Source organism: Enterococcus sp. AMC1086 (assembly GCF_058216575.1).
The window spans coordinates 1,268,769-1,326,439 of sequence record NZ_CM177100.1 but is presented as its reverse complement, the minus strand read 5'-3'; the positions used below and the strand labels follow the sequence as shown (position 1 = coordinate 1,326,439).

43 protein-coding genes and 1 pseudogene (1 of these 44 only partly in view) are annotated in these 57,671 nt (G+C 34.2%); 4 read left to right on the top strand and 40 right to left on the bottom strand.

What is annotated here, in order from left to right:
* From AC4BC4_RS06165 to AC4BC4_RS06100, 14 genes are all read right to left on the bottom strand, one after another.
* A protein-coding gene (locus tag AC4BC4_RS06165) for a PRD domain-containing protein (RefSeq protein WP_490477124.1) crosses the window boundary here: on the bottom strand, positions 1 to 705 show its 5' portion. The gene continues 147 nt to the left of window position 1, outside the view; 705 of the gene's 852 nt are visible here — the first part of the coding sequence; its start codon is at positions 703 to 705; the stop codon falls past the left edge of the window.
* A gap of 20 nt (positions 706 to 725) precedes the next feature.
* Positions 726 to 2,192, bottom strand: coding sequence for a glycoside hydrolase family 1 protein (locus AC4BC4_RS06160; protein ID WP_490477123.1), 1,467 nt, complete (start codon positions 2,190 to 2,192; stop codon positions 726 to 728).
* A gap of 271 nt (positions 2,193 to 2,463) precedes the next feature.
* Positions 2,464 to 4,302: a beta-glucoside-specific PTS transporter subunit IIABC gene (locus tag AC4BC4_RS06155; protein WP_490477122.1), complete on the bottom strand. Its 1,839-nt coding sequence runs from the start codon at positions 4,300 to 4,302 to the stop codon at positions 2,464 to 2,466.
* 391 nt (positions 4,303 to 4,693) lie between these two features.
* Entirely contained in the window at positions 4,694 to 6,478 is a 1,785-nt protein-coding gene (locus AC4BC4_RS06150; RefSeq protein WP_438756362.1) for an ABC transporter ATP-binding protein, read from the bottom strand.
* A 16-nt stretch (positions 6,479 to 6,494) separates the two neighbouring features.
* Complete coding sequence (locus tag AC4BC4_RS06145; protein WP_490477121.1) at positions 6,495 to 8,219, bottom strand: ABC transporter ATP-binding protein; 1,725 nt, start codon at positions 8,217 to 8,219, stop codon at positions 6,495 to 6,497.
* Between the two features lie 119 nt (positions 8,220 to 8,338).
* A complete protein-coding gene (locus tag AC4BC4_RS06140) occupies positions 8,339 to 9,658 on the bottom strand; it encodes an alpha-L-fucosidase (RefSeq protein WP_490477120.1) in 1,320 nt (439 codons plus the stop codon).
* A gap of 8 nt (positions 9,659 to 9,666) precedes the next feature.
* Positions 9,667 to 11,043 (bottom strand): glycoside hydrolase family 1 protein, encoded by a 1,377-nt coding sequence (locus tag AC4BC4_RS06135; protein WP_490477119.1) that lies wholly within the window; start codon positions 11,041 to 11,043, stop codon positions 9,667 to 9,669.
* 33 nt (positions 11,044 to 11,076) lie between these two features.
* Positions 11,077 to 12,093, bottom strand: a complete 1,017-nt coding sequence (locus AC4BC4_RS06130) for a beta-N-acetylhexosaminidase (protein ID WP_490477118.1) — start codon at positions 12,091 to 12,093, stop codon at positions 11,077 to 11,079.
* A gap of 118 nt (positions 12,094 to 12,211) precedes the next feature.
* A complete protein-coding gene (locus tag AC4BC4_RS06125) occupies positions 12,212 to 13,864 on the bottom strand; it encodes an extracellular solute-binding protein (RefSeq protein ID WP_490477117.1) in 1,653 nt (550 codons plus the stop codon).
* Between the two features lie 27 nt (positions 13,865 to 13,891).
* The gene (locus AC4BC4_RS06120) at positions 13,892 to 14,809 is read right to left on the bottom strand and encodes a carbohydrate ABC transporter permease (RefSeq protein WP_490477116.1); all 918 of its coding nucleotides are present in this window, start codon (positions 14,807 to 14,809) and stop codon (positions 13,892 to 13,894) included.
* A 38-nt stretch (positions 14,810 to 14,847) separates the two neighbouring features.
* Positions 14,848 to 15,738: an ABC transporter permease gene (locus AC4BC4_RS06115; RefSeq protein ID WP_438758804.1), complete on the bottom strand. Its 891-nt coding sequence runs from the start codon at positions 15,736 to 15,738 to the stop codon at positions 14,848 to 14,850.
* 489 nt (positions 15,739 to 16,227) lie between these two features.
* Complete coding sequence (locus tag AC4BC4_RS06110; protein WP_490477115.1) at positions 16,228 to 16,710, bottom strand: hypothetical protein; 483 nt, start codon at positions 16,708 to 16,710, stop codon at positions 16,228 to 16,230.
* Positions 16,707 to 18,881: a helix-turn-helix domain-containing protein gene (locus tag AC4BC4_RS06105; RefSeq protein ID WP_490477114.1), complete on the bottom strand. Its 2,175-nt coding sequence runs from the start codon at positions 18,879 to 18,881 to the stop codon at positions 16,707 to 16,709. Before AC4BC4_RS06105 ends, AC4BC4_RS06110 begins: the two co-directional genes overlap by 4 nt.
* A gap of 70 nt (positions 18,882 to 18,951) precedes the next feature.
* The gene (locus AC4BC4_RS06100) at positions 18,952 to 19,569 is read right to left on the bottom strand and encodes a YesL family protein (protein WP_490477113.1); all 618 of its coding nucleotides are present in this window, start codon (positions 19,567 to 19,569) and stop codon (positions 18,952 to 18,954) included.
* Between the two features lie 491 nt (positions 19,570 to 20,060).
* Here AC4BC4_RS06100 and AC4BC4_RS06095 point away from each other — a divergent pair, with 491 nt between their 5' ends.
* Positions 20,061 to 20,162, top strand: a complete 102-nt coding sequence (locus AC4BC4_RS06095; RefSeq protein ID WP_490477112.1) for a transposase — start codon at positions 20,061 to 20,063, stop codon at positions 20,160 to 20,162.
* Between the two features lie 375 nt (positions 20,163 to 20,537).
* On the opposite strand, the gene AC4BC4_RS06090 is transcribed toward AC4BC4_RS06095, so the two are convergent.
* The 4 genes from AC4BC4_RS06090 to AC4BC4_RS06075 are packed head-to-tail and all read right to left on the bottom strand — an operon-like array spanning position 20,538 to position 28,455.
* The gene (locus AC4BC4_RS06090) at positions 20,538 to 21,800 is read right to left on the bottom strand and encodes a DUF2399 domain-containing protein (RefSeq protein WP_490477111.1); all 1,263 of its coding nucleotides are present in this window, start codon (positions 21,798 to 21,800) and stop codon (positions 20,538 to 20,540) included.
* Positions 21,793 to 25,869 (bottom strand): TIGR02680 family protein, encoded by a 4,077-nt coding sequence (locus AC4BC4_RS06085; RefSeq protein ID WP_490477110.1) that lies wholly within the window; start codon positions 25,867 to 25,869, stop codon positions 21,793 to 21,795. The genes AC4BC4_RS06090 and AC4BC4_RS06085 overlap by 8 nt, the downstream gene beginning before the upstream one ends.
* Entirely contained in the window at positions 25,859 to 26,983 is a 1,125-nt protein-coding gene (locus AC4BC4_RS06080; RefSeq protein WP_490477109.1) for a TIGR02678 family protein, read from the bottom strand. The genes AC4BC4_RS06085 and AC4BC4_RS06080 overlap by 11 nt, the downstream gene beginning before the upstream one ends.
* Positions 26,980 to 28,455 carry a TIGR02677 family protein gene (locus AC4BC4_RS06075; RefSeq protein WP_490477108.1) on the bottom strand — a complete coding sequence of 492 codons (1,476 nt, stop codon included), beginning with the start codon at positions 28,453 to 28,455 and terminating at the stop codon, positions 26,980 to 26,982. The genes AC4BC4_RS06080 and AC4BC4_RS06075 overlap by 4 nt, the downstream gene beginning before the upstream one ends.
* 488 nt (positions 28,456 to 28,943) lie before the next feature.
* Here AC4BC4_RS06075 and AC4BC4_RS06070 point away from each other — a divergent pair, with 488 nt between their 5' ends.
* Together AC4BC4_RS06070 and AC4BC4_RS06065 are read left to right on the top strand one after the other, a co-directional pair.
* Positions 28,944 to 29,120 (top strand): hypothetical protein, encoded by a 177-nt coding sequence (locus AC4BC4_RS06070; RefSeq protein ID WP_490477107.1) that lies wholly within the window; start codon positions 28,944 to 28,946, stop codon positions 29,118 to 29,120.
* 229 nt (positions 29,121 to 29,349) lie between these two features.
* Positions 29,350 to 29,804 (top strand): annotated as a pseudogene (locus AC4BC4_RS06065) (Fic family protein).
* Between the two features lie 103 nt (positions 29,805 to 29,907).
* On the opposite strand, the gene AC4BC4_RS06060 reads toward AC4BC4_RS06065, so the two are convergent.
* The 8 genes from AC4BC4_RS06060 to AC4BC4_RS06025 all read right to left on the bottom strand — a co-directional run bounded on the left by AC4BC4_RS06060 (position 29,908) and on the right by AC4BC4_RS06025 (position 38,711).
* Positions 29,908 to 31,104: an ATP-binding protein gene (locus AC4BC4_RS06060; RefSeq protein WP_490477106.1), complete on the bottom strand. Its 1,197-nt coding sequence runs from the start codon at positions 31,102 to 31,104 to the stop codon at positions 29,908 to 29,910.
* A 718-nt stretch (positions 31,105 to 31,822) separates the two neighbouring features.
* The gene (locus AC4BC4_RS06055; RefSeq protein WP_490477105.1) at positions 31,823 to 32,755 is read right to left on the bottom strand and encodes an alpha/beta fold hydrolase; all 933 of its coding nucleotides are present in this window, start codon (positions 32,753 to 32,755) and stop codon (positions 31,823 to 31,825) included.
* Between the two features lie 18 nt (positions 32,756 to 32,773).
* Positions 32,774 to 33,730: an alpha/beta fold hydrolase gene (locus AC4BC4_RS06050; protein WP_490477104.1), complete on the bottom strand. Its 957-nt coding sequence runs from the start codon at positions 33,728 to 33,730 to the stop codon at positions 32,774 to 32,776.
* Complete coding sequence (locus AC4BC4_RS06045) at positions 33,708 to 34,376, bottom strand: TetR/AcrR family transcriptional regulator (RefSeq protein WP_438756374.1); 669 nt, start codon at positions 34,374 to 34,376, stop codon at positions 33,708 to 33,710. The genes AC4BC4_RS06050 and AC4BC4_RS06045 overlap by 23 nt, the downstream gene beginning before the upstream one ends.
* A 974-nt stretch (positions 34,377 to 35,350) precedes the next feature.
* A complete protein-coding gene (locus AC4BC4_RS06040; protein ID WP_490477103.1) occupies positions 35,351 to 36,496 on the bottom strand; it encodes an MFS transporter in 1,146 nt (381 codons plus the stop codon).
* A complete protein-coding gene (locus AC4BC4_RS06035; protein WP_438756376.1) occupies positions 36,493 to 37,755 on the bottom strand; it encodes an ATP-grasp domain-containing protein in 1,263 nt (420 codons plus the stop codon). The genes AC4BC4_RS06040 and AC4BC4_RS06035 overlap by 4 nt, the downstream gene beginning before the upstream one ends.
* Before the next feature lie 6 nt (positions 37,756 to 37,761).
* Positions 37,762 to 38,169 (bottom strand): DUF2000 family protein, encoded by a 408-nt coding sequence (locus AC4BC4_RS06030; protein ID WP_490477102.1) that lies wholly within the window; start codon positions 38,167 to 38,169, stop codon positions 37,762 to 37,764.
* Positions 38,166 to 38,711, bottom strand: a complete 546-nt coding sequence (locus AC4BC4_RS06025; protein WP_490477101.1) for a hypothetical protein — start codon at positions 38,709 to 38,711, stop codon at positions 38,166 to 38,168. Before AC4BC4_RS06025 ends, AC4BC4_RS06030 begins: the two co-directional genes overlap by 4 nt.
* Positions 38,712 to 39,588: 877 nt before the next feature.
* Here AC4BC4_RS06025 and AC4BC4_RS06020 point away from each other — a divergent pair.
* On the top strand, positions 39,589 to 39,855 hold the full coding sequence (locus AC4BC4_RS06020; RefSeq protein ID WP_490477100.1) for a hypothetical protein: 267 nt from the start codon (positions 39,589 to 39,591) through the stop codon (positions 39,853 to 39,855).
* An 86-nt stretch (positions 39,856 to 39,941) separates the two neighbouring features.
* Here the strand turns inward: AC4BC4_RS06020 and AC4BC4_RS06015 are convergent, their stop codons facing one another.
* The 14 genes from AC4BC4_RS06015 to sufB all read right to left on the bottom strand — a co-directional run bounded on the left by AC4BC4_RS06015 (position 39,942) and on the right by sufB (position 57,518).
* On the bottom strand, positions 39,942 to 41,939 hold the full coding sequence (locus AC4BC4_RS06015; protein WP_490477099.1) for a DUF262 domain-containing protein: 1,998 nt from the start codon (positions 41,937 to 41,939) through the stop codon (positions 39,942 to 39,944).
* An 18-nt stretch (positions 41,940 to 41,957) separates the two neighbouring features.
* On the bottom strand, positions 41,958 to 45,260 hold the full coding sequence (locus AC4BC4_RS06010) for a DEAD/DEAH box helicase (protein ID WP_490477353.1): 3,303 nt from the start codon (positions 45,258 to 45,260) through the stop codon (positions 41,958 to 41,960).
* Positions 45,261 to 45,265: 5 nt separating this feature from the next.
* Positions 45,266 to 47,230: an Eco57I restriction-modification methylase domain-containing protein gene (locus AC4BC4_RS06005; RefSeq protein ID WP_490477098.1), complete on the bottom strand. Its 1,965-nt coding sequence runs from the start codon at positions 47,228 to 47,230 to the stop codon at positions 45,266 to 45,268.
* Positions 47,231 to 47,451: 221 nt separating this feature from the next.
* Entirely contained in the window at positions 47,452 to 49,062 is a 1,611-nt protein-coding gene (locus AC4BC4_RS06000; RefSeq protein ID WP_490477097.1) for a hypothetical protein, read from the bottom strand.
* Between the two features lie 289 nt (positions 49,063 to 49,351).
* Positions 49,352 to 49,615, bottom strand: a complete 264-nt coding sequence (locus AC4BC4_RS05995) for a hypothetical protein (protein WP_490477096.1) — start codon at positions 49,613 to 49,615, stop codon at positions 49,352 to 49,354.
* Positions 49,616 to 49,630: 15 nt separating this feature from the next.
* A complete protein-coding gene (locus AC4BC4_RS05990; RefSeq protein ID WP_490477095.1) occupies positions 49,631 to 49,942 on the bottom strand; it encodes a hypothetical protein in 312 nt (103 codons plus the stop codon).
* Positions 49,943 to 49,963: 21 nt separating this feature from the next.
* Positions 49,964 to 51,328 carry an alpha/beta hydrolase family protein gene (locus AC4BC4_RS05985; protein ID WP_490477094.1) on the bottom strand — a complete coding sequence of 455 codons (1,365 nt, stop codon included), beginning with the start codon at positions 51,326 to 51,328 and terminating at the stop codon, positions 49,964 to 49,966.
* On the bottom strand, positions 51,328 to 51,846 hold the full coding sequence (locus tag AC4BC4_RS05980) for a hypothetical protein (RefSeq protein WP_490477093.1): 519 nt from the start codon (positions 51,844 to 51,846) through the stop codon (positions 51,328 to 51,330). The genes AC4BC4_RS05985 and AC4BC4_RS05980 overlap by 1 nt, the downstream gene beginning before the upstream one ends.
* Positions 51,847 to 52,774: 928 nt before the next feature.
* Positions 52,775 to 53,170, bottom strand: a complete 396-nt coding sequence (locus tag AC4BC4_RS05975; RefSeq protein WP_490477092.1) for a hypothetical protein — start codon at positions 53,168 to 53,170, stop codon at positions 52,775 to 52,777.
* Between the two features lie 21 nt (positions 53,171 to 53,191).
* On the bottom strand, positions 53,192 to 53,626 hold the full coding sequence (locus AC4BC4_RS05970) for a hypothetical protein (protein WP_490477091.1): 435 nt from the start codon (positions 53,624 to 53,626) through the stop codon (positions 53,192 to 53,194).
* Positions 53,627 to 54,057: 431 nt separating this feature from the next.
* Positions 54,058 to 55,122 (bottom strand): hypothetical protein, encoded by a 1,065-nt coding sequence (locus AC4BC4_RS05965; protein ID WP_490477090.1) that lies wholly within the window; start codon positions 55,120 to 55,122, stop codon positions 54,058 to 54,060.
* Positions 55,116 to 55,481, bottom strand: a complete 366-nt coding sequence (locus tag AC4BC4_RS05960) for a hypothetical protein (protein ID WP_490477089.1) — start codon at positions 55,479 to 55,481, stop codon at positions 55,116 to 55,118. The genes AC4BC4_RS05965 and AC4BC4_RS05960 overlap by 7 nt, the downstream gene beginning before the upstream one ends.
* On the bottom strand, positions 55,478 to 55,756 hold the full coding sequence (locus AC4BC4_RS05955) for a hypothetical protein (RefSeq protein ID WP_490477088.1): 279 nt from the start codon (positions 55,754 to 55,756) through the stop codon (positions 55,478 to 55,480). The genes AC4BC4_RS05960 and AC4BC4_RS05955 overlap by 4 nt, the downstream gene beginning before the upstream one ends.
* Positions 55,757 to 56,123: 367 nt before the next feature.
* A complete protein-coding gene (sufB, locus tag AC4BC4_RS05950; RefSeq protein ID WP_429949439.1) occupies positions 56,124 to 57,518 on the bottom strand; it encodes a Fe-S cluster assembly protein SufB in 1,395 nt (464 codons plus the stop codon).
* Between the last annotated feature and the right edge of the window lie 153 nt (positions 57,519 to 57,671).

Here is a 57,671-nt window from a genome sequence, read left to right as displayed (position 1 = left end):
GGACCACATTTGGCGATACAATTCATCTTCTTTTTCCTGAAGCAGTCCTTCACTGAAAAAACGATCGACAAAGAAACGAACATGGGTGATGAAACGAGTATAATGTATTGAATTCGTATCGATTTCTTGACGTAAGGAATAACGAACCATATTAACGATCGTACCCACCAGTTTGGCTTTTTTTAAGCCATCTTGATCCTCATGTTTATTCGATTGTGCATTGATTAAATGAAAGGCAATATTCGACGCTTCTTCATTTGGCAGTTCAATCTTGTACTTTTGCTTGATTTGTTTTAAAGCCATTTCACCAATATAAAATTCTTTTGGGTAATAATTTTTGATTTCCCAATATAATCGATTGGAAATAGCCAGGCCTTTTTCACTACGTTCTACAGCAAAGTGTAAGTGATCTGAAAGAGTTAAATAGATGCTGGTATTCAATTGGTAAGGTAATTCTTCTTCAGCGATTGCAACAATTTCTTTCGTGATTTCAAAAAATTGTATTGGTATTTCATCAACTAATTCAGCAAATTGAGAAGATTTTTGTTCTTCAATCGGTAAGAAAATTTTGTCTACTAAAGAATCAGAGATCACATCATCGATTTTTTTATTGTAGCCAATCCCTTTGCCTAAAGCAATCATCTCTTGTCCATCCTTTTCAACAAGTACGACGCTTGAGTTCAATACTTTTTTTACTAAGATCATTAAGAGCCACTCCCTGTCTACTACTGCGCTAAACTTGCACCATTTGTTGCAATCACTTCTTGATACCAATTGAAGGAATCTTTTTTAGAGCGATCATATGTGCCATTTCCTTCATCATCAGCATCCACATATATAAAACCATAGCGTTTGGACATTTGTGATGTTCCTGCGCTGACTAGATCAATTGGCGCCCAACTTGTATAGCCAATCAAATCGACCCCTTCATCGATAGCTTCTTTCATTTGTTTGAAATGTGCTTTAAAATAGTCAACACGATAAGGATCATGGATCGCACCGTTTTCCACAATATCTACCGATCCCATGCCATTTTCTACAATCATCAATGGAATATTATAACGGTCATATAATTCAATCAAAGCAATTTTTAAACCTTTTGGATCGATTTGCCAACCCCAATCTGTTGAAGGTAAATAAGGATTTTTAACACCTAAAACGGTATTGCCAGGTGTTCTTTCAGCTTCTGGATCGCCAGATTCTGCCATCGACATATAGTAGCTAAACGAAAGGAAATCGACCGTATTTTCTTTTAAAATCTGACGTTCTTTTGACGTTATTGTAATAGTGATCCCTCTATTTTTCAAAGCAGCCTCTATCATTTTAGGATACTCACCTTTGACTTGAACATCAGTATAAAAATTATTTTCAAGATTTTTCTTTAACGTTAATTCGACATCGATCGGTGCACAAGTTAATGGATAAGTCATTAATTTAGTTAGCATACAGCCTACTTTGTTGTTGGTATTTTTCTCATGGGCTATTTTTGTAACAAGAGCACTAGCGACAAATTGATGGTGCAACGCTTGGTAAATTTCTTGTTCTTCTTTTCCAGGTGTACACTTGTCTGGCACGATACCGGCTGTTGTAAAAGGATGACGGTGAATGCTATCGATCTCGTTAAATGTTAGCCAATACTCTACATACTCGCCAAATGCTTCAAAGCAAACTGTTGCAAAACGAACAAAATCATCGATCACACGACGATTGACCCAGCCATTGTATTTTATGCTAAGTGCGAGTGGCATTTCGTAATGTGATAACGTAACAATCGGCTTGATACCTAAGCGTTTCATTTCTTTAAAAACCGCGAGATAAAATGCAATGCCTTTTTCATTTGGGTGCTCTTCTTCACCTGTCGGGAAAAGTCTTGTCCAAGAAATCGATAAACGTAAAGTCTTGAAACCCAGTTCGCTAAATAAAGCCAGATCTTCTTTATAACGATGATAAAAATCTATCCCACGTCGTTTGGGATACCATTTATCTGTTTTATCAGCGATCGCATCTTCAATTATTGCAGTAGAAATCCCCATATGCGCAGCGTAATCTTTGTTATCGACATGAGGTTTGTAACTGGCAATATCTGCTACTGATAAGCCTTTACCATCAACGTTCCAACCACCTTCAACTTGATTTGCGGCAATTGCGCCACCCCATAAAAAATCCTTTGGAAATGTTTTATTGTTTTGCATAATATCCTCCTAATTTAAAAGCATAACGAGCTCGTTTAGCTTCGACTGGAAAATAGGAAACTAGGTCTGAGATGCTTTTTGTCTCATTCATAGTTTATCTTTTTCCTGAGAAGCTAGCTCGTGAAGCTAGATAACGTAAAAGCATAACGAGCTCGTTTAGCCTCGTCTGGAAAATAGGAAACTAGGTCTGAAACGCTTTTTGTCTCATTCATAGTTTAGCCTTTTCCTGAGCAGCTCGATCCTATAACTAAATCGCTTAAAGCTGTTCTATCTATATAATTGGTACAATTGACAATACATTGGTCTGATTCGTCACTGTTTCTGAATGATGAGAAGATTTCACCTGATAAGATTCTTTATTTGTTACAACACAAACAATCGTGGGGTCAAATCCAGCCGCTTTGATCTTGTCCAAATCAAACGCTATCAATTTTTGTCCTTTAGCCACTTGATCACCAACTTTTACAAAAGCTTGAAATCCCTCACCACCTAGTTGTACAGTATTGAGCCCAATATGAAACAAGATTTCTGCGCCATTACTTGTTTTTAATCCTAAGGCATGCTTCGTTTCAAACACCATAGTGATCTCACCTGATTCTGGCGCAATGAGGATATTATCTTCAGGTATTATCGCAAGTCCATCACCGATCAAACCACTTGAAAAAACATCATCATTTACCTCTGTCAACGCAATAACTTTTCCTACAACTGGACTGACCAATTGCTCTGCATCTGTTTCAGATACTCCTTCAACACCATCTGCCTTCTCCAAGGCTACTTCATCTTTGTAGACAACCAACACTGATAAAAAACCGACTACAAATGCTAGTCCCACGGTAACAAACGCCCAAATTAAATTCATTGGATTTGCTTTGTCTACAAACATTGTGATACTAGCCAAACCTGGTCCAACTAAAGCAAACGCTTTGATTGCCATAATTCCTGCAAATCCACCGCCAACTAAGCTTGCAAACATCACACTATATAATACTCGTTTATTTAAAATCGTCACCCCATATAACGCAGGCTCGGTGATACCGAATAACGCCGAAATCCCGGCAGATACTGCAGTAGAACGTAGTTTTTGATCCTTTGTTTTAATACTGACAGCAAAACAAGCGCCTGATTCAGCAATATTATGTGCTAAAGATGCTGGTAGATATAATAATTCTGCTCCGATTTCACTCATAGAAGAGACAGCATAAGGAATCATTGCCTTGTGCATCCCAGTCACAACCATAAATGGTAGAATCGCTGCCAAAACGGCCGTCGCAACCCAACCAAAATGTGTATATAACCAAATAATGATCGCTGAAAAAATCGTACCGACATTGTAGCCTAATGGACCTAAAATAAGTAATGCAATCGGTACAGTAATCAGTAAACTCATCATTGGTACAAAGAAAATTCGAATTGGTTTTGGTGAGTATTTAGTGAATAGCTTTTCCATTTGTGCGTAAAACAACACCGTTAAAATTGCTGGAAACACTTGTGACGCGTACGCAATATTGGTTATGCTAAAGCCAAGAAAATTTGCCCCGTCTGCCAACAGAGTAGTTAATTCCGGCAAAATCAACGCTCCCACCGCTGACACTGCAACCAGCTGATTTACTTTTAATTTATTCGCTGTTGTCATCGCGACCAATATTGGAAGGAAATATAATGGTGCCCCTCCAATTAAATTAAGAATTTGATACGTTTGGCTTTGATCGTTCATCAGACCGGTTACTGAAGCCAATAGCAACAATGATTTCAATACGCCTCCGCCAGCTATAGCTGGAATGAGTGGTTGAAAAATTGAAATGACAAAATCTAGCAACACGGATCCCCATTTTTGTTTTTCTTTTGGCCCGTCATTTTCAGATAGTTCGCCTAATAGAGACTTCATTTCATCGTAAACTTCAACAACATCGTTTCCAATAATGACTTGGCATTGAACTGTTTGACGTACACCGATCACACCATCTACTTTTTCAAGTTTTTCAGTTTCTACTAATGTATTGTCTTTTAAGGTAAAACGTAAGCGAGTTGAGCAGTGTTCAAGATGTGAAATATTTTCTTTTCCGCCAATCAATTTTAGAATCGACAAAGCAGTTTCTTTGTAGTTCATCACAATTTCCCCTTTATAAGTAGTTACGCAAAATTGGCCAAACTCTACGCAAAAAACAGACAGAAACTAAATAAAACATTCATCAGAGTGAGACTCCTTCTGTTGAAAAATGCTTTATTTAGGTCCTGCCTGCATTACCAGTCACATGCCTGTTATTAATTGATTTCATATTATCATAGTTTTTTTGTAAACGCAACCATTTATTTTAACTTTGATTTTCCCAATTTTTCTGTCCAAACTCAATTGACGTTCATGCTCATAAGTTGTATATAAAAAACAAACAATAAATCGGAATAAAAGCCAATTTACTGTTCGTTTTTTTGTTACTAAATCACTTTATTTTCCTTTTTTAACTTAAGCCGATAGTATAAATTGAATGATTTTTTATTAATCAGGCATTTTGGATTAAATCAACCTGCGCTTGATAAAGATAATAGTATTTTCCCTTAAGTTTCATTAATTCTTCATGGGTTCCTTTTTCAACGATTTTTCCATCACTAACATAAAAAATTTGGTCGCTGTTTTTAATGGTTGACAAGCGATGGGCGATGACAAAAGATGTCCGACCTTTTAGTAATTCTTGTAGACCTTCTTGCAACAGTTCTTCCGTTTTCGTATCAATGCTGGAGGTTGCTTCATCTAATATCAAGATTTGAGGATTAGCTAATAATGTTCTAGCAAAGCTAATCAATTGCCTTTGGCCAACTGATAAGGTGCTTCCTCTCTCTTCTACTTCTGTCTGATACCCCTCGTTTAGCTCTTGAATGAAATTGTGAGCACGAACGATTTTCGCTGCTTCTTGTACCTCTTCATCCGTAGCATCTAAGCGGCCATAACGAATATTTTCCATAATTGTCCCTGAAAAGATAAAGGTATCTTGAAGCATAACGCCCATTTGAGAGCGCAGCGAAGCTAACGTCACAGTCCGAATATCAATACCATCTATTGTTATTTGACCTTCACTTACATCATAAAACCGACTTAATAAATTAATGATCGTTGTTTTTCCTGCACCCGTTTCTCCGATAAGAGCGATACTTTGCCCTTTTTCAATCTTAAAACTGACATCATTCAAAATTTTTCTTTCCTTTTCCTCATACCTAAATGATACATGCTCAAACACAACATTTCCCTGAATAGGCGGCATAACTTGAGCATTCGGTAGATCTTGAATCTCAGGCACGATATCCATTGTTTCAAAAATACGCTCCATATAAGCGGTCCCAGTCACCAGCGAATTATAAAAATTGCCAATATTAATGACCGGATTCCAAAAATTATTCACCAGCGCTAGAAAAGCAATCAATGTTCCTGTACTGACTTGTACACCTATTTTGCGAATACTTACATAATAGATTAACGCAATTGTCAACATAGAAATATTTTGGACAAGGGGCCATAATTTAAACATAATTTTTACAGCCTTGATCCATGATTGTTTTGTTTCTTTGCTGATTTTTGTAAAAGTCTGCAGATTTTTTTCTTCCCTGGCAAAAGACTGTGTCACTTTTATTCCGGAAATACTTTCGTGTATATAGGCATTCATATTCGATTGTTTATTACTTAGCTCTTGGTATGCGAGACGCTGTTTTTTTGTTATCAAAAAAGAAAAGAAAATAAGGACAGGAAACAATAGTAAACTATACAATGTCAAACGAATATCCATAATAAACATAAAACCCAAGGTAATGAATAAACTAAAAACATCCGACACTACGTTCAATACACCATTAGATAATAAATCACTTAATGTATTGATATAATTTACTACTCGAATCAAGATTTTTCCGTGAGGCCGATTGTCAAAATATGAAAATGGTAACCTTTGCAAATGAGTGAAAATAGCATATCTCATGTCTTTTAGTACATCCTGACCAACTTCAGTCATCGACTGGATTTTATAACGCATACACCAACCAGCAACAAACAACGATAGGAAAAAAATGCCACTTAATTCCAATAATAACAGGGTATTTTTTTGAGGAATAACAGTGTCGATCATGATTTTAGTAAACCATGGACCAAGTAAGCCTAATAAATTTGTCAGTATGATTACGAATAAAATCTTCAACATTTTTCCGTTATATGGTACAAGAAATTCGTTCATCCGTTTGTAGTGCATCCAAGTAAACGCCTGTGTAAGCTCTTCATCTTCTTCAAATGTATTACGGGCCAAAAAAGTCGTCTCCTTTCTAGCTAACTCCGAGTTGTTTCACATAATTTTCTTGATATTTACCGGCTTTTAGAATCAATTCTTCATGTGTTCCCCGTTCAACGATCCGTCCTTTTTCAAGAACCAGTATTAAATCCGCATTTCTAACAGATGAAATACGATGGGCAATGATAAACATTGTTTTTTTCCCCGCAAAGTCTTTTAACTGCTGTTGAATTTTAGCTTCCGTTTCCAAATCTACTGCAGACGTTGTGTCATCTAAAATCAAGATAGGTGCTTCTTTTGCCAACGCACGAGCCAACGATATTCGCTGTTTTTGTCCTCCAGAGAGTCCTACTCCTCGCTCTCCAACCACTGTATCATACCCTTTTGGCATTCTTTGGATAAATTGATGCGCACCTGCAATATCCGCTACAAATTGAATATCCTGTGGATTTGCTGAGTTGCTTCCAAACCCGATATTTTCTTCTATTGTATTAGAAAAAAGAAAGACATCCTGCATTACCATTGATACACTTTCTCTAATACGATAAAGCGAATAATCCTTCACATTTTTTCCATCAATCAGCATATTCCCTGATGTTGGATCATAAAAACGGGCAATCAAATTCACCAACGTACTTTTTCCAGAACCTGTTTCACCTAAAATTCCTATCGTTTGCCCAGCTTTTACCTTGAAGGATATATCGGTAAGGATCTCTTTATCAGGACTATCAGAAAAATGGAAAGACACATTTTCGAATTCAACGTCTCCAATGATTTCTTCGATTCTATCATTCGTTACGGCAATCTTTGAAGTACTATTCAATAACTCTCTGATTTTGATACTAGATGCATTAAATCGTTGAATATCATTCACCAACCAGCCGCTCATACGCATCGGTTGATTCAACATCCATAAAAATCCATTGAAAACGACCAAATCGCCAATCGTCATTTTCCCTTGAATCACGAATAAACCACCTAACAATAGACTGATGCCCGTCAAACTGTTCGCCAGACCTTCCAGCCAACTCAAATATTTTTTTGATACTTGGGCAGCGGCCATATTTTTTTGCTTGTAATCTTCATTGTGTGAATTGAATTTGTCAATTTCATAGGCTTCCTTTGAAAAGGCTTTGACGACTCGATTCCCACTTATGTTTTCTTCTACCATAGAATTCATTTGGGAGAAACTTTCACGTATCTCAAAAAATACTCCGTGTGCCTCCTTAGACATTTTCTGGGTCAGAATAAAAATTGCTGGAGTAATTGCGAGCAAAGCCAATGTTATTTGCCAGCTGATCGAGGTCATCACAATAACTGCTGCACAAAACCAAAGGATACATTCCATAGAATTATATGTCACCCAAGACAAAAAATGACGAATCGCATCAGTATCTCCTGTCATCCTTGCCATGATATCTCCTACTCTTGTATGGTTAAAAAAGTCAAAATCTAACTCCTGAAGTTTTTTGTATAAGTCCTCTCTTAAATCAAATAAAACGTTTTGCCCCATTTGCTCAAATAAAAGTTGGTACGTATAACCTGTCACTGTGCGAAACAAGGTTACAGCAATCATTACTGCCAGAAAAGGAACGAGTAGCTGTGTTTGATTTTTCCCTATAACAGTGTCGATGATTTTTCCCGAAACGATCGGCAAGACAACAATCGTTGCTGCATTTACTAAAACTAAAAAACAAGAAAGAACTATTTTTGTTTTATATCGCTTTCCATACTGCCAAATCCAAGTATAGTTGTTCACGTTGTTCACCTCTGAGAAGTCTTTGTTTTCCTCAAGCTATCAAGCTAAGATAATACGCTAAATACGAATAAACGGTGGAAGCAAAATTTTTTACTCTTGAATTTCTTGATTTTTACCATTTACAAACATATCTCATTCTCATATATTTTTATGCCAATGACTTGTCCACTACTAAGTAGAGAAAGTCGATTATCTGTTATTTCCAATGGCACTCCTGTTTTTAGATCTTCAATTTTAGCAATAGAGCAGACAGCTTTTAATGCAGATATATTTAGTATCACGGGCTTTTCTTGACTTGCCAAACTAAATCCATAAATAACTTGTTCTTTTTTTGTAAAGTACCAATTGTCCATTGATAATTCTGGAATAGCTCGACTTTCGTAGATTCCCTCACCATAAGTGGTTAAAAAATCCCCCAATTGAACCATGATAGCTTCTGCTTCTTTTGGCAACGTACCATCTGGTTTTGGTCCGATTCCTAAAATGACATTACCACCCATACTGACTATTTTCAGGATACTTTCTAAAATAGTGGAAAAGGATTTATATACATCATTTGGTACGTATCCCCAATTATTGGCCAATGGTATATTACTTTCCCAAACTTTTTTAGGTGCAATTTCTGGTATCTTTCGCTCTGGCGTGACATAGTTTTCAAATTCACCGCCGATCGTTCGATCTACCACCAACATAGTTGGTTGATGCTGACGTAATTTTCCAATAATTTTTGGCATATCCAATTGCTCGTTTCTTGCATTGACCCACCCCGCATCCAACCATAAAATATCAACTGGACCATAATTAGAACAGATTTCCAGTAATTGATTTTCTACAAAGTTCTCAAATTTTTGCCACATTTGTGGGCTTTCCAATGGATCATAGCTAGCGTAACGTCCACGAGCATGCTCACTTGGTACCCAGTAGTAAGGGCAATGCCAATCTGCTTTAGAATAGTAGGCACCTGTTGCAATCCCTGCTTTTTGAAAGCTTTTCATGATAGCCTGAAATACATCAGCTTTTTCATTTAAATGAAACGGACAACGGTCAGATGTCATTTTATACGTACTTTCTTTCGTATCATACATAGAAAATCCATCATGATGCTTGGTTGTAAAAAGCATGTAGCGAAATCCGGCTTTTTTACATTTTTCTGCCCATTCATCTGGACAAAAGAGTGTAGGGTTAAATTGCTCATTCAGCGCCCAATACTCTTTTCTTAGCGTAGCTAAATCTTCTCTCCATGGTTTTTTTCTGGCCCACTCATCCTCTTCTGACAACTGCCAACTTTCAACAATTCCAGCTTGACTATATAAACCCCAATGAAAAATCACGCCGATTTTTTGATCTTCAAACCACGACAGTTTCTCTTTAATCGTTTCTGATATCCCTTCATATGGCTCTTGTTCCGTCTGTTTATTTTCTTCAATATCTTGTCTCATCGTCATCCTCAACACCCATTATTTTCTATTAATTGCCTGTACCAAGCCCCGCTTTTTTTCAACGTCCGTTTGCAGTCATTCTCAATATCTACTCGGTAAAAACCATAGCGATTGCGATAGCCATTGAGCCAACTCCAACAATCAACGAACGTCCACATATGATAACCAAAGCATTGACTTCCTGCTTCGATTCCTTTTTGTAACTGCTCTAAGTGTTCTTTGACAAAGTCAATACGATAGTCATCTTTTATTTGTCCTTTTGCATCCGTAAAACGTTCTTCTTCCGCTACACCCATGCCATTTTCAGAAACATACCAAGGAATATTATGGTATTTTTCTTTCATAAGCATTGCCACATCATATAATGCTTCTGGATAAATTTCCCAGCCGCGATAGTCATTCATTCTGCGTTCTGGCCAAATATAGCCATTGTAAAAATCACTACGATCTTTTGCTGGAAAACGGGGATCAACCGCTGCTTTAACGCGAAGGGGCTGGTAATAATTCATTCCAACAAAATCAACTGTATTCTCTGCGATAGACTGTTTATCAGAACTTTCAACCGTTGGCAGTAACTCATTTCTTTCAAATAAATCAATCAGTTTATCAGGAATAACCCCTAAAACTGCTGGATCTAAAAAACTATAAACATTAACATGATCTGCCCGTTCCTTTGCTTCTAGATCCTCTGGTGAGTCACTTTTTGGATATGCTGGGGATATGTTTAAAATAATCCCAATTTTGCCATCTGGAATTCCCACTTTTCGAAATTCTTTTACTGCATAAACATGAGCCATCAACGTATGGTATCCTACCTGAACAGCCAATTTGAAATCATGTTTACATGGATAATGGAAATTCGACAGATAGCCGCACTCGATATGAACAATTGGTTCATTGAGCGTTGTCCATTTTTTGACCAAATCACCAAATTGCTCAAAGGCTGTTTTGGCATAGAAGGCAAAATGATCCACCGATTCTCTGACCTCCCACCCACCTTTTTCCATCAACCACCAAGGCATATCAAAATGAAACAAATTAATAATTGGTTCTACGCCGTTTTCAATCATTGCCGTAAAATACTCCCGGTAAAAAGTGACAGCCTCTTGATTAAGCGTTTTTCCATCTGGCAGTAGACGTGTCCATGCAATAGATGTGCGATAGGAATTCATTCCTATGTCTTTCATCAACAAAACATCTTCTTTATAACGGTGATAAACATCACTCGTCATGCTTGGGCCTTGTTCTGCATTAAATCGCTCTGGCTCTAATTCAAACCATTTGTCCCAAGTAGAGGCACTTTTCCCTCCCTCAAAAGCAGCCCCTTCTGTCTGAGGTGCGCTAGCTGCTGCGCCCCATAAAAAATTTTCAGGAAATGTCTTCACTACTCATCCTTCTTTCTGGTTTATTTTCTCAACCTATCGTTTTAATTTCTCTTGCAGTACCTGCATAACTGGGTGTAATTTTGCCAATAGTTCATCACAGCTTAATTCTTGTGGCCGATCCGCCCAGACGGATAGATACGTACCGATCATTTGTTCTTTTAAAGCAGGGTTTACGATTTGGTCAGAAGCAAACAAGTTGGTTTCCCATTTGGCGACTTTCTCAGCTGTCGGATAGGTGTACCCAGCTGCCTCACCTAAAACAAAATAAAAATAGTTATCATTGAAATTCAAAACGTTATAGCCTTTTTCCAGCCATGTTTCAATCGACGCCATTTGTTTGTCCCAACGGGTCCAATAAGAAACCTCAACTTCAGTCGTTAAATCAACCAATGACGTTCGATCCAATCGATAAAAGCCATCGTTCCAAATCCGCGAGATCTTTCCCTTTTGCTTCATAAATGCCACCAAACGATTCACATAATCCACATAAACTTCTAAACCACTTGCCTCTTCACCAAAGCGTTGTTTGGCGTTTTCCAATAATTGAGGATAATCTTCCACTCGACTAAAATCAATGAATTCATCCGCTCCAATATGAAAATAACGACTTTCTGAAAACAGTGCCGCATATTCATCATAGAGATCGAAGAGAAAGTTTACAGCTTGTTCATTCGTAATGTCCAATGCCCAAATATCTGGTTTCAACTCTTGTTCTTCTGTCCGTTTCTTTAAGGCAAACTCTGGATAATGTTTCAGCACTTGATTCAAATGTCCTGGTGTATCTAAATCAGGGATTACACTGATCTGCTTTTTTTTCGCAAGCTCGATTATTTCTCGTACCTCATCTTGCGTCAGATATTCTTGCGAAACAATTTCTGGATATTTTCGGCTTTCAATTCTAAAGCCCAGATCTTCGGAAAAATGCAATTGCAGCGTGTTGAATCCATACATGTCCATCAATTGAATAAGCTTAGCTATTTTTTCTTTCGGCCAGAACTTACGGCCAATATCCAATAAGATACCTCGTTCATTTTGTTTGTATTCGATCATTCTTTCCTCTTCTTTCTAAAAAAATCCACGAGTTTAAGGCTGGAACTCGATCGTTCACCTGAAAGTCTCGTGGATTTTTTTTAAGATTAATTCTGTTATCGATATTAATACGCGTTACTTATTGTTTACTCCAACGATCATACGCTTTTTGATGCACGTCAACATATTTTTTCACCCCAATTGAATCTAGTGTATCCAAATAGGTTTTCCAACTGGCATCTGTTAATTTTTCCTGACCCGTAATAAATTTTGCTTCCATTTGTTGCACATAAGAAAGTAAATCTGCTTGTAATGAAGAACCTAGTTCATCTTGCTCTTCTTTAGAGACATACAGTGTCGGCCAACCAATTTTTTCGTATGGCGCAATTTTCTCAGCTGTTTCTTTATTGACAAACTGCTGGAATGCGTCTGCTTCAACAGAATCATTTTTATCGCTTAAAATAATGACTGGTTCAGAAGATACTTTCGGTGTGACTGTTCCATAATCTGGTGTTATTTTAGAACGTTCTTCTTCAGCATTATCGGCTGTGATTCCTTCGTTACGTACACGAACCTCTTCACCTTTATCGTTTTTTGCCCAATGCCAATAGCCACCTTTTTCTTCATCTGGACCTGCATTAAAGTATCGACTTCCTTCATTACTGTAGAAATAATCTACCCAACGAATCGCTGCTTCAGGATTAGCAGTCTTTTTGGTAATAGCAAATGCACCTGTCGCAACACCATCCGTTGCTGAAACTACTGTTTCTGGTGATTCTGGTGAGCTTAATGGATAGAACATTGGATCATTGATTGCTTCTTCTTGTGTACGATTTGTTGTAAAAAAACTAAACCAGTCTGTAAAGGCACCTAAACGATCGTTGTTTCCTTTCGATTTCTTCTGATCATCTGATTGAGAGAATACTTCTTGATCCAATAATTTTTCAGAATACAATTTATTCATATACGCTAAGTAGGCACGATAATTCTCTGTGGCAGCGCCATAGCTGACCTTACCGTCCATCACTTGCTGTTCTTGTTGCAGCACGCCAAATGACCAGATCATCCAAGGGCGTAATGAATCAATTTTTGCTGAAGATAATGGAATCTCATCTTTCTTTCCATTACCGTTTGGATCTTCATCACGGAAACGAATGAGTAAATCATAAAATTCATCTGTTGTTTTAGGTAATTCTTTTACACCTAATTTGTCTAACCATTTTCCGTTATACCAAATTGGTCCGCTTGGAAAGACGGTTTGTTTCGCAAATTTTTCATCTTCCAGATTATATTTTCCAGATAACATAGGCAACGAGTAAATATGACCATCTGGCGTGGTAAGAGAATTTCTTAATTCTGGAAATTCATCTAAAATTTTCTTGATATTTGGTGCATATCCTTCATCGATATAGTTATCTAGTGGTAATAAGGTATTGTCGCCATACTGAATTTCCTGAACCTTGGACAAGCGAGAAGCAAATAGCACTTCCTGAATATCCCCAGAAGCAAATGCCAAGTTCAATTTTGTGGCTAAATCAGAATCTGGCGGCGTTGTATATTTCCAGAAAACGTTGGTCTTGTCTGAGTAATCATTCATCATCGCCATTTTTTCATAAGAAGTCGACCCGACATTCGGAGCAAACATACTTAGCTCTACTTTTTCTTCTACAATTGGAAATCCTTCCTTAGCAACTTTCACTTGAGCTCCTTTGGCCTCTTCACCTTTGTTGCCACAGGCTGCAATCGTCACTACAGATAAAATCAATCCACACACTAAAGCTACTTTTTTCATTAGACACATTCCCTCTTTTCTTATTTTTTAACCCTTCAATGAGCCAACCATAACGCCCTTAACAAAATAGCGCTGTAAAAATGGATAGACAATAATAACCGGTAATGTTGAAACAATCATCACACCATATTTAATGATCGCTACTAATTGCTGTTTACGATAGAGAGCTTCCAGCGTACTCTGTTGTGCTTCTCCACTCGCCGCCTGATTGGACGACAAATCTTGTAGAATCAGCAGCTCTCTTAAGATCATTTGCAATGGATACTTACTTCGATCTGACAAATAAATCAATGCATCATAAAAACCATTCCAACGAGCTACCCCAACAAATAAAGCCATTACGGCAATAATTGGTGCAGACAGTGGTAATACGATCTGGAAAAAGATTCGGAAATCATTACATCCATCAACAATCGCCGCTTCCTCTAATTCACGCGGGATATTCGATTGAAAAAATGAACGTGTCACAACGATATTATAAACCGAAGCCGCTGACGGAATAATCAACGCCCACATTGTATTGATCATTCCCAATGATTTTACCAATAAATAGGTAGGAATCATTCCTCCTGAAACAAACATTGTAATCATAATAAATTTAACAAAGAAATTTTTGCCAAATAACTCCGGCCGACTCAACGCATAGGCACATGGCAACGTCACAATCAGATTAACTGCTACGCTAAGTATCGTATAGATAATTGTATTTTTATACCCCATCCAAATATCCTGATTATTAAAAATCTTTTGGTAGCCTTCCAGAGTAAATCCTTTCGGCAACAACCACATCTCTCCAGCATTTACCGCTGCAGGATCACTGATAGATGCGCTTATGATGTAGATGAGTGGATACAAAACAATCAATGTCGCAATAATAACAAATGTATAGTTAAAAATAACAAAAATTCGATCTCCCATCCCCATTTTAATCGTTTTTGTATTCATTTATGCCCTCTCCTTTCTCACTTCATGAAAATGATCACTTACCACAATGAATGCTCAGTCAATCGTTTTGTGATACTATTGACCGTAACTAAAATCGTAGCATTGATCACTGAATTAAACACCCCGACGGCTGTCGCAAAACTGTATTGTCCGTTTAATAAACCTGCTCGATAAACGAACGTCGAAATCACGTCACTTGATGTCATATTCAAAGGATTCTGCATCAAAATAATTTTCTCAAATCCAACACTCAATAGATTTCCCATACTCATGATCAATAAAATGATAATTGTTGGTAGGATCGTTGGCAGATTGATATGCCACGCACGTTGAATGCGTGAAGCACCATCAATCGTTGCTGCCTCATGCAACTGTGTGTCCACTCCAGCTAATGCCGCCATATAAATAACTGAACTCCACCCTGTCGTTTGCCAAACATTACTTAATACATACATCGTTTTAAACCACTTGGGATCTTCCATAAAATGAACTCCTTTGATCCCAAAAAACTCCAGAAAATGAGTCAATATTCCTGTTGAAGGTGATAAAAAAGCAAACATCATCCCGACAATCACCACGACAGAAATAAAATTTGGTGCGTACGTTACTGTTTGGGCAAACTTTTTACCAAAACCATCTTTCATCTCATTCAACGATAAAGCTAGGAGAATCGGTAAAGGGAAACCCACAATTAAACTATAAATACTAATTCCCAACGTATTTTTAATTAAATCCCAAAAGAAATACGATTGAAAAAATTGTTCAAAATACTTCCAGCCAACCCAAGGACTTCCTAAAATCCCCAGCGACGGTTGAAAATCTTTCCAGGCAATAATAATACCGTACATAGGTCCGTAACAAAAAATAAGAAAAAATAAAAATGCTGGTAGTAAAAAAACATATAACTGCCAACTATTTTTTATATGCATCCACGATATTTTTTTCTTACTATTCTTCCCACCAGAACATTTAACAGCCTCCATAGAACCTCCCCCTTATAAAATAATTTTCAACAAACATGACTGGAATAGAGCGAAATAACTTTTCACAAACCACTAAAATTAGTAGTCAAAGCTTTTACTAGGTATTTCAACTTAAAATTGATTTACAACGTTTTTATAGCGCTTACAATTTGTTTTATTTTGAATTTCCCTCTAAAAAATAAAACAGTCTTAATTTGAAATGCTAGCTTTTTTACCAATCAATATTTATCTGTGACCACAGTGTAAAACATTTTTTGATTCTCGAAAATATGTAACTTTTTTCCTTTCTACTATCGAAAGAAGCTGTAATGATAGCGTTTTCTATTCGTTTGAAAATGAGTATGTACTTTTCTCTATCTCTCTTCAAAAAAAATTCTAGTCACAATCCAAGAAATATTCTCGTTCGTCTGGATTGCACTAGAACAATTTTTTATTTTAATGAATAAAATCTGTTTTGATCATTACCGTTTGTTCAATCAACCATTGGCCATCTTGATAAACAAATGTTTGATTTGCAGTGGCCACATGATCTCGATATTGTTTCTTATCAGATCCTTTATTTATTGTTTTAATTTTCGTTTCTACCAGCATATGGTCTTCCTTTAATTTAAGCATTTCAAAAGATTGCAGCGTGTTTTCTACATCAAATTCTTCAAAAAAAACGTTCATTTCCTTTGCTGTATCTTCTCTCGCCTGTGGTATCAACGTCTGAACATATCCCGTAACATCTTTTTCGTTGGCAAAACGCAGGTTTTCTTCCAATACCTGTTGAGCTTCTTTGGCTTCAGTACTAGTCTGAACAGGTACTTGACTTTCACTTTTTGCTTTTACAATTTCGTCCGACTGATTGCTAAAGATAATGATCATCGACAATAGTGCTATAAACGATGTTAAAAATAAGACATATTTTCTTTTCAATTGGATACCTCCCAACGATTATTTTTTTTTTCAAAAATCTTTCTAAATTGACCTGGTGGAACTCCTACTTCTTCTCTAAATTTTCGAGTAAAATTCGCAATATCATGATAGCCAACATCTACAATAATATCCTTAACAGGTTTTGAAGTTTCCAGCAACTCTTGTTTCACTCGCTCAATCCTCAAAGCCTGCACATACTTACTAAAGGATACATTTGCTTCATTTTTTACCATAATACTCATTTTTGATAAGGACACGCCAAACTTGATGGCCATCTCTTCTAAAGAAAAACTTGGTCGGGTAAAGTTATCATGAATCATTTGAACAATTTCCTGATCCATTTCTTTCTCATGCGCTTTTAACTCTTCAGCGAAGGTACGGCTTAATTCTAAAGCTAAATACTTCATTTCTACTTCAATTTTGGATAAATCAATTGCTGCATTTCGATAAGAAAACGAATTGAGGATCGTTGGTTCCTCCCGCATCAACAATAATTGCTGCAGCACATAATGATAATAGGATTGTCTCAAAAAAATAGAAATAGGCATCCCCTGCTCATTGGCGACAATATCTCGAATAATTTGCTCAATGGCATGAGAATTGCCAACTTTAATTGCTTGCTTCAGGGTCATGACCATTTGTTCAGGGTAGGCAAACACTGCTGTTTTCAAATCACTCGTCTTTTGTGCCTGATTGCTTCTTTCTTTTTGAGCCATAACAGATATATAAGAAAAATGAAGCTTATCGATCGTAGAGACTGTCTCACTATACATTAGCATCAGTTCGCTATTCAGCTCTTTCATTAAATAATGCGAAAATTCATTTTTCATCTTAGCTAGCGTTTCATTCGAAATAGCTTGGTCTTTCAGTTGAAAAATAAATAAAAACTGATTCAAATAAGTCATTTCAATACATTCGACCTGATAGTTTTTTTTCACAAGAGGAAATAAATTGATCAACAATGACTTCATTTGAATATCCGTTTCTGCTTCTTTAGAAAAATCTGCGCAAACAAGCCCCAATAAATAAGATTCATCAAAAGTAAATTGTTTCCCAATCATCTTAACTTCTCTTTCAATAGAATGTAAATCTGTGAAATCACCTTTTAAAATATGTTTCCAAAATGTTTCATCTCGTATATGCTGGATTTCTTTTTTTGTCGAGTCAACCATCATTGACTGCTGAAAGAGAAAATCTCCCACCTCATCAAAATGAACATCATGAATATCCGCGTTACTATATTCTGCAACATATTGATACAATCTATTCAAACGATACACAGGCTCATACTGACGATAGCCATAGTAAACAATGATACCAAAACCAATCAGTAATAAAATAAGTAAACTTCCAAAAACAATCAGGAGTACCTTTTCGATTTCATGATTCAGCACAGATTCAGATACCAATGAATAAATGGTTAAATCTATGCCTGATAAGACTTTCGACTGAGTAAAATAATTATCCATATTTCCTTTTTTCACTCCTGGATTAGCCAAAGTCGAAGAGACTTCTTCTTGATTTAAATACAATAAATAATTTTGATACTCTTTTTGAAAAGGGGTAACAATGCGATCCATTAATTTAGCTGTTGGAATCGCATAAACGATTTCACCGATTTTTGCTCCATTGAAAATAAACGGCACAAAATAATAAAGCGTTTTCGGCTCTTCCTTCGCAAAAGAAATTAGTTTTGGCGCTTCCGATACTAGCTGTTGATTGAATAACTGTTCATCGATCTGCTCCTCTTTATGACGCTGGCTAATCAGCGTATCTATGTCCAAGGTACCCACATTTGTATACATTTTTTCATTATCATTATAAGAAACATAAATATCCTCTACAATATCCGAAAAAAAGACATACCTTTGCAACTCACGTTCGAAAGCCATCGCTTCAATCGGTGTCATTGTAACCTGTTTCCCAACACTCGAATTGATCGACATATCCAGCGTGATATTATTCAACTTTTTAAAATGCTCTTCCAAACCTAAAAAAATCTGCGTTAACCCTTCACTATTCGTTGCTTCAATTTTCTCCTTTGTCTTTGAAACGATTAACCACGTTAAAATGACTGATAATATTAGGAAAGGTATTGAAAAAACAATAATATAAGAAATTAGAAATCGCCAATTTAATTTTTTATAAAACAATTGCATCCATGCTCTCATGTCCATCCCCCTAATTACTGCCTTCATTCTCTGCGTCAGTTATACAACAGCTCAATGTATACGCTAGATTTCAATTTGAAACCGCTCGCTTTTCTAAACGCAGCATTGATTGATAACTAAACCAAGCAGTCGGTAAAAGAAATAAAGGTACTGGAACAAGGGTAAACACAGGGAACATGGTTGAGATAAAACCAACAACGATCAAGCCTAGAAAAATCGCAATCGAGCTAGGAATACTACATAACATTAGAAAAAACGCTTGCTTAAAATAAGACGTCAACGGCATTTCATAACGAACGTAGCACGGTAAAACATAAATCAGCGTTGTGATGACAACCATCGTAAACAAGAATAAGACCACATGAAAAAAGCGATTCTGTATAAAAATAAGGCTGATACGCCAATCAATATATAAAATCAATGAAATAAAGAATGAAATGAAACCTAATACATTTGCCGCTTTAAAATGTTTTTGTCCTGCCTTTAAAAAGTCTTGCCACTTGATAGATGAAACATCGTCCAACTCTTTAAATCCCTTAAATAAAAGATCAATAACTGTAGCAGTACTGGGAAAAATCCCTGTAATGATTCCAAATCGGAAAACACTAACAAACCAAAATAACTGCAATTTAACAATGAATAAAACAATTTCACCTAACCCAATACTTCCTTTTGTCAAATTCCCCATAAAATTCCCCCATTTTTTTAGTTGTACTGGATTTCTTAAGAAAAAGAAATACTCTTTTCGTTATTTAGCAGAAAATCTCCAATGCAGATTAAGTAACCGCTATCAATTTTATTTTTCCAAAGATTTTCAGTATTAGAAAATAACAAAAAAACAAATAATACATAGTATATTTTGAATAATAACATATAACTTAGCTGATTGAAACTATGTAGATTATTCAGTAATGTGTATTTTTTTATGTTGATTGTCTTGTGCTTTTGTTTTTTGGTTAAAGGGGTCAAAAACCAGTGACAGTAGTATTTTAGAGAATAATCTATTCACTGCTTATTTATTATTACACAAAATTTTCTTTTCATCAGAAATAGTAAAAACAGCTATATCTAATGATCTGATTTTTTTAGAATAGCAAAAAAATTCTATTACAAGTTATTCATAATATTTTTATTCTCATGTACTATTCTTTCGAATCAATACATAACCTACTCTAGAAGATGACAAAATACTTTCCTTTCTTATTTTTCTTTCTAAAAAAACTACTTCCTAGAGCTCAGATTATTCTTGATCGCTTTCATATTATCCAGCACATTAGTTGAACTTTCTTGAAACACCGCATTCAAGGAATGAATAGATTTCTCCAGCAGGGAACTTGTATAGGCTAAAAAAATATCGACACTTGAAGAAATACTGGAAGCTTCTCAAAAAAAAATAATCACAGCTTAATTTTGAAACACGTCGCTGGTGTTCTTGCATCCGTACCTATTTAGCAGAAACGAAGCTCGTGGATCGGCACCTTTTGTGTGACAAGGAGATAAAAGCTGGGTAAAGATGTTATCAGGACGCTTTTTTTACCGAATAGAAAAACTTAGAGGAATTTTCCTCTAAGCTCTATTAATCAGTGTATCAGTTTAAAATTCATACTTCATTACTATAAATCAGTTTTCTAAAAATCGTTTAACACTGAACGTTTATCATAATAATTCATTCAAAAATTCATTTTCAATATCTCGTATCAATTCTTGCAAGAACCCTTCTTGATAAGCAACTAGTTTTTCCTCGTAAATCAGATCTCCTAGCTCAATTAATTGATCATTCTTAAGGCTTTTAAGCTTCTTCAACCGACTAGCACTAAGTGGTACCTCCGTTTTAGCTATTTGGAAATGCTGTTGCTCCATTCCTAAAAACTGCAATTGAGACCCAAAAGCATTCTTTAATTTCTGAGCCATTCCTAAACCTTCCGGATCTAAATCACCACTATAATAGATAATAGTTTCAGTTGTTGCTAACTTACGTAGTAACTGCCAAACTGCGAAAGTAAATTGTCCACTGGAACAAAGGATCGGTACTTCTGGCAATAATTCTACCAAAATTGAGTAAATACCAGAGTTCTCCACCACTAAAACTTTTTCTCCAACATAAGGACGTATTGACGTCATTCGCAAAATTTCCTTTAATGGAACATTCCAACTCATTCCTTCAATACACGCCTGTCGCCACATTTGATTTTCTCTATTTTCCGAATTCAGTGCAGTTACCCCTCTAATAGCAGCATAATTCATAATGTCATCCTTCAATAAATGAAATTCATTTAGCAAGCCATGTCGTTGTTCTGTTTTTTCCAACTCTGCTAAACTCTCAATCATCTGATTTGACATCGCTGTCAGTAATTGTAATAGTAGCTGTCCAGCCTCTTTGCTTTCATCAAACGTATGTGGAGATCCAGTAATTTTATAAGCAAACACTGGTAATCTTACAAATTCATTTTTTGGTAAATACTCTAAAGCTATAGATACTTGTTCAAAAATGATCAGATTCGGTAATTCCCTTTTCCACCATTCTTTCAGCTGACGATCGGTCAATAGTAAAGTGAAAGTTGAATCTATCGCTGTTACAGCAGCTTTAAATTGTTCAAAAGCAGTTTCTTCTGACAAATCATAATCCTTTTTTATAGCTAGCGGCTTTTTCATAATAAAAACAACAAAATCCGCTAATGTCCATTCTAAAATACTTTCTGCAAAAGCTTGCTCTAAATCTGCAATACGAATTCGCTTCTTTTGATCCCAAGCAATTATTGTAATACCAAGGAAACCTCGCAATGGTTCAGTATCTGTTTTACTAAATAGACTTAGGCCAACACTGCTACCAAAATTTTCTTTCAGCCAGTACCGCCGCCACAGTTCTTTGGCTAGCAAAGAAAAAACTGGTTGCTTGAAGTAATCCTTAGGTTCAGACAAGCTGCTCGCCTCCCGTTAGAAAATGCTTCTTGTGTCCATCCCAATAATAACGAATTGTAGTGACAAAGTTAACGTTTTGCGGGCGTAACAATTCATAGATGGCTAATTTAGAAACAGTAGGGTAATCACCGAAAAGTGCCTGTGAGTTCATCACATAATTAAAACCTAACTGCTCACAAGCCTTAAACAGCTCGGCGATGTTTTGATCATCTATTCCTGCAAAAGCTTCATCTAAAGTAATGACTCTTGGACATTGCTCTCCCGCATCTTCATAACGAGAATAAGTGGCTGCAAATAACGGCAAGTACATCGCGATCGCTTTTTCTCCTCCAGAGAATTGATTAAAACGACGATCCGTCAGAGGCTGAGCCTGGTAGCCTTCATTTGCTCGTTTGTATTTCAACTCAAATTCAAACCAATCTCGATAGTCCAACACCTTGGCAATAGCTTGGAATAATGTGCTTCGATCATCCGGTTCATTCTGCAATTGCTCTTGAGCCAATCGAACTTTTTCTTGGAAATGACGAGAAACCGCATCTCGATCTTTTTCTGACAAGAGTTCCTTCGGCTTTTGTAATAAACTAACTAATTGATTTGTACTAAGATCTTGTTCAGAAGCAGCAGAAACTCCTTTCCAGCCGATACTTAAGGATAAACCAGAAGAATTTTTTTGTTCTTGTAGTAGTCCATTCATTTTAGCAACCCACAGCTGTGCTTGCTCAATACGTATCCGCAGGACGTTCCCCACTGATTCTAAAATAATTTTTTTGAAAAGTCGTTCGTCATCCTTCTTTAGTAATTCTCGTAATGTCAGTCGCTGCTCTTTCAAATGTTCTAATAAATCAGCCGTCGTCGTTAGTTGTCCTTCTTCAGAAAACTGCGGTTCGTTGTGATTGTTAAAAGAAGCAAATTCACCTAACTCTTGTTCTTCTTCTGATGACAAACTCACACCATTAACATGCATCAATTTAGGTTGATAATTCTGCAATTGATCTGCTATAAAACTGAAATTATTAGAAAAGCGATCCTCCAATTTTTTTAGCTCTTTAATATTTATCTCTTTACCTTGCTCCTTAGCAACACTTAGCAAGTTATCACTTGGGACACCACTACGTTGCAACTCTTTTTCAAATAAAGTATGCCAGTTCTTTTCTTGCCTAACTAGTAAAGCTAAGCGATCTTCTTCGTATTCCAGATCTCTAGTAATTTTTGTGACAGATTCCACTAAAGTAAGTTGCTCATTATTCAATTTCTTATTTTGTTGTTGATACTGTATCTGCTCTTGGGTTGCGGCTTTTAATTTAGCTGTCAGTTCAGCAATATTGATGATCTGTTGCTGTGCTTCATTCTCGTTAATTAATCGTTCCAATTTAGCCGTTTCTCCGACTAGTCCATTCACGTTATACGACAAATCAGCCTCTTCCTCTTGATAGTTGATGACGTTAACTGAAATGGTCTGAATCATTTCTTTTTGCTGGCTGATTTCACTTGATTTACTAAATGTGTCATGAAGATTCTGTTCATAATCTAGCGCATATTGTAAGGCTTTCTTATACGTTGCCACATCTCGACTTAACTGATCCTTGGCCGTTTTTTGCATGATCTGTGACTTCATTTTTAAGATTTTTTGATGTAAATTATTTGTCTCAGTAGTTTTAATAGTCAATTCTTTTTCTTTCGCCGTCAAAACTAGCGCCAATTGTTTAATTTCTGTGTAAGTCTGATAAACTTCCGTTCCTCTAGGAAACTCTTGGTAGGCTGATTCAAATAATTGAAGTCGTTTTTTCTTCTCGCTAATTTGATTTGATAGCTCAAAATTAACCGCTTCTAATTGTTGAACTTCTTCTTCTAATTTAGCTATTTTCTCTTGCCGGTATCGTTCTTGACTGGCAGTTCCTACAAATGAAGCCTTATAATCAATCGGCATCTCACCACTAAGATTTGTAATTCGATAACTACCATCGCTATTAATAATTGGTAAGTCTGCCGTAGGTTCTTCTTCGTTATAAAAAATACTGTCTAACACATTCGCAACTTGATTTTGTAAACTAGGCGATAAGCCAGAATTGACCGTCAAAACTTCTGCTAAGGTAGAAGCTATCAGTTGCGGGTTCGGTTTAATCATCAAATCATCCGTCAATTGGAACGTTCCTTCGCTAATAACACTATCTAAAATACCAGATGACAATAAAGCACCTTCGACTCGATTGCGCTCATCTTCTGTCACACTCTCTTTAAAATCTACTCCTTGATAAAACAAAACATATTCAGCAGTCTCATCCCAGCTTTGTCGATTCGTTTTCCTACCTTCATTACGATATGGTTCTGGTATTTTCTGCGCCTGCCACTCTTTAATTTCCGTTTGTACACGCTTGATTTTATCTTGATTCTCTTTAAAGCTAGCTTTCAATGGTACCAAAGCTAAATGTTCTCGCGTCAACGCTTCCTGATAAGAATCAGTTACAGGAGACAGCACTATTTCTTCACGTTCTTCCTCTTCCAATAGGCTATCTATGCGATAAAGTAACTCATTATACTGCTCTGTCGACAATTGGAATGGAGCCATTTTCAACCAGTTATCAATAGACAACTTCCACTTCTCCAATTCATTCGCCCGCGTCTGTTGCCATTGACGGAGATCTCGTTGTAATTCATCAAATTCCTGCTGCAGCTCACCAACAATCCGTTCTAACTCTAACATCTGTTTTTGTAATTGTTCTTTTTCCAAAAGTAATTGCTGAATTTCACGAAAATGATTCTGTTTTTGGCGAATCTGATCTAGCCAATACTTACGTTCCTCTATAGTGATTGTTTCTCGTAATTTGTCAGAGTAAACCTTGTCTAGTTCATCGAAGCGTAGATAAGTAAGATACTGCTGATTATCTTGAATAAACTCTTCTAAATCCGTATAAAGATTCGCCTGTAACTGTTCTCGTTTTTCTAGTTCAGTTTGCTGATTTTGCAGTAACTGTTGTTTTTTTAGCAACTGCTCTTTCGCACGAGTTAAACGATTTAAGGTATGTTGTAATCGTTGATTCAGTTCCAAGCCTTGATTAACTAAATCCATTCCTTCATGCTGGCTCAATTGTGAAATAGTGGCAGCCAAAGTTTCCATTTGTTGTTCATTTTCCTCATACAATTTTCGATTTTCCACTAAAGCGATGTTATTATTTTTTAATTGCTGATCAAGCTCAGCAACTTGTAGCTTCAAGCGTTTCATATCGTTGAAAAGCTGATGCCATTTTCCAGCAACTTGAGCTATTAGTTCATCATGCCAACGATGATAGTTTTTAGCAAAATGATCTAGCTCTTTAATTTCATTACTTAAATCTTCCAAGCGTTCTCGATGAAGATCTAATTGTTCAATCGTTTTTGATAAAGTCAACAGTTCATCTTCTTTCACCTTTGGTAAGGAATTACGTAAAATACCATAAATTACAGACGGGCGAAAATCCTTAGATAATTTAGGGGAACGTAACTGTAAAAGCAAGGTAATCAATTCATCAAACTGATCTAAATTGTCAAATCCAAAAATATGTTGGTTAACGAATGATTTATATTCTCGTTGGTTTTCAAAGATTCGACCTTTTCCTTCTATACGATTCTTCAATTTTGCTTTCGTTAAAGGAGTTAATTCCCCACGCCGAAGTTCTTCATAAAGCTCAAAATCTTTATCTACTCGCTGATTATTTTCAATGGCGAAAAACCATTTTTTTAACGTACCTCCACGATTAGCATGCATCCCAATTCCTACCGTTAGATATTCTTCCCGCGCTTCCCGTTTTACTTCCAAAAACAGATAGCCAATCCCTTCGTTCCTTTCAGAAACACCCTTTTCACCTAGCAAATAATCTTCCATTTTTCGATCTCGGGAACCAAAAGAATCCAGACGATAGGCACTAGTATCCCCATCAAACAGTACAGGAAATAGACTTTGCATCGTCAATGATTTTCCAGAACCATTCGTCCCTCGTAAAAGCATTCGACCATCTGCTAATTCAAATGTTTCTTTTGTGTAATACCAAAAGTTTAACAAACCAACTCGATTAATTATCCACCTATTCGTCATTTTCTTTCCTCATTTCCGCCATCAAACGACCAAAAGCTGGTTGAATAATGATTTTACTCTCTGAACTCTCAAATAATCTCCACGAAACTCCTCGAGCAAATAAAGTATCAGAAAGCTGATTTATAGTCATCTCACTAAATTCCTTAGACCAATACTCGCAATAGTTGCCTTGTAATTCTTCCAGAAGCCTGTACCACTGATGCTTTGTTAAAGAAACCTCACCATAAGGCGTCGGTTCAAATTCAACTTGTCGCAAAATCGTAGCCAACTGCATCAAAACTTCATCTACCACTTTCCGACTAGGAAAAAGCTCCCGCCAATTATCCCGTTGCTCTAATGTAAACGCTGCATAATCTCGATACAGCTCAAAATGGAACAACGTATTATTTCCTACATATTCCTGAGTATACCGATAATAATTTCGCATCAAAGCAAAAATATCTTCATTTTCAGCAGTTCTTTTTATCTGTGGAACCATTAACAATTGTTGATAAATGACCTGATTGCGTTCCAGACTACTACGGCTTCGCGCTAAATCTTCTTTAAAATCATCAAAAGTCTCATATTGCGTATAAGATTGCGGTGCCACTGCTAAAAAAGATCTAGCCATCGGTGTTGTGCTGAACAGAATCTCCAAATTTTGTTCTGATTGTTCAAAATCTGACACGTCTCCCTCAATCTTTTCAATCAATCGTAATTGCTCCATTTTTTTTACAGCCCGCACTAAACTTTTACGATGATTATAGTTATTCCAATCCACGACCAATTCTTCTGGTACCATCAATTGAAGATTTTGTATTAATTCATCCATCATAAATGGTGCTTCTGTTTCCAATTCTTCCACAAAAGCCATCCCACAACAAAATAAGGCAAAATCCATTGGTGTGATAAAATCATTATTTCCCATCCAAGCTTCCAATTGAAATGGACGTTTCAACAGTTGAATGTACTGAGGACGAATCGTTACGTTTAGCCCGAAGCGTTGGCGAAATTCTCGCTGAATATATTGCTGATGTCGGCGTAAAAAGTTATAATTTTCTGGCTGATCTTCTCGAATAATCCAAAAATTCTCAACTAAAAGCTTTACTGCCAAACCAAATTCTTCTGATTTCATCGTTCCACCCTTTCCATCACTACATAAGGCATTGTTAATTGTCCATCGGCACATTCCACTATAATTTGTTGGTTTAAGTCAATATGAACCTTCACCTCAAAATTTAATTCGGTCATAATAGTTTGCTGTAGCTTTTTTCCTTCATTTTGGCGATTAGGCACCTGAGTCGCAATAGCCCCACTGATCCATTTTAGAAACATTTGACGGGAAGCTATATCTAACCGGTCAATTTTTGAAAAATCTAATCGCCCAGCTTTGAAATAGCCATCAATACACTTACGTTGAGCTAAAACCTTTTGACGATACTTTTCTTGTTCTTCCGCTTGTGCTACTGCATTTATTTTGAAACTAGTTGCTTTCCGTTCCTGACGCGCTCCACGTCCCCGCTTATTAAGAAAAATAATACCTGGCGCAAGTTCCCAACTATTTTCTCGATTATTGGTTGCCTCTGTGCTCTCAGTGACATAAAAATGACGTGAATGCTCTAATCCAAAAATTCCAGCATACATTTTCTGTGCCTCTGTCAAATCATCTACCTGTGCAAACCATTTTGCTAAATGCAGATAATCCTTTTTTCGACTTTGATATTGTCGAATTTCCTGTCCAAAATAATAAATTAGGTTCGTGATTTTAGCGATCATTTGATTGGTTTGTTCCATTAAATTGTCGTATTCACTAAGACGTTGTCCATTCCCAATAAACCAATTTTCGAGCGCATCCATTTCACCAGCTACCTGATCTGCTACTTCTAATTCAGTGATTCCATCAAACATTGGTACTTCCTGTTCCTCTAAATACAATCCTGCAACTAAGACTTGTTGGTCAATTGTCGAAAGTTTTTTGATCACTGTCTGAAATTGAAAGTACAGATTTTGTACACTAACAATGAACTCTCGCAAATAATTCACAAAATTATCTTTATAAACGAGAAATGCTTCCGTTTTCATCCGACTATCTACTTCTGGACTTGTGATATAACGAATATAGTTAGCAGTTTCTTCGCGAATTTGTCCAAATTCAGATCGAACTTCCAACCATAAGTCTACAGGATCTCCAGCTTCATTTATTAAATCCGTTAATAGTTTCAATAACCGACGGAAGCCTCCTTCGTCCAAGGCACCTCTTGAAACTTGTTTAGCATGAGTCAATTGGTAAACCATCTTTTCTACTATTACGCCAGATTCAGTGATTTGATATCTAAAATTCTTATTGCGATATTCTTCAATAGATCGTGGCTGAATCATCTCCTGCTGTTTCTCCAAATTTCCCCACTGGACTAAATTTTCTAAATCCTGATCAACTTCTAATTCGCCATAACTTTCAGAATATTCCTGTTTCATCATTTCAACTACTTCAGGTCGATATAAAGAGCCCTGCATCTGTCTATGACGTTGATAAAAACAACGCATAATTCGTCGATAACGTTCAAAATTTTCTACTGTTAAATAATTAGCTGGCATAATTTTTTTCATATTTAGATAACCTCCGAAAAACATAGAATGATTAAGTTATATTCATCTTTAAATAAGTGTAATTTCGGTATGTACTGATAGATGATCCTTCAATGAATACCATTTTTATTGTTAAAACCATTGAACCATTGTATTTTTATCCTCACTAGTGAACCCTTCGATACTAGTACATTCTATTATTAACTATACTCAAAGTAATTATATCATTATTTAGTCTTGATTTTCAGACATTTTAACGAATAAATATGATTCCAACTATTTTTAAGTGGAAGTTAAATTTGAAAATATGAATATTATTTAAAAATTTACAATTAAATAAAAATCTAAAATTTGCTATTTTTCTTCATTTCAGGTTCAACTTTTGATTTACTTTAATACAGTATGTACATCTATAATTATGATATAATTAATCTCAATTATTAGAAGAAAGCGCAGAGATGATCAATATTTATTCAATTAAAAATGCGGACAAAATTGAGCGAGAGAAGATGATTACGGAAGCATTAGAACGATCAATATTAGTCGGAAAAGAGCCTCCTAGAGAAACGATGAATTTAGTTCAAACTTATGTTGATGGTGAATTTGAATTATCAACCATACTTGAACCAACAATCAACAATATAAGCAACCCATGGATCATTCATGATAGTTCCTTAATTATATAAAAATATGCCTGTATTAAAGGATAAGTTCATTATAAAAAATCACAAGCTAGCATCCTAGTATAAGAAGTCCGCGAAAGTCCAGCTTACAAAGACATAAAAAAACTAAAAATATATTCTTATGCTATGCTAAATGAAACAGAAAAAATCGCTTCTAATTTTGTAGGATTTTATAAAAGGAGGAATATTCATGGCAATATCGTAAACCTATTTAGATGATATATTAATTAGAATGGCTTACCACTCCAGCACCATAGAAAGAAATACAATCATACTTGCTGAAACAGTTTTAATTATTCTAGAAGAAACGATTATTGCACCAGAAAAAGGGCTTAAGGTGCGTGAATTCTATGAGATAGCAAACCACAAGCAGGCATTTGATTATCTTATCAGTGCTTAAATAATGATGAGCCTTTTTCTGAACGAGTCATAAAGAAAATACATGAGTTTTTATTGGATCGCATTCAATTTGAACGCATTTATCCGTTTAGTGATGGCAATGGACGTACTGGTAGAATGATTCATATTTTTCTAGCTCTAGAATACGGCCATGCTCCTATTCTTGTTAAAGTTGATGATAAAGCCTTGTATATTACTTTACTATCAAGAGAAGATACAAATGGTTTGGTGAAACTTTTTAAAGAATCAATGGAATTTGAAGCTGAAAGAATGACTCAATTTTCTTAATACAAATATAAAATTATAAGCTCTTCGTAATTCATTCAAAATAAAAAAGCTGAGTAAGTTCTGGTTCAGAACAACTCAACTTTTTAACAATTAGCAAATGACTTTATTGATCTGCTAATAACCAATCTGCAATATAAATAATTGGAATCCCATCTATTTGCTCTACATCATGATATCTGCCTGTTACAACTATTTTCTTATAGTTATCTTTGATATTTAAAAGGTTATCCGTTTCATGTGTATTATTTGGTAATTCATAGGCCACTTGCACATAAAGCGTTTCATCTAGTTTTCTAGCAACGAAATCGATTTCTTTACTATCAAGTCTGCCAACATCCACCGTATATCCTCTTCTCTTTAATTCTATAAAAACAATATTTTCTAAACGATTACTATAATTACCGTCTTTTCTACCAACAGCATTTCTACGTAAGCCAGAGTCCACAATAAAGTATTTTCCATTAGTTCTAAGATATTCTCGTCCTCGAATATCATATTGTTTTGCGCGATAAAATAAATAGCCATTCTCAAGCAAATCTAAATAACGATTTACAGTATGAGTCGTTGTTTCAACACCTTCACTTTTTAACGTATTAACAATTTTTGATGCATTAACTAACTGACCAACATTATCTGACAAAAAGCTAATGATTGATTTTAAGGCTGTAGGATCTTTTACACTTGCTCTTAGCGCAACATCATTTAAAACAATTGTATCAAAAATTCCAGATAAAATAGTATCTTTAATGGATTCTTCCGCAATAACAACACTAGGAAATCCACCATATTTTTCATATTCATCATAAGCACCATCTACCTTACGAGAATCTGCTTCAATTTCTTTTACGCTTATAAATTCATGAAAAGAAAATGGATAAATTGGAATTTCGATATAGCGACCACTTAAAAGTGTAGCTAATTCACCTGATAGCATATTTGCGTTTGAACCGGTAATAATAATGTCACTATCGAAACTAACTCGGAGACCATTAACAATTCGCTGCCAACCTTCCACAACTTGAATTTCATCAAACAACAAATAAATTTTTTGATTATCTTTTGGGATCAATTCATTCAATTTTTCACGAAATTTTTCTTCAGTTGTAATTGTCTGATAGTCAAAACTTTCAAAATTCATGTAAATGATATGATCCTCAGGTATATTTTCTTGTAGTAAGTATTCTTTAAAAAGCATTAATAAGACTGATTTTCCAGAACGGCGTACTCCTGTAATAACCTTTATGAAGTCAGAATCTTTAAATTGGATAAGCTGCTTAAGGTAAGTAGGTCTTTGAAACATCTTTATCTCCCCTTTGAAGTAAACTGCTATTCACTATCTATTTTACCATTATTTGAAGTTGACTTCAAATAATGGTATTTCATATAAATTAAAGAAGTTCAAACAATAAAATTGGGTTGAGAATATAAGCTATAAAATTAGACATACAACTTTGAAATAAATTATAGGGAGATAACAATAGAAATAGTAATACTCTTCACTCTTCAAATTATCCATGTAGTTCATACAGCTTATTTTTCTTCTAAAATTAATAAGTAAACTTCTTTGTCCCATATTTCAGGATAATAGTTTTAGTATGCTTTCAAATTCCAAATTTTTGTTCTTTTTCTCTGTTCTCCTTGATTTTCACTGTCGTTTTTATATGCTTAATGAATAGAATGGACATAAAAAGCTGAGTAAGTCCTGATTCAGAACATCACTCAACTTTATGACAATTTAATTCTTGGCCCCTTTTTGTTTGGCTGGAATCGAACGGGAATGATCTTGAAAACAGCAACTACTGTCCTCACGAGTATGCTAATAGTAAATGGATCACTAGCCTTTTGTCCATTGCGCCAATACTTTTTTTGTTTCTATTTTATGATTGATTTTTATCGCTGGTGGTGATTATGAAACGTAGTGATGTACAAGTTAAAAAATAGAAAATTAAAAACAGCACCTTACAACCTGACTGGTATCATGCTGCAAGTAACGGTCTTACATATTTGTACAATGAACATTACTTCTCTAAAAAATGTGAAATTGTTTCTACTATTTTTTTAGATTGAGTGTGGTGTAGGTAGTGTCCACCCTCTAAAATCTTTATCTCAGTCTTATCATTATCTTTTATCATGACTTCATGAATCGGAACCCATCGATCATCCGGCTCAATACTTTCAGAGGCTAAAAAGTATAAAACTGGTAGCTGAACCGGATAGGTTATGTTAGCTACTTTATCAAAGTTTGCTTGCATTACTTCTCCTTCATTCAATGTCGCCTTATTCCCAATATTCTTTAAGGAAATATATTTAAACTGTTCAGAGTCTTCTTTCGATAACTTAGGGGCATTTAAAATGGTCGGATTGACGTCAGCGATTAGACGATAGATACCTGATTGACTCAATAACTTAATTGCTCCACCTTGATTATCATCCGCTCCACCTTGGTCGGGCAAGCTACTATCAATCCCAATAAAGCTTTTCACTTCATTCGGATACTCATTAATATAAACAAGTGAATAGATTCCAGAAATCGAATGTCCCACTAAATGATACGAGCGAGTATTCAACTGCTCCAACGCTTGATGAAGCTCACTCGTTAAATTCTCAATTGATCGTACCTTATCTGTATCATCACTTAACCCATAACCGAAGGGTTCCACCACCACGACTTTATATTCTTTTGATAACTCATTCACTAGTGGTTGAAAATCAAGGACAGGAGAACTTGTTAGATAACCAGGTAACAATACCATTGTCTCTTCACCTTTCCCCGTTACTTGAACACGCAGAGATTTGTTATCTACTTTCACTTCTTGACCATAAGGAATAATTTTTTTAGATTCTTTTTTTAGTTGGATTTTATTGTTTGCATAAATTCCGATAAAAACCATAAGCACAACTACTAACAAACTTCCCACTAAAATACCTAAAATTTTAACTACTTTTTTCATATTTATTCCTCAAATCTGTCAGTTTTCCAAAAAATTGCTTGTTTCTTTTACGATTGTTTCCATTTGCGTATGGTGTAAATAATGGGCACCTGGCAATTGAATCAAGTCTCCTTTATCTAATCCTCTCACCTGATCTTGATGCATCTCAAGCCAATTTTTTTGATTTTTATCATTATCTGCAACAAATAATAAGACCGGCATCGCTTTTGGATACGTTAAGCCACGAGAATCAGCGAAGCTATTACTTAATTCTTGAAGCTCATCTTTCATCGCCGGACTACTCATGTTCTTCATCGTCAATAACTTAATCTGTTCAAAATCAGGGTTATCTTGACTCACTCCTAAACCAGTTTCTGGACTCACTTTGATCAACGCTCGGAAAACGCCTGCTGTTTTTAAGAAGTCAAAAACTGACATGTCGATACCAGGCCAAGGCTGTTCTGGTGTGCTGGAATCAATTCCCACAAAGCCTTCCATTTCATTTGGATAAGCTTGGGCATAATTCACCGCATAAAGCCCTGCAATCGAGTGTCCCATCAATGTGTATTTAGAAATGTTCAGTTCTTTGGCTACTTGATGGATTTCTTCCACAATGTTTTCAACGCTACGACGACGATTCGTTTGGCTACTTAATCCATAGCCAAATGGCTCAATCGTGACTACACGATACTCTTTTTTTAACTCATTGATCATCGGTTTAAAATCTAAATAAGGACTAGCTGTTCCTTGCCCCGGTAAAAGTAAAATAGTTTTCTTTCCTTGACCTTCATCTACAATGTTCATCTCACCGTCAAAAATTTTTAACTTCTCACCATATGACTCAATTCGTTTTGCTTCACTTTTCAAACTTATCTGGTGAATCGTAAAGGTAATCAGCAATGTCACTACTAAGATAGTAATTATACCTAAGATTACTTTACCCAGTCCTCGTAATAATCTGATGCCTAGCGATTTAGTTTTTAGTTGTTTCGTCATTTAGTTCTGCCACCTTTATCATAATTTGTTGGTCAAGTTTCTCTAAAAACGCATCACTTATAATTGGCATTCCAGTATTCTCAAGCATTATTTTGGCAGCCATTAATTTTTCAAAAAAAGTCTCTACTGTATTTGGAAACAACGCTTGAATAAACCACGTACTTAAAATCAAGATCGCTAATTCAGCCATTTGCTTCGGTTGATCAACTGTAACTGATCCATCACTATTTCCTTCAATCAGACAGGTTTCCACTAATGGTGCCATGATTTCATTCGTCGTCCGAATATACATTGAAAAGAATTTAGGATTATCTAACAAGGTAAAACTAAGGATACGAGACTGACTGGCCTCACTATTGAACATGCCTTCAAATAACAGAGCCTGAATTTTCTCTAATCCATTTAAATTATCTTTTTCCATAATTGTTGTTAAGGTAGTTTCATTGGGAATAAATCGTCTAACAACAGCGTCTATAATCTCATCTTTAGATGCATAGTGGTGATAAATGGCTCCTTTGGTTAAACCATCTAAACCTTTGACGATATCCGAAATAGATGTTTTTTCATAGCCTTTTTCGATAAATAGTTGTGTTGAAACATCTAGAATTAATGATTTAGCTTCCTCTGCTGTATATTTTTTTGGCATTGTAATCTCTCCTCCCTCGAAAACATTCAATTGGTATGTTTTTATCATACGCTATTTTTGAGGAATGTCAAATCATATTGATTTTACGCTCTGATTCCGCTAAGTTTTATATTATATATAAATTCTGAAAACACATTAAATTGCCGTCATTATGCCCCTATTCGGCATTTAACTAATAGAATAACTTAGAACAAAAAATAGAAGACTAAAAATCCTAAAGAGGATTTTCAGTCTTCTATTTTTGATTACAGGGAGAGATAATCTTATTTATTTGTTTATTTAGTCACTCAATTTTTACCATGTAATAAGAGATTCAAAAATATTATATTTGTACCACGCCTCCAGTTTTCTCGTCAATTACAAATAAATTTTAATTCTTCAACGATACAATTAACATCCTCGAAATCCAAGGAATACCATAAGCGTTATGCTTCAACTCTCTATTTTTGGACAGACTTGCTAGTATATTTAAAGAGTTCAATCTCTTTTTAGTTTTACCAGGTCCAGATTGCATTTGAATTGAAAAATGAAAAACTTAAATTTCTTTTTCATTTTTTTTAAATAAATAATCTATTGTCACATCTTCTAACTCTTTAACGGCTCCTGAAAGATAATCTTAAAAAGAAATTTAAAGTGACTTATTTATTTGCTAGCTTATTCATTACCAATTAAATTACATAACATGTATGCAGAAATTATTATAGATTAAATAAAAAATGCTAATTTATAATTGTTTTAGTGGATAAGAAAAAATTAGTAATTTCTGCTTTAGAAAGTTATTCAACTTCTCTTAATGTAATACTCTGATTAAATTACTACGGAGGAATGATAGTTCATAAGATTTTTATTTCAATACTCAAAATCAAAAATTCTTTCGAAAAATTTAAATAGAATTGTTCGATAATTCAAAGGCTGGTATCCTCTTTAAACCGTTTTTTATTTCTCAAAACTATATTTTCGATAAACTAAGAACATTAAAAAGCATAGGTCAAAGACAACCCCATAATAAAAAGCCAAACCACTGAAAATGAATAATTGACAATTAATCCACCTATAATACTTGTTCCCAAAATATTTCCAAAAGCACCAATCAATAGTAGAAAAGAATTCATTCGTCCTTCATACTCTTTGCCTGCAAGCATAGATACAACAACACTAATATTTGTTTGAACAACAATTTCACCTATCGTCAAAAAGAATATAAACAAGATCATTCCAACTAGATTTGAAAAAAGTAATAGACACAAAAAGCTAGTCAAATAGAAGAAACTACCAATTATGATCAGCATAATTGGATTAATACTTTTAGTAATCCGTAAAATCATTGGGGTGATTAACAACACCATCGAAGCGTTTATTAACATCATAGTTCCATAGACTTTTGGCCCATTGGTAAACCATGTATTGAATTGCAACGGTACACTAAATGAAACTTGTATATAAATCATAAAGTTTAAAATTGAAAAGACAATCGCTTTTATCGCTAAATGATTTTGACTCCATAGCTCAGCCAATGAAAACTTAACTTTTTTATCTTGCTGTTTAGGATAAATAAGCCGCTCTTCTCTATATTTTAGTTGAATACAAACCGTGGCTATTAGATTAAGCACTGCGACCAATAAAAAATACAAGGCAAGATATTGATCAAACCAAAGTCCATTTAAAAAAGGACCAATCGCAACTCCTAAATTTAAAAATAGATAGAGCAAAGAAAAACCACTTTTCTTCGTGTTTAAGTTACCATTGGAATTTTCTAAAATAAACACATTGTAGATTGGATTTGTGAACCCAAAAATACCACTGATTATAATCAACAAATAAACAACTACAAATGATCCTAAAAACAAGGCACACAAAAAAGAACAAATAACTAATAAATATTGACTAAATAAAAATAACGTTCTCTTTGAAAACTTATCACTCAAATATCCACCTAAAAAGATACAAACTAGGTTTACCAATAAAGCAATTGATACAAAAGAGGCAGCTTCTATGTCTGTTTTATTGAGCTTTAACGTTATATAATTAGTTAGTAACGGATAAACAAATCTTGCTAAACATATAATATAAACATTTGGAGGCAATCCTTTATATACAGATAAATATTTTTTTATAATCATTCTTCTACCACCATTAAATCAAAAAAACGATGGTACACAGTCAATAGTTTTTCTCGTAACAAATCATAGTTTACATCTTCAATAATGGCAAATCCTGATCTAGTCATCGTATCCTTAACATCTAATAAACGGTCTCCAATTGACCTTTGAACTTCAAAGGTAATAATCCCTTCAATGTCTTTAAAATCCTTTAACGTCGCAAGAGCAACTATTTCTCCTGCTTTTTGTGGTAGGCAAATCATGCCGGTAAAGATATCTTTTGACTGTTTTGGAGAAACAAATTTTTGTAATTCAACATCAATCATTGCTTCAAACATATCTACATTAAATGTATTCTTGATAATCGGGGGCATAACATCTGCACCGCCAATGCGGGCACCTATTTCACCAAAATACACTTCCCCATCTTTTGTAACAAAATATTCTCCATGGGTAACTGTATTATTTATTCCTAACGCGGAAATTACTTTTTCATTTAGTTCACTTATTTTTCTAGTGGCAGTATTTTTTTCACTCTCTGCTTTTGAAAATACAATGCTAGCAGGAGGTCTACCTTTCGTTGCAATATCCATGCAGTTATATAAATATTTACTTACAGAAGAAAATACGACTTGTCCATTTTGAACAACACAATCACAATGATATTCTTCTCCATCTATAAAACTCTCTAATAGAATTCTATTATCCGAGATTGCTAATAATAATTCATTTTCTATTGCTAAATTAGAAAAATACTCTGAAATGTCCTTATTTGACAAAAGTTTTTGAGTATTCAATGTAGCAAATCCATTTAGTGGTTTCGCTACGATTGGAAAACCGACTTTCTTAGCAAACAATATTGCTTCATTTTCAGATACAGCAATTGCATTCTTACTTGTGTTTAGTTCTCTTTGGTGAAGCATTTCATTCATTATCCATTTATCTCTTACCGCTAATGCTTGATTTTTTTGAATACCTGGTATTCCAAACTTACTTCTCAAATCACCGCCAATTTCAATCAAATTTTCCTTTGGAGCATACAATGCAACAATCTCGTACTTACTTTTAAAATCAGCGATAATATCAGACAAATTTTCAAAATCAAGTATATCCTTTACTTTTACACAACTATCAAAATAGTTTGCTACTTGATCATTAAATTCTTCTACGCTGGAAATTAGTAATTTGTTATAGTTATAATCGTTTAGCTTTTGGACCCATCTCGTTCCGTTTTTATCACTGATTGGAATATCACTCAGATAAACAATCGCTTGCTCCATTTATTCTCACCTCAATAAACTAAATTTTTTGGTTAACATTCTGATCTGTTCATCCTCACCATACAATGCAACAACGACTGGCTCTAAGTCCTTCAATTCATTGGTAGAGATTTCTGTTTTATACTCAGAAAATTGATTGTTTAAACGTTGTCCTTTACTTGTAAACACGACAGATTCAATATCATCTAGCTCATTGACTGTTTCAGTAAGTGTCAACAGTGCTGTTGGATTAGATTTTAGAACAACTAAGCTATTCCTTATACCTGCATGCTTGTTACCATTTAAATCAATTATTTTTTCTGAATCGATCATACCTTCAGTAATATTTGCTAATGCGGCTGATACAATAGCAATCACATTAGCTTGTTCTCCAAAAGGAAGATTTTTATTAATTATTATTGCTGTTCGCTTCATTGATTATTCTCCTTTGCTTTAAAAATTATCCAAGGCATAGAAATTCCTTCTCTAAGAGTTGCATGGATTTTCAAATTAAAATGCTCAGCACATAAAGAGTTTGTGATACATGCTATAAAACTTTTGTCTTGATTATTCTTAATAAGTTTTTCACATGCTTCCTCATTTGAATCCACATACGTTAACTTTGCGACCGATGAACTACTTGGAATATCAGCTACTAAGTTTTTAGTCGCTCTATGTAAAAATAACTCGCTACATTCTTTTATTATCTTGGAATTACTTGCAAAGACTAAGCTTGGTATTTTTTCTACAAAACTTTTATATACTTCTAAATCATTATCCATAATAAATTTATTAATGTCTGGATATGCTCCCGGAATCAAAACCTTTTGAATCGAGTTTTTCTTTAACGATTCAATTGCTCGTTCAAAGCTTGAAAATCCTTTTAATTCATCATCTGTACTTAATTCTTTAGCGATATGCATGCTGCATGTTAATTGACTCAATTCATTTCCCAACGTCCCTAAATCATTGTTCATCACTTCTCCTTTTTTTAACAGAAAATTCTGTCTATTCACACCAAATTATTATTTTTAACTCAATATACCAATTTAGATTTAATAAGTCAACAAATTTCTGCTTTTATCAAGATAAGTATAGCTTTACTTGACTAAGCGATTTTAATCAAAGGTGAAGCTTGTTTAAAACTTTATGAATAAATCGTTCACTTTTTTTATCTGTTCGCCTTGATTCTCGCTGTCGATTTATTTATACTTAGTGTATAGAATGGAAATAAAAAAGCTGAGTAAGTCCTGATTCAGAACATCACTCAACTTTATGACAATTTAATCCTTGGCACCTTTTTGTTTGGCTGGCACTGAACGGAAATGGTCTTGAAAACATCAGTAAATGTCTACGCAAGTATGCCAATAGTAAATGAATCACTAGCTTTTTTGTTGTGTCTCTTTTTGAGCTACAACTAGAAAGGATTACTAGGTTTCTTTAAAGTACTATTGACTTATTCAGGTATTGGACATTGCGCCAATGCCTTTTTTGTTTCTATTCTAGGTCTGAATTTTATTATGGTGGTGATAATGAAACGTAGCGATGTACAAGTTTAAAAATAGAAAAATAAAAAACGGCACCTTACAACCTGACTGGCATCACGTTGCAAGGCCCCGAATAAGCAGCAGTAACTGCATAATCGAGTTGCCGATAGCGCGTACCGAAGTACTCGCATGTTTTATTGTACTTAATTTTGATTGATTTTACTAGTCTCTTTGCTGGATTCTTTCATTTTTTTGGCGATTTCATGTATTCTTTGGCGAACTATTGCACACGATGAGGCACAGATAGGTCTGATCGTTTTTTATTTTCCTGTTGGTTTTTCAAAAAAATAGGAATGGATGTGTAGTGATGAGTAAAGAACAGAATTTGAAGGCGGTACCTTATCAGGATATTTTGGATGTGCGGAGTGAGTTGATCAAGCTTCGATCTTGGCAGAAGTCGTTGGTTTATTTGGATGAGTTTTTTGATGGGAAAGTTACGAGGAATAAGAAGGATATGCGGATGCGTTATTATTCTTGTCAGCAGTTGTATCAAGTTTTTACCGGGGATTTTGAGGGGGTTTTGATGGAGAGTGAAGAGATTGTAGCGAGGATGGTTCAGAGAAACAAAGTTTAGTTTAATAAAAACAAGTATATACTCTTCACTTTCTTAAACAGAAAAGAGTATATACTTATTTTGAATAATTATATTTTATTCATATATCAAATAGTATAACTTATATCATCAAAAATATTATATTCAGTAGCGATAATTTTAATAATAGAAAGAATCGTTTCCGAACTAAAGTTTGTTTCTACAATTTCACCGTTGGATAGTTTGCCTGGATTTCTAACTTCATCTGCTGGACTAAATAGTCTTTTAAGTACTTCTCTTCTTTTTAAATTAGCAAATGTTTGACTGTCAAATTCCCAAACAAAATCTAAAAATGAAATAAGTACCTTTTTCCAACTATCAACTTTGTAGTCTTTATCTTCAATAGATAATAACTTCGGTTTACTTCCTGTAATATTAACGTCTTCATCTAAAAAGTGTTCTCCACTTACAGAAGACTGTTCTTCAACTTGTAATTGTATAGGAAATTTCCAGATTTTTAATGCTTCTTCACTTAGTTTTTTTGCTCTATCCTCAATTGTAAAGGCATCCCATTTATCATATTCATTAGCTAGTTCTCGAGTTAAAGTTATATTTGATTGATAATACATTTTACTTTTTTCGCTAAATAACTTGTTAGATAATTCTGAATTATATCCTGTTAAGGTCAAATTACCGATTGTATCACCATATTTAATTTGAACGTCATTAGCATTTTTAACTGAAACCTTCCAATCATTCGTTAAAGTTTGTGGCATAATATGCTCCACTTGAATCGATTCAAAGCTAATTGGTTCTTTTGTCCGATAAAGTTCAAGCATCATCAAAACTAACTTAGCGAGATTGTTTTTTCTATTATATAAAGCGACTGTTTGAAAACTATTTACAAATTCTGCATCTCTTGGAAAAATTTGCGTTCCCTTTTTATTGGTTAATTCAACAATTAAACGATCTTTCTCATTAGTCATTGAAATCTCACGAGATAACGCTGCAAACATTTTATTCAATACATTGGTTCTTTTATCAGTAATTGAACGTCTAAACAGATAAGACTCGACTGTTCCAAAAATTTCATCAACATCGTTCCATGTATAGATTCCATCATCACCTAATTTTAGAATTTGCATTAAGTATGGGTATACAATTGTTGCTTTCATAAGATTAACTCTTTTAATTCGTTCATTTACTGTTGATTTTGGAATAATTTCATTGTTTAACCAGAAATAATATTTCGAGTAATTTTCCAGTTCTTTGATTGCTGTCTCAGGCGTGTAGTGATTATTATTGAAGAATCGTTTGTATTCTTCATACACCCGTCTTTCTGTCACAGTAGCACCAAATTTTAACGTTAAATAGAACCTAATAAAAGTAGATAGTTGATTTGTTGGAATTCGTTCCTCAATTTTTGTCCAATAATCTTTATATAAACGATTTTGCGTTCCATGATCGATGCCCATTAGCAGGAAATTTCTAATCAAATCAGATGCTGTTAAAGAGAGTCCAGTTGAATTAATACTTTCAAAGATTACTTGTGGATTTTCTGATTCATCATTACCGTTCAATTCAATATAAACAATTTCTATCATCCCTAACGCATCAAAAAATTCCTTAGGCTCATATTCTGATTCCTCAATTCTTGTTAGAAAGAGATTGAAGTTTTCAGAAACCTTAGATGTTTCTTCCACTTCATGCTTCTCAATAATTTTACGAAATACGAGACGGTCTTTTTCAACAGAACGTAGTTTAATTTTATTATTTTCTTCACTACGAGGATTGAGCAAGTAGTCATCTAAAATTTCATCGTAAAGACTTTCATCATCCGATAAATCAGCAATTGCTTTCATAAATAGCATAAAGCTAGTAATCCGTTGCTGTCCATCGATAATATTAAAATATTTACTTAGTTTCGGTCCACGCTCGTCCACATAAACAATAGTTCCAAGAAAATGTTTAGCAGAGAAATCATCTTGAATAATCTTTTCAACATCATTAAATAACTGAACACATTGCTCATTTGACCATTCATAATTACGTTGATAAACAGGAATATTAAAAATAGTCTTTTTTTGTTCTAAAAACTCAAAAAATTTAATCGTATCTGCTTTCAAATTTTATTCTCCTTAATCCTAATCACCAAACGATGAATTTATCAAATCTTGTAACATACCATTTTTCGCATAAGGAGTTGCATCTTCCATTAAGAAATTCTTTCGACTAATATCATTATCTAGATTACCGAAAATAAAGTTCGTTGAAATTTTATAGATAATTTCTGTTGGAGCCAACCCATAAACCTGATTTTCTAAAATATGTTTGATGCGTTCTTTATCATTTGGATATTCCGTTTTTATGACCGGACTATTGTAAAGCTTTTTAACAATTTCTGTGATATAAAGCCCCGATTTCATATAAAGGTCAGCAAATGTTTTACTAGAATCATCATAAATATTTGGATTCTCTTTTTCTAAATCTTCAACCATCATTTTTGCAACCCACTTAGGAGTATAGATCTGATTGGTTTTTTGTGGTGGAATATAATCAAATATATCTTCTTCATTATCTTCAAAATAATTAGATAATCCATCTTTCTTTCTTAAAAATTCTTGTATAGATTCATTAAATACTACATCATCAAATAGCATACCTTTGAAATGATGTGTCTTACCATCTTCTTGATAGTCTCCACCATCGCGCAAGAACTTGAATTGCTCGACAGTGATTCCAGTGACTTCCAAAAACACCTCTTCAGGAGTATAGTGATCAAAGTTTTCTAATGTCAGTGAATCATCACCATAAGCCATAATAAAACTTGGTATTGTACGAGCAAAACCACGCAAACGCCCTCGAATATCCTCTTCAATCAGCGTCTTTTCTTTTGTTTTTTGCTTCTGCTCTTGCTCTTCAACAATCTCTTTACTTAACGTTTCAATTTTTTGAGAAACTTCTTTTTTCACTTCTTGTTGATATGTTTCAAAAGCTTCTTCTAGTTTTTCAGCATACTGCTTTTCAATTTGAACTTTCTCCTCAACAGTATTCACTTTCTTAATATCTTTTTCTAGATTACTTTCTATATGCGCTTGTTGAATATTAAAATCTGCATTTTTTTTCTTAACAGTTAATTCTACTTCAGTCTGGATTTTTTTCTCAATTTTTTCTGAACCTTTTTTTGTAAGCTCATAATCTTGTTTAACAATTTCTAACTGTGGTTTAAAATTATCTACAACTGTTCTACCAATATCTTTAGCCAACGAGTCACGCACGCTGTCAGAATCAATTTTTCCAATCGTCTCTGCTATTTTTTCTTCTGTTTGGTATACTTTACTTCCAAAAATAGCATCCGTTTTCGTGATGACAATTTCATTGTCTACAATTGCTTGTCCATCATCATCCACTTCAATATTTTTTGTGTTGATTGTCGGCTGATCATCAGGTTTTTTCACTTTACCTTGTGAAGCATAATCCATGTTATCTAAAATGCTAAGTGCAGCTTGAGGAGCTTGAAAAATACCCGAAATATTTGCGAACAACAAGTTGCTCATGAATCCTCTTTTAACAACTTCAGTTGCTTTAATTGCTTTTGGAATTGTTAATACTTGAGCGGCGTCAAGTTCAACCATTTTCCCTTCTTTGTCCTCACCAATCACAGGAAAGAAGTTTAATAATTTCTTGATATTCTTTTCCCGATCACCAGATGTTCCACCGCCTGATGCAGTATGGGTAGACAGATTATTAGCAAATTCATCAAAGATAATTAGCGTTCTTTCTGGTGCAAAATCAAAAACATAGGCATTTTGTTTTTGGTATCGAACTTCCTCACCATTTATTTGTTCAGTCCAAACATTAGGATTCTGTGCTCGAAAAGCAGCTTGCATATAAAGTGCGGGCGATTTCATATTGCTTAACATCATCACCGCTGTCCATTCAGGAATTGTAATTCCTGTAGTTAATTGACCAACCGAAAGTGTTATTGTCTTGTCATTTGATTGTATGGCATCACGTACTCTTTTGAACGAACTTTCGTTAGCCAATGCATCCTCTGCTTCAGACTTACCATTCCCTGCAGCTAGGATAACTTCATAATTTTCAAAAACTGGATGCGCATCTAACAGCTTCTTCAAAGCTTTTGCACTTGCAACCCGGTTCAATATCCAAAAAGTATGTTTCAACTCGTTGCGTAATTTAGATGTTGAAAAAGGATATTTTTCATTGTGAGTCAATGTATCCAACCATTTTTTTACGTCAGCTTCATGAACAAACCGTCCATCTTCTTTCGTTGCAAAAAATTCATTTAAATCAAAAGCAAAATCAACATTATTCTCATTTTCAAGTTCAATCCCTTGATTTACTTCATTCGTAATCATTTTCGACATTTGATAAGTAAACATGTTCAGTTGTGGTAAGGGCTCATAGGGATTATTTTCTTCCTCTGTCCAGTTGTCTTTAGCTGCTTGTTCATCTTCGTATGACCAATTAAATATTTGTTCATCATTGAATGAACCTTTAGCTATTGCTTTAAAAGGTGTTCCAGAAAGGTGCAAGGTAAATTGTCGATCTATATAACGAAAAGCAACATCTGTTTTAAAGGTGTCTACTCCTTCATGCGCTTCATCTATAATCAGAACATCCCAATTTGTGTCAGCTACCCATTTAAGCTTATCAAAGCCACCACCATCACCTCGAAAGTATTTTGATCCTTTTAAATCTTGTAAACTCAAGAAGGCTACTTGTTTAGCATCATCATGTGTAACAGTAAAGTCAACAAAATCTTGCCGAGTCATTGGTGAACGGTCTTTTAGTGAGTCAGATTCACTGATAAACTTAAAATCAGTCTGCCAAGCAATGAATTTAATAAAATCATCATACCAAGAATTGGCAATAGCTGGTCTATTCGTTACAATTAATACATTCATTGAATCCAACTTACGAACTAGATCATAGGAGGTTAATGTTTTACCAAAACGAGGCTTTGCATTCCACAAAAATTCTCCATTTGGATGATTTTTAGCGTAAGCAAGAGTTTTTTCAACTGCTGCTTCTTGTTCTGTTCGTAGTTGATAATCTAACTTTTGCTCTTTTTGAACTTTTGAATAGTCCTTAAAAACAAATTCACGATACAATGACTCTGCTTCATCTGGATTTCCATTGAAGAAGAACCATTCCGTTCCCTTATTTCGTCGAATACCATTTTTAGTTAAAAAAGTATGAAAATCACGGTCTGAAAAATAACCACCACCATTGAAACGGGCTTCATGATCCCAAAGTTTTTTCGCTTCAATCCCAACTGTATGCGTTTGTTCTCGAATACGCTTGTCTGCATCTCGATCAGTATAGCCAATCTTAATCCAGCCATTTTTAGCAGTATTCGTAGGAGTAACATAGGCATAGATTGTTGGTTTTATAGCCTTTTTGGGTTCAATAACAACATTCATGTCCATTATTCCATCTCCTTGACTTTTGTTTCAATGAAATTAATTTCTTCTTCGTTAAGATTGTATTTTTTGTAGAGTTGTTGATCTATTTCAGAGATTGTTTTCGACCAGTCGATGTCTGAATTTGAAGTGAAATCTTGCATGGGAATTTTTGACCATGTTGCCTTTTTATTATCTTGAGTCACTTTTAAAACTCCTAATAAAGATCTCGAGAATTTTGTTTTTATATATTTTAATGCAGAATTAGCTTCAAAACTGCTTCCAAAAGCTCCTATTGAAATAAATGATTGATTAGTTCCAACAAATGGCTCTCCAATCATAGGATTACTGAGTATTTCTCCAAATTTACCACTTCCATTTGCTTTGGGTAAAAATATTTTCCATTTATCCAAATTTTCATGATTTTTAATGTATTCTTTTTTAATCCATTTTAAGATGCGTTTATTATCCTGTCTGCCATATATTCTAATATATTCGTTTTTATTTTCAGGCTTATTTTCAAAGAAAATGAAGGAAAGGTTATCAAAAATATTAGTAGTCATATCAAACTCATGACCAGAACTAATCAAGGATACTTCTTTTCCTTTTTTATTTATTTTTGTCATAGTTTTTATTTCAGGATGTTCGTCATATAAACACTGAGTAAGTTTATAACTCTCCGGAGCATAAACTAGAGTACTAAAATTTAATGAATCTAGAACTGAAACCTTATGTAATATCGAGTTCAACTCATCATAAATAGTGAATGTCCCTATAGGTTCATAACTCTCTGCGATGTTTCTATAAGTAACCGCAATTCCTCCCTTTATATCAGTGTTTGGAAAAACTTTGCTACTACTCTGTTCAAAGAAGCTAACTTTCAGGTGATTATCAGATAACATTTTTTCGTTCCATTTTTTTGGTGTTTTACCTGCATTAAATAAAAATCTTGCTGGTGTAATGAAAATTGCTCTATCCGCAATCTCATAAGCCCCTTCTAAAAAAATATTATAAATAGGTTTATCACTCGTTTCCATTGCCTCTTCTTGATAAGGTGGATTACCAATTACTACATCAAACTTCATTAATTTTTCCTCCTTGCTAAATGCCTGAAATTCAACCATTCTTTTATTTTTCCAGTATTTAATTTTTGCTAGAATATTCGTCTCTGAACTGTCTAATACATCCTCTTCTACTATTTTTGATTCACCAAATAAATTAAGTTGTTCTAATTCTTTTTTCTGCTTTTGCTCACCAGAATATGGAACAGTATAATTTAACCCATCCATTTGGAAAATATTATAACTAATAATTTTAGCAACTTCCTTTTGTAATTCTATCTTAGGTTGCTTGTTAAATTTAGCTACATAATAATCTAAAAAGGTATACAATAAGTTCTCACGAGCAATCAATAATGAATCCCCTTGAAATTCATAACCAAAGCTTGTTTGATAAGCTATTTTTGCATAATCAACCCATTCTAGTTCTTCTTCAATTTCTTCACTAATTCTATTTAGCTTCTTATCAATAAAACCCACACGTTTTTGAATTGGGATAAACTCTCCATTAACAGAATCATATCGACTCACCATATATGGTGCTTCTCCACATGCAATTTCCAACCAAACTTTGCTTATATACTCTTTTAATTCTAAATTTTCAAATTCTTGATTAACGATCTCGTTCTGTTTTTTAACAATCCATATTGGCGTAAAAACTTCTGCTTTTCCTTTGGTACGTTCCTTTTGCTCATACTTAAACTTTTCAATTCTTGGTCTAATCAAAGATGCGTTTTTACCTGTAATCAATTTCACTTTTATGGGTTCTCTTGCTTCAAATTCTTTCCCTAATAATTCATAGGTTTTAGTTGCCCAAATAATATTTTTACCTGTCGTTCTATCACGAAGCAAAATCTTTAATAATTCAGGAGAATTACGAAGAATAGCGTTCTCATCAATATCAATCTTTTCGTCTAAAAATGAATCATTCAAAAAAGTATTCCTCCTTCATTTTCAACTGTTATATAGGGTATCATACAATATCTATCTACAAATTTTGACACTATAATAACATAAACTAATTGTATCAATAATACTGATAAATACAAATAGATATTTGACAATAATACATCTTAAATCATTTTATTTTAATAATTTCAATTATGATTTTAACCTTAGTCTTTGACAGACTGCTTAACATTGATTTTTTATAATTACTCTTCTTTCACGCGATACAAATAATCAGGATAAACAATTTTATAATCTAAAATTCTAATCGTTGTGAATTGCTTAAATATTTCATAATTTAGCCCTTTATCTTTCAGTTGAAGTATTTTTGAAACTAGAGAAGGCCCCAGGGCTGCCATAGCTGGTAAATAATAATCAATTAAAAGAACTGGAGAAGGAACTTTTATGTTAGCACCTATTCCGATGCTATAATTTGTCAATATAAAATAATCTATTTTTTCAGGAATAACGCCTGATAGTTGTTGACCAAAATATTCTTGCAGAATTGTTTCTTGATTGGCATCTACATAACCTTTAGCCTTATTTAATTGATCGTACGCCTTATCAAGCATATTCTCTAAATTCAATATATCTTGAATTGATTCGACTGGAATTTTATACTTTAATTCAATTACTTGAAGAATTTTTGAAAATTTATCATATACTAAAATATCCATGCCTGGGCGAAGGCTGGATTCTTTATCATATCCACCAGAAACTAAATAACGATTATTATCTGACAAAAAATTTTTAATTTTTTCTTTTTGTTCTTCTTCAAACAAATTTTGCTCATGTGAATAGCTCTTAACACTTCTTTTTGCCAAAAGTCTAACAGCGTTCCATTCTGGCGGTAACATCATGAATAACGGGATTGAAACTATTAATTGATCTCCATATGGCAGAAAATAAGTTAATGATAAATCATTATTTTTTTCAGAATAGTCAAATGTAAAGAAATCGATAATATGTTCTATTTTATTCCTCGAAAGACTTGTTTCATCAGCCAAAATAATAATCCACTCTTTTTTTTCATAACGAGTGTAGTCAACTTGATCACCAATAATAAATGTTGCGACCCCATTCATATGTTTCATTTGTTCTTTCAGTAAAATTTGATTCATTACTTTAGAGAATATTCTATAGTCATCCAAGTCAAAACCAATAAAAGAAAGATTAGATGTGATTTCATAATTACTTTGGTGAATTTCATCACTTAAAAATTCAATATTATCAAAATTAAGTTCTCCAAATTTTAATTGTAGTTGATAGTTTAGATTATCATTAGTCAGTCGTCTCCAAGTATTATCAAAGCCCAAATGATATTTATACGACTCTTCATTCCTAAAGTTAAATGAAATTTTATTTTTATTTATTGATGTCTTCATAATATGACTAGAGTTAAGTTTGCAAAGATTAAAAAGTATTTCATACTCGTATGCCTTTCCCATTAAAGATAAGACATCATCCATCTTAATCTCAACATCATCTGAACTTAGATCACTTGTTTGAGGACAATACTCTCCAATCCATCTAGATAACCATTTTAGTGATTCTTGCAAAAAATGAATTAGCTTTATATCTATAGCATTTGTATTAATCAACCCTTTTAAAAATTTTAGTATCTGTTTTTCTGACATAATCGGTATGAATGAATTAAAATTACCGATTTTTTTTACTAAAAGAAATAATGCATCATCTTTTGCCAATAAAAATAAATCATGTTCAAGTATTTCATTTAACATCTCTTCTTGAATGTCATATAATTTTTTAAACATATAAACTCCTTCATTTTGTAGTAATATTTCTTTAAAATTCAATATATTATATTTCAGTTATGATTTTACCACAAGGAAAAGAAAATATACATATAATAATTATTATCAACCCAAAAGACTAACGACGCTTCTGCTCTTTCTACTATCAACACAACGAGATGTACCGATAATCACTTTAATACGATACCATTACATACTTTCTAAGTAATGTATAAAATAATATATAGATTTAAGGCCTTCTTGAAAACGAAAAAATTCGAAATACTACATGTCAGTATTTCGAACTTTTATTTGTTACATTTTTTAATAATTATCACTTTATGTATAGAATTCAAACTTTATCCAACATTTTTCCTTGTTCATCTAGGACTTGAGTTACCTTTTTTCCAAACTTTCCTTTTATCGTTTCTTGTAATCCATTCGTTGCAGATAAAATAGAATTTTTTGCACCCTCTGCTTCCGTTTCTCCTGAGCTTTTTGTCTTTTTGAAAATAGCGTCTTTTTTTTGCAGTAAAGCAAGTGCGGTTGCTTGAGCACTCATTTTTTGCAAATTCTTCTTATAGTCTTTTAGTAGCTTTCCTATTGCTTCCAACACCAAAAATTTCTCCTTCTACTGATTATTTTGTTCACATGTTTTTTTACGATATACTTCTTCGGCTTCCTCTTCTCTCAACAATAATTTTCTCTTTTCTCTATCTAGTTCGGAGAAGAAAGATTCCTCTAGTTGAACCAGTTCCTGCCGAGCAAAATCCATAGGTTCATTCGTTGCTCCAAACCGTTGAACCATTCGTTGTATCTCAGAATAGGTTTCATTTGTTACTTGTTCCTCTTTACGCCAAAACCCGTTTAGTTCATCCAGCTTTTCTTCAACTTGCCGTCTTGTCTGTTGATAGTCAGCTAAATCTTGTTCTTCTTGAGTCACTTTATTTTTCCTCTTTCATTTTTAAGAAAGTTGTTTGGCTAATTCTTGATCCCGTTGAACAAGCTCACTAATTTTAGCTGTAATTTCTTTTGTAAGAGAGGAAAACTTACTGCTCATCTGCTTTGTTAAACTAAGCTTATCCTGAAATTCTTGTAAAGGGATTGTTACCATCGTTTGCTTAGTACAGCCAACAGCATTCATTGCTTCCATTACCTCTCCATGTGATAAATCTGGTGTATTATTTTGAACAGTCTCCAGACCTTCTTGCCATAATTCTTCTAATTCGTTTATACCATATTTATAAAGTTTCACCACATTTTCCATTGCTAAATCAAATTTAGAAGAAGCTAGTTTCACGATTATTAGAGCTTGGCTATCATCTAAATAGATTTGTTCGCTTCCAGATAAACCACCACTGCTTGCAATCATTTTTTTCCGTAGAATATTCAGTTTCGTAAAACTATTTATTTGAGTTTGTAACCACTCATTTTCTTTTTTTAACCGTTGATACTCTTTTTTACTGCCACTTTTATCAACTCCATAATGTTCAAATCTTCGCATTTTCATTCTATTTGCAATAATACTTTGAGACAAAAGGGTTTGTTCAATTGAAATGCCACCATTTAAATCAGAATAAATAGCTATATCACCATATTTATTGATATAATTACCTTTCTTATCTAGTTTAAATTGATCTCTTGAGTGACCAGCAGTTTTCCAACCAGCATTATCAATTCCAATACTTAAAAATGGAATTTTGTGTTTGCCACCAGTGAATAGCCCACTTGTTACGATATCTGACGTATCATAGATATTGACAATTAGACCTTTATAATTTTTTATCTGCGAATCCGTCAATCCCGCTCCTCCGGCACCATAAGTAATCGCATCATATCCTTTTAAAACAGCTATATAAATTGCTTCGGCACCCCCTAATGAGTGTCCAGTGGTAGAAATAGTATAGCCATCTTTTTTAGAGTAACGCTGTTCAATGACATTGGCATAATTTAAAGAGGATTGAAACGCACCGTCTTCATATTTATTATTTAAGCCAATTTCCACCACATCAGCTTTTAAATCTTTCACATCCAACGGATTTGTACCTGCATAGGAAATGGTAATACCCTTAGTAACTACTGATTCAGGATAACCTTCTATATCTTTTAAATCTTCTATATCGAGATCTTTGTATTTATCTTTAATTGTAGCAGTTGTCATTGCCTGCATACTATTTCCTTTAGGCTTTTGTTCATTACCTAGGATATCTCTATTTGTGTCAAAGACATCCAGTACCAAATGGTTAGTGTCTTTTATTATTTGATTTTCTTTTACTTTTCCATTTTCTACATCATATACTGCATCTGAAAGCTTTCTATTTTGATCCATTACTTAATTCCGCCTTCATAATAAATTATAGATTTTTCAGAAATGGAATTGTTAGTTTTTTCTTTTTTCTTTTCCAGATAATATGGGCCATCACCATTATATTCCCCAATATCATAAATTAATTTATTGGTTTCTGCTGAAATAGTATCCAAAGAAGCATAGTCTTCATATACATCATTAACTGTAAAGTACAATCTTACTGTATTCATCGGTGTAGCTGAAAATTTTTTAAATTCAATTTTGTCTATATTAGAATAAATTCGTGCTTTTTTTATCTGTTCTATATATTCTTCCTCAGTCAATGACCCACGACCATTATCATACCCTTCTTTTACTCTGCTTGCTTCATTATTATCCTTCGTATAAAGTCTATAGTTATTATATAAATAATTAGCTAGATCAGTTTGTATCTCAATTAATTCTTTTTTATCCTTTTCTCTATCCATATAACATTTCCCTCCAATTACCAATACTACTAAAATTATTATTCCTAAAACTATGCGTGTATTCTTCTTCATTTGTTTCTCCTTAAAGTAAGAGTAACTTAACTATATCATATTCAAAGTAATTATAAAAACGCTTTATTAAAAACAATTAAAAGTGAGCGTCGTTATTTAATTACTTAATTGGCATTATAGATTAGCATTGACATTAAAGAATTCCAGCATAAATATTTTTATAATGTTTAAACACTTTGTTGCCCTCAGATTAACTGAATTTTAATAATAATTTACTCTAAAAAATATTTACTCTTATAAAATAAGGATAGTTATAATATTCAGACTAATTACTTTTTTGAGCCAAAGATTCGATTGTATCATATATCTCCAACTAATCTTCCTACTTATAATTACTCAGAACTGAACCAGAAAGTTATACGCGGTATACGTATAAGTCAACATTATTATTTGCACTGTTCTTCAATATCATTTTTATACGAACAATTTTTCTCGATGTTTCGTTCAATTACCTTTATTGTTGAGTCATCTAACTCTATAGATGATATATTTTCAAAATTCAATATTGCTTCATTTAATAAAGAAATAAATTTAGACAGAGTAATTCTCTCGGGTTATGCTTCATTTTTTCTCTAGAATTTAAATATCCACGTGCAAATTTATGATAATTTTCAATCACTAAATTTTTCGGTTTATCAGATAAAATAAATTCCATGTAATTTATGAGTCTTCTATTATATGTTAGCAAAAGTATTTTATCTGCTGGATACGTCTCTGCCATCTTCATAGCTCTGAACAACGCTATAGTTGTTTTACCACTTCCCACAGTCCCTGATACCACAATATTATCTACTTCTCAATTCTTGCTATTCACTTCTTTTCTCCACTTGAAAGCTTAGATAAATTTTCTCGAATATTCCATGTAATATTTTATTACCTGTAAAAAAGCAACTCTTCTCTAGATTTTATTTGAATTTTCAAATAGACCTTACTTCACATATTTTTCATCATATTTTGAATAATCAGGTTGTTTCTCTCTATTCATTGCATAGCGTAAATAAGGTTCTTTAGTGTTAGGAACAACCATAATAGCAAGAGTATCATCTTTTTTTTCGGGAAAAATAATGTGTACTCTCCCTACTCTTCCTATTTCCATTTCAAAATACTTTTTACCCTCAATCGTACCTGAAGTGATTTGATTAACTTCTAACTTCACATCATTTACGGTCATTGTCGTATCCGTGATTGTCATTTCTGAAATTTCACCAGAGTCATTTTGTACGTGCCAAGTTCCTTTAATACTCTCAGAATTTTTACATGAAACTAGTAAGAAAAAAGTGATTACATTTAATAATATCACGTAAAACTTTTGTTTATTATTCATCATTTTCTTCATCTTCTATTTTTATCCCTCTATTTCTTGTTTTACTTCTTCATACCATGACATAAATATATCGGAACTATGAAGATCATCAGTATTAGAATACATATGATCATACTGGTATTTAGCTTTCAAACTATTTTCTTGCACATCATAGTACAATTTGAATTGCGTCGGTACTGGTTGCTCATACTTCTTACAAACTTCTTCTATTTTTTGTAAGTCTTCGACTCCTATTCGCAGAACAGCCCAATTTCTATCGGAAGATATATCATATTCGTTTTCCCCTTCAATTATTGCAGAATTGACTTTATTCATGGTTACAATTCGACCATGGATTTGAAAGAATAAATTAAATGAATACCCCCCATTTTCAATAGAACCATATAAGTAAATTTTTTCTGCTTGATCTTCAATAAATTCTTTAGCGATATCAACCATATCTGCTTGCCATTCCATAAATTCATCTTCAAATATTTTAGATACTATACTTTTCCAATCTTTATTTTATATTTTTCTAAATTATGTTTATTCATATTGAACTTTTTGTTCTTCAAAGTGATTATTAATTTCTATAGAAATATTTTCTGTAGGTACGTTTAACTCCCAGTTAGTATTATAATCTTCTCTTGAATGACCTATATCACAAAAAATACGCAATTTATATTCATTATCAAAAAAAATTTCTAAATCATACTGAGGTGTCAAGTTAAAACTGATTAATTTTCTACCTTCAAGAATAGGAGATTTTTCACCTATAAAACCATTTGGACTACTATTATTTTCGCTTGGTAAAATAGTATCCGAGGACGTAACAATTATATTGTCCTTATCCTCAATTCTCCAAGTACACCAGATAAACAGATAAGAAGTATCCTCAAATTCTACTACTAAAATTGATCCTGCTGCACCACCTGCACTACAGTTTGACTAATTCCAGTTAAGGCAAGTGTTCCGCCAGAAAAATAAGTCCCTGTCAAATCTAGCCCAGTAATTCCTAACCCAGAAATTGCCGTAATAACCCCAGTTGCTAATTGCGGGAGAGTTTCTTTTAACATATTTAATCGTTGTGCATCAAACTCTTTATTGGCTTGTGCAGTCAATTCTAGATCATTTACACCATTCTTTAAGATAATGACGCCATCACCTGCACCCATATTTACAGATAAAACACGTAAAATATTTCCTTCATCATCAAAAATCAACAATTGATTAAATTCATTAATAGCTGCTGCCCATTGATCAGCAGGGACATTCTTCAATGCCTCTTTCATGATTTCTTGATAGTATTTCCGAGCTGCTTTTGGTAACTGGAGTTCGTCCATCCCATTTTCTAGAGCAACCTGTTTTCTTGTTGCGGTTACACTCGTTGATTTCACCGATGTCAACCACGAATAATCAAAACCTTCTGGGAAAGCATACGCTCCTGTTTTTGGATTCACTGTCATAAGTCCTAGTACTTCAATTGCCTGCATGCCAATCTTTAATTGCGTCAATGAATCACGAAACAAGCCATTTGTTTCTGATTGAAAAGTAGCTAAAGCTTCTAAAGCACCTTTAGCTAGTTTTCCCAGTAATCCTAATTTATTTGAGCATTGAATTTGAAAATTAATCACTGAAATTTGGCGTTGAAACGATTGAATTAATTCATTTTGCACCTGTTTATCAATAACAGCCCATTTATTCACTAGTCCGTCGGCTGCTTGATAGCTGCTGAGTTCTTCTTTTATTGCATCAACAGCACTATCTACACGTTCAACAGTTGGAAGAATCAAGTCTTGGAATAAGCCTTTCCCTGCTGTATACGCAGCCCCAGATAACTGTTCACCATCCACTGACTGAATCAAATGTTGGCTACCTGATTTCAGTTGTCCTGTAACGCTTTTTGCAGTAGCTATATTCGTCGTTAAACCTTGAATCAAAGCCGTAGAATCTGCACTTATATACTTTACCATTCTAACGCCCCTCGCTCTTTATACAAACGTTCGTTAGTCTCTTCTAATTGTTTGTTAGATTTTCTATAAGCAGATTCTACAGTTTCTTCCTGAGAACGAAAAACAGATTTAACCGTTTTGTAAATATCCTGAATATCCTCTTGGTTATAATGAGCAGTTTTATCAACAAAGTGGGCAAGTTCTTGATACAATGAAGCAATTCGATCAGTCTGTTGTTTCATTTGCCAGTTACTTTCTTCTAACTGTTCCTGCCACTTCCATTGTTCTCTCTTCAAATCCTCTGAAATTTGCTCATTTTCTTGAATTTGCTTAGTTAATACAATTTTATCAGCTTCTATTTTTTGCTTATCCTTTGTCAATATACGACACCACCCATTTGATGAGCAGCTTGACGATCTTGATACTCCATCATTTCTGCAATTTGAAGGAATTTTTCTGCTTGAGACCAAACGCACTCTGCAAGACTACTCACTTCACCTACAATTTGATTTGCAATTGTCAACCCGTCTGTCATGCTAGATATCGTACTTCCAGAAAAACTGATTGCCTTTTTGGATAAATCTACATTTTTTCCAGTTAATTTAGTTACAGCATTTTGAGCTGCTGCTGTACTTGATGCTATTTTTCCAGTCATAAAAAAACTCCTTTTATTGATTTTTTCGCAATAAATGTATTCATATTTTTACATAAAGTCTGTCTATAATAAAAGTCTACCAAATATAATGACTAATGACAACAGCATCATTACACCGCAACATCTAATGGCACAAAATTTATAAGCTATTCTTTGAAGAAATATTCTTTTTTATGTAAATTGGTGAAATTTTTTGTGACACAAAATGTTCTGAAACATTGTTTCAAAATTTATATCCATTGTATGAACGAAAAAATTGAGATACAGAGGAAATTATTTTACATCTAGATTTTTACTAAAGTATGGTGAAAACGAAAAAATAGTCAGAAACCTAATTATCTAAGGTTTCTGACTATTTATTTATATTTTAACCAACTGACCCTTCCATCTCATAACTAATCAATCGATTCAACTCAACCGCATACTCCATCGGCAATTCCTTCGTAAACGGCTCCACAAATCCCATAACGATCATCTCAGTCGCTTCAACCTCAGTCAACCCACGACTCATCAAGTAATAAAGCTGTTCTTCCGAAATCTTCGAAACCTTCGCTTCATGCTCTAACGCCACTTGACTGTTATGAATCTCATTAAACGGAATCGTATCCGATTTCGATTTATCATCCATAATGATCGTATCACACTCAATATGTGAAATCGAACCCGCACTATCTTTCCCAAACGTTACTTGACCACGGTAATTCACTTCGCCGCCGTCTTTCGCAATTGATTTAGAAACGATTGAACTTGATGTGTTTGGCGCATTATGAATCATTTTCGCCCCTGTATCTTGAATTTGGCCTTCCCCAGCAAATGCAATTGAAAGCATTGTGCCGCGAGCGCCTTTTCCATCTAAATAAACACTTGGGTATTTCATCGTTGTTTTAGCACCTAAGTTTCCGTCGATCCACTCAACTGTAGCACCTTCATAAGCTTTGGCACGTTTTGTTACCAAGTTATAGACGTTATCAGACCAGTTTTGGATGGTTGTATAACGTGTATACGCATCTTTATGAGTAAAGATCTCAACGATTGCTGCATGTAAGCTATTGCTTGTATACGTAGGCGCTGTACAGCCTTCTACGTAGTGAACACTTGCGCCTTCATCCACGATAATTAGTGTACGTTCAAATTGTCCTGTGTTTTCCGCATTGATTCGGAAGTATGTTTGTAATGGTACATCCACACGAACCCCTTTTGGCACATAGATAAACGTTCCACCAGACCAAACCGCTGAGTTTAGTGCTGCTAATTTGTTATCTGTTGGTGGGACTAATTTTGCGAAGTATTTTTTGAATATATCTGGGTATTCTTTCAACGCTGAATCAGTATCGGTAAAGATGATTCCTAATTTTTGGAATTCTTCTTTCATATTGTGGTAAACCACTTCTGATTCATATTGCGCCGAAGCTCCAGCTAGATAGGCACGTTCTGCTTCTGGAATCCCGATTCGTTCAAAGGTTTCTTTGATTTTATCTGGTACATCATCCCAGTCACGAGCAGGTTTGTCGCTGGCTCTTTGGAAATATTTGATTTTTTCAAAATCGATATCAGATAAATCTGGTCCCCATTCTTGCATAGCCATTTTGTTGAATTGTTCCAATGATTTCAAGCGGAACTCTAACATCCATTCTGGTTCTTCTTTTTTACGTGAAATTTCTCTAACAACTTCCTCTGTTAGTCCATTTCCCGTACTGAAAATTGGTTTCACATCATCATGAAAACCAAATTGGTATTCTTCTAACTCAGGTACAGTACTCAAATTATCTCACGTCCCTTTCTTAGGTTGAGAATCAGGCGTTTAGGTTCGAGCTGTTGGACTAAAATAAACACAATCCGCTTTTTGGATTTTGATTATTTTAGGAAACAGCCGAGAACCTGCCTGACTTCTCACTGATTACTTAGTTTGAAAATC

Coding starts and splice junctions, on each gene's coding strand:
- AC4BC4_RS06115 (WP_438758804.1), bottom strand. CDS start 15,738: ATGCATATAAAAAATAGTTGGCAGTTATATGTTTTTTTACTACCAGCA.
- AC4BC4_RS06105 (WP_490477114.1), bottom strand. CDS start 18,881: ATGAGAGCATGGATGCAATTGTTTTATAAAAAATTAAATTGGCGATTT.
- AC4BC4_RS06030 (WP_490477102.1), bottom strand. CDS start 38,169: ATGAAGCGAACAGCAATAATAATTAATAAAAATCTTCCTTTTGGAGAA.
- AC4BC4_RS05980 (WP_490477093.1), bottom strand. CDS start 51,846: ATGAAGAAGAATACACGCATAGTTTTAGGAATAATAATTTTAGTAGTA.
- AC4BC4_RS06140 (WP_490477120.1), bottom strand. CDS start 9,658: ATGAGACAAGATATTGAAGAAAATAAACAGACGGAACAAGAGCCATAT.
- AC4BC4_RS05970 (WP_490477091.1), bottom strand. CDS start 53,626: ATGGAATGGCAAGCAGATATGGTTGATATCGCTAAAGAATTTATTGAA.
- AC4BC4_RS06155 (WP_490477122.1), bottom strand. CDS start 4,302: ATGAACTACAAAGAAACTGCTTTGTCGATTCTAAAATTGATTGGCGGA.
- AC4BC4_RS06025 (WP_490477101.1), bottom strand. CDS start 38,711: ATGAACAATGATTTAGGGACGTTGGGAAATGAATTGAGTCAATTAACA.
- AC4BC4_RS05965 (WP_490477090.1), bottom strand. CDS start 55,122: ATGGTAAAGTATATAAGTGCAGATTCTACGGCTTTGATTCAAGGTTTA.
- AC4BC4_RS06130 (WP_490477118.1), bottom strand. CDS start 12,093: ATGATCGAATACAAACAAAATGAACGAGGTATCTTATTGGATATTGGC.
- AC4BC4_RS06160 (WP_490477123.1), bottom strand. CDS start 2,192: ATGCAAAACAATAAAACATTTCCAAAGGATTTTTTATGGGGTGGCGCA.
- AC4BC4_RS06070 (WP_490477107.1), top strand. CDS start 28,944: ATGATTACGGAAGCATTAGAACGATCAATATTAGTCGGAAAAGAGCCT.
- AC4BC4_RS05955 (WP_490477088.1), bottom strand. CDS start 55,756: ATGACTGGAAAAATAGCATCAAGTACAGCAGCAGCTCAAAATGCTGTA.
- AC4BC4_RS06095 (WP_490477112.1), top strand. CDS start 20,061: ATGACAAAATACTTTCCTTTCTTATTTTTCTTTCTAAAAAAACTACTT.
- AC4BC4_RS06125 (WP_490477117.1), bottom strand. CDS start 13,864: ATGAAAAAAGTAGCTTTAGTGTGTGGATTGATTTTATCTGTAGTGACG.
- AC4BC4_RS06100 (WP_490477113.1), bottom strand. CDS start 19,569: ATGGGGAATTTGACAAAAGGAAGTATTGGGTTAGGTGAAATTGTTTTA.
- AC4BC4_RS06080 (WP_490477109.1), bottom strand. CDS start 26,983: ATGAAATCAGAAGAATTTGGTTTGGCAGTAAAGCTTTTAGTTGAGAAT.
- AC4BC4_RS06040 (WP_490477103.1), bottom strand. CDS start 36,496: ATGATTATAAAAAAATATTTATCTGTATATAAAGGATTGCCTCCAAAT.
- AC4BC4_RS06075 (WP_490477108.1), bottom strand. CDS start 28,455: ATGAAAAAAATTATGCCAGCTAATTATTTAACAGTAGAAAATTTTGAA.
- AC4BC4_RS06035 (WP_438756376.1), bottom strand. CDS start 37,755: ATGGAGCAAGCGATTGTTTATCTGAGTGATATTCCAATCAGTGATAAA.
- AC4BC4_RS06050 (WP_490477104.1), bottom strand. CDS start 33,730: ATGACGAAACAACTAAAAACTAAATCGCTAGGCATCAGATTATTACGA.
- AC4BC4_RS06060 (WP_490477106.1), bottom strand. CDS start 31,104: ATGTTTCAAAGACCTACTTACCTTAAGCAGCTTATCCAATTTAAAGAT.
- AC4BC4_RS05985 (WP_490477094.1), bottom strand. CDS start 51,328: ATGGATCAAAATAGAAAGCTTTCAGATGCAGTATATGATGTAGAAAAT.
- AC4BC4_RS06055 (WP_490477105.1), bottom strand. CDS start 32,755: ATGAAAAAAGTAGTTAAAATTTTAGGTATTTTAGTGGGAAGTTTGTTA.
- AC4BC4_RS06045 (WP_438756374.1), bottom strand. CDS start 34,376: ATGCCAAAAAAATATACAGCAGAGGAAGCTAAATCATTAATTCTAGAT.
- AC4BC4_RS06085 (WP_490477110.1), bottom strand. CDS start 25,869: ATGACGAATAGGTGGATAATTAATCGAGTTGGTTTGTTAAACTTTTGG.
- AC4BC4_RS06020 (WP_490477100.1), top strand. CDS start 39,589: ATGAGTAAAGAACAGAATTTGAAGGCGGTACCTTATCAGGATATTTTG.
- AC4BC4_RS05975 (WP_490477092.1), bottom strand. CDS start 53,170: ATGAATAATAAACAAAAGTTTTACGTGATATTATTAAATGTAATCACT.
- AC4BC4_RS06010 (WP_490477353.1), bottom strand. CDS start 45,260: ATGAATGTTGTTATTGAACCCAAAAAGGCTATAAAACCAACAATCTAT.
- AC4BC4_RS06120 (WP_490477116.1), bottom strand. CDS start 14,809: ATGAATACAAAAACGATTAAAATGGGGATGGGAGATCGAATTTTTGTT.